Source organism: Collinsella sp. LCP21S3_A9 (assembly GCF_052118785.1).
In the GTDB taxonomy this organism is placed as follows: domain Bacteria; phylum Actinomycetota; class Coriobacteriia; order Coriobacteriales; family Coriobacteriaceae; genus Collinsella.
Window position 1 is genome coordinate 115,344 of record NZ_JBQKGN010000002.1, and the last position, 57,671, is coordinate 173,014.

The window sequence follows — 57,671 nt, forward strand, 5'->3', positions numbered from 1 at the left end:
CCACAGGGCTTTACTGGAGTGCAAATGGCAATAGATATTCCTCAGCTGTTGCCTAACTTACATCGAAAACAGCGGCTTCGGTGCAAAATGGGGCAATTCGGCCGCCCTCGGATACTCGGCTCTGCTGAAAACTCCCGTTTTTGCACGTCGCCGGGGTACCCACCCTGTCAGTCCGCCTCTGTTCTGGCCCCGTACACCCTGCCTTCGGGTGTGGAGGTGCTTGTTTGGGCGAACTCCGGGCAATCCAGCTCGATGACTTGCATGTCGTCGATGGCCGGGACATTGTTGATCGTCGGGTCGTCCAGCGAGATGCCCTCGAGCACTGCGCGCTCGAGCTCAAGTGCATTACCCTGCGCTGCGTCTTGACGGAGGAGCTCCTCAATACGCTTCTTTTCCTCGATAAATCTCCTGAGAACAAATTGTCGCAGCTCTTCTTGCTTGGTTGCGAAATCTTTGGGCAGGCGCGATGGGCGAATGCCCTCCTTTCGCTGGATTGCCTCCATAACCCTGGTGAAGGCGCTGGCGTGCATAAAGGAATAGCGACTGACGGTAATGATTCCGTAGCCCATGGACGCCAGCGCGTTCTTGCGCTCTTCGTCAATGGCGCGGTCTTCTTCGGCATCGTGCTGAAATCCGTTGTATTCGATGTCGGTTCGGGACCGCTTGAGATATGCATCCATATAGAACTTTTCGCGCCGCGTGAGATTCTTTGCAGCAGCTGTGACCTTTACTTCGTAGTCGGTCTCGATCTCGCTAATGCCAAGACCGCCCTCGCGCCTGGGTAGCGTGAGCATCATGACAAACGCCGTTTCCATCGGCGATCGGCATCCGTCCCGCACGCATTGGATGGCTTTTCGGGCAAGTTCGAGGCCCTTGCAGTCGATGAGGGAGTTAAAGAAATGTTTAAGGCTCGAAGTCGAGGTGAGCGCGAAGCGCTCGGTATAGGATGTTGAGGCATCGTGCCCAAGGGAATAGGCTCCACACAGTTCGAAGTAGTACTCCACAAGTTCTCGAAAGGGAAGATAGGTTGCGGCCTGAAGCGCACAGAGTTCGACGCCGACAATATAGATGTCGTCGGCAAGCTTGATAAAGCGCGAGCCCGCGAATCGCTTGGATGATACGTGGCACTTGCATCCCGTCATGCTGCGCACGTTTGCGCGCTCGAACACCGTTGTATCGAGCGGGGCATCGTTATCCAGAGCGACGTTGTGCCTGGCGAGCCAGTCGGCGGCAGAGTCGAGCAGCTCCTTGCTGGGGCGCGCCCCGTAGATCTTGGCAGGGCTGCAGGGCTCGGTGCCAATTGCGGATACCGAGTATGCGGCTTGGTAGACCGCTTTTGCCGTGTTATGTGAAAGCACGATACTCATACAGATAGCATGGCAGACCAGGCGGCGGGGCTCGCGATGAATGCCAAGGTAAAATGGCGCGGCATAACAAAAGCTGTCCAAGCGCTTGACGCCAATGATGGAGAAAGATGCTATTTGGAGCATTGTCGCAGCTCGCTGGCTACGCAGACCTCCACAACTGATGCTGGTCAGCATCGTTTTGATGCAAAGACGGCGTCAACAAAAATGTGCAATTTGGCTTGAACATGCGCAGATGAAGTTCTTGGTTATGCGGCGGCTAGACATCGGGGGCTGGAGGGCCATGTTGTACGGCGCGAAAAACGGGCCGATATCCGCTTGGACATCGGCCCATTTTTGCGTCGCTTGAGGGGAGCGCCTCCGCGTGTCGCTTTTGCGCGGGGCGCTATGGTCCGGCAAGTGTTGCTCGCGAATGGCGCCTCTGCTTGGCAATCTACTTGGCAAACAGGTTTTTGAGGTTGAACTCGGCCTGCACCGTCCGGAGCATGAGGTCGGTGTCGTCGAGGCCCAGGTGCTGCTCGTTGGCGTCGGGCGCGAGGGTGCCGCGACGGCGTGCCCAGTTCTCGAGTGCGGCGGGCGCGGACTCGCGGGGGAGCGAGCGCACGTCGGCGTCCAGGCTGCGGCAGATCTGGCGCGAGTCGATGACGATAATCTTGCCGGCTCGGCGCGCCTCGGCATAGCCGTCCAGATGGATCTTGAACCAGCTGTCCTCAAAGGCGGCGTTGTGCGCCATGTACGGGTATTTCTTCATGAGCTTGAGCAGCTGCTTTTGCAGCTCCTTGTTCTCGCGGAAGGGCGTTTTGCCGTCGATGTCGTCCCAGGTGATGTGATGGATATTCGACAGCGGCACATCTTCGCCGCGGTAGATATCGGGCAGGCCGCAATAGTGTGCCTCGGCGTCGTGCGGGACGGCGTCGCTGGTGAGCTCCATGATCTCCCAGCCCACGTTGATGATGTAGCCGCGCTCGGGTGCACGGCCGGTGGTCTCGATGTCGATGCCGAGCACCGTGCCCTGGATGGGCTTGCGGGCGTACGCCACGCCGAGCGCATCGCGGTCGCCGCGGATCTCGCGCATGACGGACGCGGCGGTGCGCTTTTGCATCTTGCCGATGGCGGCGCAGGTATCGGCGTCGGACAGGCCGCGCGAAAGCGTCACGGGCGTCACGTTGCGCAGGCGTGCCTCGCCAATCTGGTCGCATAGGTCGCGGTTGCGGTCGGCCAGGTCGCGCACGGTGGCAAAGTCGAAGCCAGGGTCGCCCTCGGCGGTAAAGTACTCGGTCTCGAGCACCTTGAGGGCCTCTTCGCCTTTTTGACGCTCGGACTCCATGGCGGCGTGATCGCCATAGATGAACATGGGGATAAACGGCTGGCGCTCGTATTCGAGTGCTTGCGAAACGTTCATATACTGCTCCTTGGACGGGCCGCGTCGTGCGGCTCGGGGTCATTGAGATGTGACGAGATGATAGTTTACCACAGGCAACTATTGGCATCACGCCTAGGACAACTACAATACCCTAGTTGACCGCTAGGACTTTTACAATGCTGCCGAAAGACACGAAAGGTTCCATCCGTCATGGATTTGCTGATTGATATTTTGCTCGACGCCGGCAAGGACACGCTCTCGCTGGTGCCGTTCTTGTTGGTGACATATCTGGCCCTCGAGACGCTGGAGCATGTGGCGGGCGATCGCGTCAACGGCGCCATCAAGCGTGCCGGTGCCGCTGGTCCCGTGGTTGGCTCGTTGCTGGGCATGGTGCCGCAGTGTGGCTTTTCGGCGATGGCGGCAACGCTGTACGCCGGTCGCGTCGTGACGTTGGGCACCCTGGTGGCGGTGTTTCTCTCGACCTCCGACGAGATGCTGCCACTGCTACTTGCCGAGCAGGTTCCCGTGCAGACTATGGCGATGCTTTTGGCTTCGAAGGCGCTGATCGCGCTGGTCACGGGCTTTATCGTGGATGCCGCCATTCGCGGCCTGCGTCGCAACGCCCGTGCTCATGCGGCAATCCGCCGTACCGTGTTGGGAACCGCTGCCAATCCGGCGCACGTTAACTGCGCGCATGACGATCACAGCGGCGGTGACATCATCGACGAGGTGGCCGAGGCGGGCGTGAGCGCCGACCACATCCATGAGCTGTGCGAGCGCGACCATTGCGGTTGTGATGAAGACGAGGCCGACCGCGACCACGGACATGGCCACGACCACGGACACGAGGGCGAGCATGAACACCACCACGGTCACTCCCACTCACACAAAGGCGCGCCCGTCCTGTCGATTATCCGCAGCGCGATTTCGCACACCGTGCAGGTTTCGGTATTCATTTTTCTGGTGACGCTGATTCTGGTCGCCGTGCTCGAGACCTTTGGCGAGTCCGCGATCGAGCAGTTCCTGCGCGGCAACGAGACGCTCGCTGTCATGGGTTCGGCGCTTGTCGGCCTCATTCCCAACTGCTCGGCGAGCGTGGTCATTACGCAGTTGTATCTGGAAGGCGCGCTGCAGCTGGCACCGATGCTCGCCGGTACACTCATTTCTGCCGGCGTGGGTTACCTGGTACTGTTCCGCACCAACCGCAGCGCCCGCGAAAACGCCGTGTTCCTGGTCATGATGTACGTCATCGGCGCCGGCTGGGGCCTTATCCTTTCCGCCTTTGGCCTCTAAGTAGATGTTTGAGGTATCCCGTAAAAACTGGGGCATGCCTCAAACATCTACCGCCATGACCGGCGTTGGATGCGCGCCAATCGCCAAAACAAAAGGTAGATTATTAGGCATGTCCCAAAAATCTACCTTGGTTAGCGCAGCAGGTCGGTGAGGTTGCGCTTAAAGCGGGCGCGGTCTTCGCTGGTGAAGGCTGCCGGTCCACGGGTGCGACCGCCGGCGCGGCGCACCTTCTTTTCTTCGTGACGAATAAACAGCTGCATATCGATGGTGGCTTTGTCGTACACGCGCCCGCGCACGCCGATGGCGGCGGCATCGCGACCGAGCACCATGCTGGCCAGGCCAATGTCCTGTGTCACGACCACATCGCCTGCCTGCAGACGCTCGATAATGGCAAAGTCGGCGCTATCGGCGCCTACGCTCACGTCGAGTGTTGTGACCCAAAAGCCACGTCGCGCGTGCTCGGCATCGCGCGGGTCGTCACGGTGAATGTGCCGCTCCAGGTTTTGCGTGCTGTTGCCGGCGACAACCACGGCGACGCCCGCCCGTCGCGCGCAGTCGATCGACTCACGCGTGACCGGGCAGGCGTCGGCATCAATAAACAGCGTTCGCGGCATCTAGTGCACCAGCTTGCCAAAGCGGATAGCGCGAATAACCAGCGTCACGCCAAACACCAGGAGTGCAGCGCCGGTAAAGATGACGAGCATCTTTGCCGACCACAGCGGGTAGATGAACACGAACACGCCGGCGATGATGGAGAGCGCGCCGCTCAGGATGGCGAGGGCGCGGTTGGAAGAAAGCTCGGACTCCAGAATCGACATGATGCCCTCGACAATCCAGCCAAAGCCGGCCACGACCACCACAAGCGTGCTGAGCGTCGCGGTCGAAAGCGCCTGGTTGCGCAGGATCACCACGCCGCCCAAGATGATGAGCAGGTTGGCGAGGATGCTCGTGACGCGCCAGCCGGCGGGCAGCAGCGGCTCAAAAATGGCGGTGAACAGCCTGACGCCAGCCGTGATCACAAAGTAGAAGCCCAGTACGGTCGTCAAAAAGACGAGGGTCTTAGCGGGTGCAAACAGCAGCGCGATGCCGGCGATGAGCGCGATGACGCCCGTGGCGGCGTAGATCCAGCGCACGGCTTTAATCGCCTTGCCTGCCATGCTTTTCTCGTCAAATCCAAACAGACTCGATTGTTGGTCGTCATTCTTAAAGATGCCCATGAGGCCTCCTTTCTGTGCGGCGTAAGCCGCGATCGTTACAACCAGTATCGCCTAAAGGCGCTGGCGTATGGGCCGGGGAGGGCGAAACGCAACTCAAAGGCCCCGATTTGTTTCCGTTGTTCCCCACGTCGCGATTTTCTATTCAACAGGTGTAGAACATTGCAGCTCTGTTCGTTATTGCCTGCGTTTTAGGTTAGATTTTCCTAAGAACAATTGGCTTTTTGGGGGTCCCTATGAACGAAGCAGTTCCCGTGGTGCCGTTGAGCGCCGAGTCGATGGCAAAGCAGGGTTGCGAAAAGCTTGGCTTGGATGTGTTTGATGCGCTGGTCCGCCGCGCCCGCACATGCCGCCGTTTTGACGAGTCCATGCGCGTGCCGCGCGAGTTTTTGCTCGAGCTGGCAGAGCTGGCGCACCTGGTCCCCTGTGGCGCCAATGCTCAGCGCTTGCGTTTTCATGTGGTGAGCGGTGCCGAGGACTGCGCTCGCGTGTTTGACGAGCTTGCATGGGCCGGGGCGCTCAAGGACTGGCCGGGTCCTGCCGAGGGCGAGCGTCCGACCGGCTACATTGCAATTCTTGCCGAGCGCACCGTTCCCGGCAAACCCGCCGCGCCTATCACCGAGGTCGACACGGGCATCGCGGCTCAGACGATGATGCTCGCCGCGCGCAGCGCAACGCCCGAGGTGGCGGCTTGCATGTTCAAGGCCTTTACGCCCCGCGCGATCGATGCGATGGGGCTCGACGGCGACAAGTACGAGCTCAAGCTGATCATGGCTTTTGGCGTGCCGGCCGAGACCCAGGTTATCGACGCGATCGATTCCAACCCCGACGGTTCTATTAATTACTGGCGCGACGAGGCGCAGGTGCATCACGTGCCCAAGCGTCCGCTTGCCGACGTGCTGGTGTAGTTGCGTCGTTGCGGCGCGATCCGGCGGCAAACCACCACAAAGGTGCCTGTCCCCTTTGTGGTGGTGCGAGGGGAGGGCGTGTGTCCGATCTGTATTTGGTTCGGCATGGGCAGACCGAGCTTAACGTGCAGAACATTTTGCAGGGCTGGCAAGACTCGCCGCTCACGGAGCGCGGGCGCGAGCAGGCACTGGCGACGCGCGCGGCGTTTGAGGCGCGCGGCATCTCCTTTGACCACGCGTATTCGTCTCCGTTGGGTCGGGCGCGCCACACGGCCGAGCTGATCGTTGGCGAGGATTTTCCCATAGAGCCGGTCGATGATTTGCGCGAGTGGCGCCTGGGCACGCTGGAGGGCACATCAAATCGCGATATGCCGCCGCAGCCCTGGGGCGATTATCCGGTGGCCTTTGATGGCGAGTCGGAAGGCGAGCTTCGGGCGCGCATGGTCGCGGCGCTGTCCCGTATTATGGCCCGACCGCAGCACGATCGTGTGCTTGCGGTCTCTCATGGCTCTGCCTGCCAGGAGTTTCTTAGATGCGTGACCGGCGGGGGAGAGCAGCCCGACAACGGTGCCGTGCTTCATTTTGGCTATTGCGACGGGGCGTTTTCGCTCCTTGATTGGTAACGAACGAAAGGACCCCTATGAACAAAGATCTGTATCTGGTCCGTCATGGACAGACAATATTCAACCTTAAACGCATTATTCAGGGATGGAGCGATTCGCCGCTCACGCAGTTGGGCTGCGAGCAGGCGGCGCGTGCCGGTATGTTCTTGCGTGCGCGTGGCGTTGAGCCCGATCACGCCTACACCTCGACGCTGCACCGTACCGAGCAGACTATCGCCAGCCTGTGGCCGGGCCTTGCCTACGAGCGTCTGGATGGCCTGCGCGAGTGGTTCTTTGGCGACTTTGAGGCCGAGCGCGTGATGCTGATGCCCGAGCGTCCGTGGCGTGACTTTTATCGTCAGTTTGGCGGGGAGGGCCAGATGCAGGTACGTGAGCGCATGGTGACGACGTTGACCGATCTTATGCGACGCCCGGACCATTCGTGCGTGCTCGCGGTGAGCCATGCCTCGGCCATCAAGGAGTTTTTGGACCACTCTAGGGGGGCGGCGGCCGACGAGCGCGAGCGCGTGCCGGGCAACTGCTCGGTTCTGCATTTTGCGTTTGACGATGCAACCGATACGTTTGAACTGGTCGAAGTCTTTGCGCAGGAGGATTACGCGCGTGAGCTGGGGCTAGAGCCGCTCGTGGCGGCAGCGGGCCCGCGGCGTGGGTAGCGCGGGTGCGGCGATGCGGATCGCCGACATAATTGCTCGATGCGAAAGGGGCGGGGATGCATGCGCATGTATCCCCGCCCCTTGCTTGTTGAGCTGACGAGTCTTTGTGCTGGGCGTTTAGGCCCCGTTAGAACCGTGAGATCTGGTGAGTGAGCAGACCCGTCGGAACCTGCGGCGCGCCGCTGGCGACCTGCGCGGCGGGGAACAGCACGGCCACGGAAAAGTTGAACGGCTCTTTGCCCGTGTAGGTGCCGGCTGCGCGGGCCTCATCGGCCAGCAGCTGCGCCGCCCCTGCCAGCGCGGCAGCGTAGGCGGGGTCGTCTACCGGCGCCGGCTCCGGTGCCTGATCGAGCATGGCTCGGATGGCGGCAACGGCGTCCTCGCGCTTGACTTCCCATACGCGATGCGTAATGCCGGCGGGGTCGGTGACGGCATAGAGCGACGCGCCCTCTTTGGCGGCGCCCAGGATGATATCCATGACGGGCGAGGCTTCGTAGGCGAGCGACACGGGGCGCGGCTGCACCTTGAGCTCGGCGATCGCGCGCGCGGCGGCGAGTGCGTCGACGCTCTCGGCGGCGGCCTCGTTGTTACCCGTCAGCACGTTAACCGGGCAGATCGCCACGACACCCGTTACACGTCCCGGCTCTCCCGAGCACTCGTACACGTAGTATGCCGCACCTGGATCCTTGAGCAGGAGCCCATCGGCAATCGCACCGCGCAGGGCGTCGTTGTCACTCAGAATGCTGTCCATCGCGGGCAGCGCTTCGAGCACGCGATCCTGAGCTGGGCGGATGCAGGGAAACGGAAGAGCTTTCATGGACAGTCCTAACGCGCGAGTCGGTTTGTTTGCGGCTTATTATGCCCCAACTTGGCTATTCGCGCCCCAGAGCGTGTTGTCGGCGAGCGCGATCAGCACCCGCTGGCAGCGAACGATATCGGCGTGGGGCACATGCTCGTTTGGCTTATGCGCGAGCGCGAGCGAGCCGGGGCCATAGCTCATGCAGTTGCGGTTACCCGTCTTGCCGGCAATGACGGCAGTGTCGGTGTAGCCGGTAAAGAAGCCGACGGTCGTGTCCGCGCCTGTCACGTCATCGGTGGCACGCTTGAGCACGGCTAGAAGGGGAGAGACCGGATCGCGCTCAATGGCGGGGCGGTCGCCTGTCACGGTATAGCTTCCATGGCAACCGGGGACTGTGGCTTCGGCGTCGGCGATGGCCTGCTCTACCATGCGCGTCGCGGCGGCCGTATCGGTCGGCGGCGTCAGGCGCATATCGACCCAGACCTTGGCACGGTCGGGCACGACATAGGGGCGATAGCCGCCCTCGATCTGTCCAAACGTGATGGTCGAAGCCCCCAGCTCATCATGCACGGGCAGCGCCGCGAACGCATGGCGCAGCGCACAGACGGCCTCGGCCATGGCGGCGACGGCATCCGCTCCCTTCCAGGGCTGGCTCGCATGCGCCGTGACGCCGGTCATCTCGATCTCGAACCATGTGCGACCCTTGTGCGCCACCTGAATCTGTCCGTCGGTGGGCTCGATGTCCAGCACCCATTCGCGCGAGCCGACCCAGCCGGCATCGATGGCGGCCTCGGAGCCGCGCATAAAGTCCTCTTCGTCGACCGAGCAAATAAGCGAGAAGCCGCGGTGGGGCAGCTCACCATCCGCCGCCACGCGCTCGAGTGCGTGGACAAGCGCGGTAATGGCGCAGGCCAGACCGCCCTTCATGTCGCAGGCGCCCCGGCCATAGAGTTTGTCGTTGCGCACAACCGCCCCAAGCGGCGGCGTGTCCGCGTCCCAGCCATCTCCTAGGGTGACGGTATCCATATGGCAGATGTAGACGAGTCGCGCCTCGTCGCTCACACCCGGCACGGTGACCATAAGGTTGCGGCACCCGGGGAGTACTTCGAGCTCTGCAACCTGCACGGCATCGAGCGCAGGACTATCAAGCTGCGCCAGCTGCTGTTCAATGAGCCTCTTAATGAAGTGTTCGATCTCGCCTTCGTAGGCGCCCGGGTCCGAGCTATCAATCTTCACGAGCTCCTGCGTAAGCCGCCAGGCAAAGTTCTCATCAACCATATGCAACCTCACAATCAGTTTGCTTCCAAAACCGATTGTAAGCCACCTGGAGGATTCGCGACGTGTGCGTAACAGTATTAACCGTTCGCAGGCCGAGCCATCGCGTTTGGCGTCCGGGCAGGCTCACAAACGACGCAATGGGTACGTAGCCTTTATGGATGACATGCTGTGCGACATATCTGCCTTTCGGTATCACCGGATACCTCCGCAGGTCTTGGCAATAATGCCGGACCTGCCCGATTCTGCGGACGATCCGCGCAGGGAGCATCTTTGTGAGCACCCGCTCGTCAAGCATTTCCTGGGCACTCCGCTACACGTGTTGGCGCAGGGCCTCTGCGGGCGCAAGGGCGGCCGCATTGTCAGGCATGTTTGGAACGGGGAGAGGCCGTTTGGCTCCGTGCGGCAGACAGAGTTTGGCCTTGATGTCGCGTCCCCGCTCTTTACCCTGCTGACCCTGGCTTCCTCGGTCTCAAATGAGCGCCTGATTATGTGCATGTATGAGATGTGCGGCACCTTTGCCGTGTGCAAGATTGCGTCTCAGGTAAAGTCGGCGCTTGAGCAGGCATATGGGGGCCGGTGGGGTGACGCACGGTTGGGCTGGGAAAACGTAAAGGATACCTCGGGGAATCCAACGGACCTGTGGAAACGACCGCCCTTGATTGAGCTCTCTGAACTAACCGAGTACGTCGATAAGATCCAGGGGCTCCGCGGTGCTAAATCGTTCACGCGTGCCGCGAAATGTATTACGGGGGTTGTGGCATCGCCGCTCGAGGTCCAGGCTTCGATGCTGTTTGGCCTTACGAGGTTGCGCGGCGGCGAAGGGCTGCGCCTTACCAATAACGTTGAGATTCGCATGACGCGCAGCGCCCGCCTGATTTCGGGGCTTGATAGGCGCTACGCCGATATCCTGCTGTCAAATAAGGACGGCAGCAGAGAGTGCCTGGTTGAATGTCAAGGTAAAGCCATTCACGGATCCATAGAATCCAAGATCTCGGACTCCGATCGAACGACGGCCCTTCAAGCGATGGGATATCCTGTCGTTCTGATGACCTATGGTCAGCTGGTCGACTCCGATGCCTTCCGCGTGGTGATGGAACTCATCATGTCCTATCTCGATGTGCCGTTGAAAGACAAGACGCCGCGGCAGCAGGAGCTCGAACGGCGGCTTCGTGAGGAGATTTTTATCGATTGGGCGGGAATGTAGCCGTGCGGGTGGAAAACGGTCGCGCGGACTAGAGTTTTGGTCGCAAAAAGGCTTCAATTTCGCCTTTGGAGGGCCCTAAAAATGCTATCTAGAATAAGTTGTTTCGGAAAATAGACAGTCAACTTACATTTGGCACAGAGAGATCGATTTTTACCTACTAAAGTCCCTGATAAAGCTGTTTATCAGAGCAGGTGCGCTCAGTGATTTAGGCATGACTGTCGATTATCCGAAAAAACTTATTCTGGATAGCATTTTTAAAACCAGCCGGAGCAACGAAATCGGCCCCCGTTTCGCGAAAACGGGGGCCGAATGAGCTTCATTGCCTGTCTGGCAGGCTTGGCGCCGACGCTACTTGATCACGCGTACGCGATACATCGACGGAATCTGCTTGAGCGCCTCGATGGTGCTGCTGTCCAGGTGCTCGTCGGTGTCGAACATGGTGTAGGCGTTCTCGCCGGCAGACTCGTTGGTCATGCGCTGTACGTTGGCGTTGTCCTTGGCCAGGATGGCCGTGATCTGGCCGATCATGTTGGGCACGTTGGCGTGCAGACAGGCGATGCGGCTCGCGGCGCGCGCCTTGCCCATGCTGCAGGCGGGGTAGTTGACGCTGTGCGCGATGTTGCCGTTCTCCAGGTAATCCTTGAGCTCGCTGATGGCCATATCGGCGCAGTTGGCCTCGGCCTCGCCGGTGCCGGCGCCCGAGTGCGTGGTGATAAACGTATTGGGCATCTTGACGGTCTTGGGCGTGGCAAAGTCACAGCTAAACCAGCTCAGCTTGCCCTCGCGCAGGGCGGCGTCAACGGCGTCCTCGTCAATGATGGTCTCGCGCGCGTAGTTGATGAGCACGGCGCCCGGGGCCAGCAGGTCGATCTGCTCGGTACTGATCATGCCGATGGTGTCGGCCTTGCTGGGCACGTGCACGGTGAGGTAGTCGCAGCCGCGGCAGAGGTCCTCGAGCGTGCCCACGCGCTGCACCTCGCGGCTCAGCACCCACGCGTGCTCGACGGAAATGAACGGATCGTAGCCGTAGACGTCCATGCCCAGGTCGACGCAGGCGTTGGCGACCTTGGAACCCACGTTGCCTAGACCGATGACGCCGATGCGCTTGCCCTTGAGCTCGCGGCCCACAAAGGCCTTCTTGGCCTTCTCGGCATCGACCTGAATCTCGGGGTCGTCGGCGTTGTCGCGCACCCAGTTCATCGACTGCACCACGCCGCGGCTCGAAAGCACCAGCATGCCCAGGACGAGCTCCTTGACGGCGTTGCTGTTGGCACCGGGGGAGTTAAAGACGACGACGCCCTTCTTGGCGTACTCCTCGATGGGGATGTTGTTGACGCCGGCGCCGCAGCGGGCGATGGCGCGGATGCCCTCGGGCAGCTCGTAGCCGTGCAGGTCGGTGGAGCGCATCAGGATGGCGTCGGCCTCCTCGGCGGTGCCCACAAACTCGTAGCCCTCGCCAAACTCGACCTTGCCGTCTTTGGTTATGTCGTCGATGGTTTTGATCTTGCGCATGAAAAACTCCTTAGCGGGTTTGTTTATAACAAGTGGTTTGAAGTGGCTGGTCGGCCCGCGTGTTGCGGGCTAGTTAGATCGCGGACTCAAACTATGCTGCGCTTCGAAGTCCTTCATGTACGAGGCCAGTGCCTGCACGTCTTCCATGGTTACGGCGTTGTAGACGCTGGCGCGCATGCCGCCCACCAGGCGATGGCCCTTGACGTTTTGAATCTGGTGCTCGGCCGCGCCTGCGACAAAGGCCGCGTCGAGATCGGCGTCGCCGGTGCGGAAGGTGACGTTGGCGATGGAGCGGCTGTCGGCCTGCGTGGCGCCATGGAACAGCTCGCTGTGCTCGAGCAGGTCATAGAGCAGGTTGGCCTTGGCCCAGTTGCGCTCGGCCATGGCGGCGAGTCCGCCGGTCTGCTCCACCCAGCGGAATACCTTGCCGCACACGTAGATGCCAAAGGTGTTGGGCGTGTTGAGCATGGAGCCCTTGGCGGCTTGGATCTTAAGGTCCATGTACTGCGGCGTCTGCGCAAAGGCTGGGCCATCGGCGATGAGGTCGTCGCGCACGATAACCACGGTCACGCCCGCGGCGCCGGCGTTTTTCTGCGCGCCGGCGTAAATGAGCCCGTAGCGCTCAACGTCGAGCGGCTGCGACAGAAAGCAGCTCGAGACATCGGCGACCAGCGGCACATCGCCGCAAGCGGGCAGCTCGTGGTACATGGTGCCAAAGATGGTGTTGTTCTGGCAGATGTAGACGTAGTCGAGCCCGTCGCCCGCGGCCTCGGCGGCAATGCGCGCATTGACGTCGGCCATGGCGGGAATGCAGTCGAAATTGGTGTCCTCGGAGCTCGCGAGCAGCACGGCCTCGCCGTACTTGGCGGCCTCCTTGTACGCCTTGTTGGCGAAGTTGCCGGTCACGACGTAGCCGGCGCGGCCGCGGCGCATGAGGTTCATGGGGATGCCCGCAAACTGCAGCGTGGCGCCGCCCTGCAAAAACAGGACACGGTAGTTGTCGGGGATGCTCAACAGGCGGCGCAGGGTTGCCTCGGCGTCATCGATGATCTGCTGGTACATGCTAGATCGATGGCTCATCTCGAGCACGGACATGCCGCAACCGCGGTAGTCCATCATCTCGTCGGCGATCTCGGCGAGCACGCTTGTGGGCAGTGCGGCCGGGCCAGCTGAGAAGTTGTGCACACGTGCCATCTTCTAGTTCCCCTCGTAGTCGTTTGAACGTTCGGGATACTTTAGCACAGTGGAGCGCCCGGCGCGACCGCATCACGGTAAAACTCGACTGCGCCGCTATGATTTACAGGATGGTTACATGGGGGAGGGGTGACCTTACCTGATGGCTCGCATCCGATCTGCCTCTGCTTTTGCCTGCTTCCAAGGACGCACGCGGCCGTTGACAAGGTCAGCGTAGCCGCGGGCGATGGAGAGCTGGACAGCCCTATGAGCTTCGTAGTGGTTGTCAATTACCGAGCCAGAAGTGTTTTGCAAGTATGGAACTTGCTTTTCAATTGGCACGCAGAGCCCCTCCTGTAATGCTTGCCCATTCAATTTATATCGATAATAGCGTGTGGGCACCTTGCGGGATTGGGGCAAGGCGACAGACCGTAGGGAAAACCTAGACTCCCGGTCGGCAGATCCGTGCATCTATGTTCACAATCGAATCATTTTGGCGGCGGTTTTGTTGTGCAATAAAAGACACTTGAGCCATAGCAGGTACTTCCAAGCGCTGTTCACCGGATGATAACGACCGTCTGCAGAAACGGCCCATTGGACAGCTTTGTTCGTTGGGTTGCGTATGTGTCTCACGGTATGATTAAAAGCACGTCATGCCAGATCGGTGTTAATAAAAGGCCAGAAATGACGGCATCAAATGCAATCGCGGCATAGGGGATGCTGATGAGCGAATCGAACTACTTGGAGAGGTTGGAGAAAACGTCCATCTCGGAGCTTAGTTTTGATGATGTACGGCTGAAGCGTTCAATTCAGAAAGCTGGCTTCTGCTACTTGCCCGATCTTTTGTCTCTTGCCGATAAAGAAATAGACGCTCGTTTTGATAGCAGATATGCCGATTCAATCATAAGGATGCGAAAGAAATACCGTGCGGCCCCCGACGACTTCGCGGCCTCCATGCTTCAGCCCAAGATGGTCGAGAATACGACGAACGTGAAAGTCCTGCCGAAAAGCCAATCTCCTCGCGAGTCAAATACCGAGACAGCGTCCTCGATAGAGCAATATGAATACGACTTGAGCCATTTTCCGCTCACACGCTCGCATGGGTTGTTTTCGGCAAAGTTGGAGGAATTTGAAGAAAGAGCTCGGGGTGCCTTTGACGACCTTGACTCAAGGTCTGAAAACGTCATGGTTTATCAGACGTTTGAGGAATTCTCGGCAGACCTTGATGAGCTCAGCACTGCTTTTGAAGAACTCATAAAACGTTACCCGACAAAACCTCGCATTGTTCTGATGCTGATTGATAGGTGTTTGCCGAACGCTTTTATGGTTTATGTTGCTGACAAGGCGCGCAGGGTTTTCAACGATCATAACTTATGGGGCAATTTCTTCGCGAGTCTTGGCATTTTCGACAGTAACGTACAGGGGCTTGTAAAGCATATTTTTATGAAACATGTTGAAGAGCGTGGAATGCCTTTGTACGGCCGTGATGAGGAAGTTAATTACTACTACTACACCACACTCCTCCACGGAGGCTTATCGGAAGATTCTTGGTCAAACCTGTGGGAGAAATTACTTCCGCTTGCGAAAGAAGTTTCTAAAGGCAGTTTAGGTTTTGGCGGAGAGATGGACGGGCGCTCCGTTCTTAGGGAGCTAAAGAATCCTGAGAGTCGGTATGCTCCCGAAAAGGCAGTCCTTAACATTCTTGAGAAAGCGCCCGATTCAACCATTGCTCCATTATTTGAGGCGTCCATGCGCGTGGCGGCGCAAATTGTTGACACGAATAGGGCTGGAAGCCGCTACACGATGCTATCTAGTTTCGGTCTGCCTGAAGCTGCAATGCAGGCCCTTCGTGACAATCAAGAGCGTGTGCAGCCCTTAGCGACCGGAGGAAGGGCTGCTGCTGAGACGCAAGAGCGGAGAAGTGGCACCCACCGATTAATCTATCTTCCGATTGCCAGTTTGCAGCTGGATTTATCTGAGGGTGTTGTGACCATGCGCTGGCCGCGCCAACAGTTCCCGCTGCATTTTGCTGGTGACAAGATTGACTATTATGTTGACGGCGAGCTAAAGGCAAGCTCTGAATTCGATATGAGTGTCGGAAAATGCATTTTGAATGCCGTCAGTATTGCCGTTAACCCTCGGGCTCGTTACGACGTGGAATTGAAGCTCATGCAGAAAGATGAGCGAGCGGGTGACTACATCGAGCTTAGCTCTTTGAGCCAGTCGTTCAGTAGGAACAAGCCCGGTTGTTTTGAATTTATAAAGGACGCTAAGGGCTTCTATCGCTTGCGTGGCAAGAACGAGCGGTTAACGAAAAAGCGTCGTATCGCATACATTGTTAAAGACGGATACAAGATCGTTCCCGGGCAAGGCATGAAAGCCGTTTCGGAGTATGAGGCTTCTGGCGATTGGAACGATAACCAGATTTATATCTACGACGTTGAGCCCGGTTCGGCAGGTTCGGTTGTTGACGAGCTTACGGGCGAGGAAGTTGCCGTTTGGCAAGAACGTTATGTCGCAAAGGTTGATAAGCATCGCATTATCGGAGAAACGAGCGACGGCGTTGACTTGTATGGGTGCGTTCCGAACGAACTCAATACCAGCGACGGCCTGCCCTCTGTGAGCATTGAAGCGCTTGATGGCGCGAGCGCCCTAAAAGACTTGGACATCATGTGCTGCTGCGATGGCGAGCTGGTGTCGATGCCTCGTTGCGCCTTATATGAGGACGATACTGAAAATTCAGGTATTGCAAGAATAGAACTCAATCTCTCAAAAACGAGTCTATTCAGTTGGCATATTGAAGAATGCGTCCTAGAGGCGAGGCAGAAATCTGCCGGTGGTAAGGTTGTTTTCCGCTACCGATTCGCAGTGGTACCCATACAAGAATTTAGGCCTCTGTCCATCAGCATTGATCACGGGCGTGCTGTAGCTGAATATGGTTTCCAGGCGTGCCTTCCCATTGATGTTGTGCGTATTCGTGAAGAGGCTGATATGGCAGGCGAATGCGACAGTCCCGATTCTCTCAATGCGTGGGAGCGGTATGAAGCGAAGGCTCTCCTGAAGGATGAGTTCTTGCGCGTTCGCATCCGATCGAAAGGGAGTGGCAAAGAAACTGATGCCAAGCTGGCCCTTGCTGCAATAGATGTTGACATACCAGATAGACTAGCGAATCTATCCGAAGAGCGTCCAATCTGTTTGGCGGATGCGCTAGAGCTCGGTCCTAGCGCGGCAAACTTTAAGATTGTCTCCTATGGTTGGAGGTATAACAGGGCCGTGCTGGCGTTACTCGGTTCAAGACCCCTTTTCTTCAAGGCACTCAAGCAGCCTGGCGAATACGGATTCAATCTTTTTAGGCATGCAAGTCTCTTACAACAAGCTGATAATAAGGCGCCCATCCGCCTTCCCTTGAAGCTGTCCCTGTGGTATGGCGATGACGTGTCAACGGGAGAACTGAAGCCGGCCTGGACTGATGTTCAAATGCTTGACTGCGCTGAAGGGCTCGGCATTAACGGCTGGAAGTTATTGCCGGCCGATTCTCTTGGGTATGTCCTTCGGTTCGAAGGCAAGCCCTTATGCGACATTCATTTCAGGTTTTTTGGACTTTCCAAGTATAAGGAAAGAGGCGAAAAGCCGATTGCTACGGCCTTTGCGGAAAAGGGCTCTGCGGAGGTCGCCCTTCCATCAAGCGTGGTGAGGCAGCTGGGCAACAAGAGAGAGGTCGCAGTTGAAATGTCACCGAGCGACTTCTTTGGAGACCCTCGGCGAGAATACGCGACCAGTATCATTCTTAAATAGCGGGAGCAAATAATGACGGATGTAAAAGAATTCAACCCCATTGAGACTGCGCGCAAAGTGGAGGACTCTTATCGTGAATACATTGCCACTACTATTCACTTTGATGACGCGGATTTGCAGAAGCAGCTTGAGACGATTCTCTGCGAGCCGGGATATCTTGCAAAGGGACCGTTTCTTGAGGCGGCGCCTCCGTACCGCAAGGATAAAACTGTGGCCGACCTGGTGGACGAGGGGCTTCTCTGCAAGGGCATGATGAGTTTAGGCGGCGGAGAGGCACGTAATTTTGACCCCTATCGCCCCTTATATGTGCATCAAGTTAAGGCTATTGAAAAGAGCGTTGCCGGGTGTAATTACGCCGTCGTTACGGGCACGGGTTCGGGTAAAACTGAGTGCTTCTTGCTTCCGATTCTGAATGACATCCTCTCAGAATTTGAAAAGAGTGGGCGATCCGCTGGCGTCCGTGCCATGATTCTTTACCCGATGAACGCCCTTGCAAACGATCAGCTTAAACGATTGCGCCAGTTGCTGAAGGGGACCGATATTACCTTCGGGCGTTATACCGGCGACACTGAGGAGAAAGAGTCCGTGGCTCTCCGTAAGTGGAAAGACGAAAACCCGGATCAAACTAGACTGCCAAATGAAATCATCTCTCGCGAGAAAATACGTGAGAACCCACCCAACATTTTGCTTACAAACTACTCTATGCTTGAGTATCTCCTTCTACGTCCGGAGGATGCGCCGCTGTTCGAAGGGGCATTTGGTGCAAACTGGCGGCATATCGCCATCGATGAGGCGCACGTTTATTCGGGCGCGCTTGGCACCGAAATCGCATATTTGCTGCGTCGAGTAAAGGCTCGTATCGAATCGGAAACGGGGGAGCTGCCCAAGCTTCATTGTTACGCAACTTCCGCAACAATCGGCTCGGAAGAAGATATGCCGAAGGTGGCTAAATTTGCTCGGGATCTTTTTGGCGAGCCTTTCTCGGGTGATCCCGCAGATCTCGATGTCATCACGAGTGAGAAAGATCAGCCCCAAGATGCTCTTGATGAAAAGCCTTGGGGCACGCTTTCTCTAGACACTTGGGCGGAACTTCGCAGGGAACTTTCCGATCCTGAAAACGTAAACGTAGAAGACATTCGCAGCACACTCGCATCTGGTGGAGCTCCTGAAGAGGTTGTAGCGAGACTAGACGGCGAGTCCCCCCTAATGGGACTAGGAAAGATCCTTCTGGGTGAATCGTCTGCGGCAAAACTGGTGAGACGCTGCGAGCGTCTTTTCGACCTCACTGATCTTGACACCATTGAGGAGCTTGAGATCGAAGGGCTCACGGGAGATAAGAGAGGTGTGGAAATCCTCACTGCCATGGTTGAGGTGCTTTCCTCTGCGCAGCGCTCCAAGGATGTCCCCATTCTTACGAGTCGCTACCATTCCTTCTTGCGTGCTCCTGAGGGCATCTATTTAAATCTGCATACACGTAAGCTGACTCCTCACAAAACGATTGCGGAGCATTATGACGATGTAAACGATACTCCTGTATATGAGGTGTCGGTCTGTCGCCACTGTGGGCAGGCATACATCCTTGGTGAGGAGAGCTCCGATCCCGAGGTGAAGACTGCGTGGCTTAGTCCTCGACATGAAGGAACGGATTCCGACGACGAATTTCTTCCGAGGGTCTATTACCGTCTTCTCTCTGACGAATCGGAGAGAGATCCCGATGAGAAGATCCAATGGCTGTGCCCGATATGCGGGTCTTTGTATCATGAAGCCGAGGGTGGTGCTCATCGTTTCGAGCATGAGATTGTCGCCCGCATCCCAATTGCGCTCAACCAAAACGAGAAAAAACAAGCAGATGAGGCAGAAGCGCGTTGTCGCCATTGTGGATATCAGTCCGTTGTGGCAATTCAGCCTATGCGCGTTTCGCCTGAAGCTGCGGGCAGTGTCGTTTGCTACGACTTAGTCAGGGATATTCCTCCTTTTGATGAGGAGGCTGACGAGGATGATTTGTTTGCAGACCTCGATGAAGAACGCAGGGCCGGAAGTGTTATTTGCTTCTCGGACAAGCGCCAGGACGCGGCTTTCTTCGCGCCCGCATTGGACAGAACTTATGGAAACATCACACGTCGTCAGCTGATAAGAGAAGCGGTGGAGGCTCTGTCTCGCGACGGTGAAGGCTGTAAGCCGAGCTCAGTTATTGATTGGATAACAAGTGTTGCAGAGAGGCGATATCCGGGGGTCTTGGGTTCCAACAAGAGGGGCCAGGCGACGGCCTGGGTTCTCGATGAGCTTGCGGCCGAGGATTCGCGGAACAGCCTTGAAGGCCTTGGCGTTGTAAGGATCGAGCCTACTGAATTTAACAAGGGGTTTTCCCATCCTGGGGCGAAAAAGCTTGTCGCAAGGCAAGTGGATATACTTAATGCCGATGGGGCCACCTGGCTTTCATGCGAAGACTACATTTTGTTTGCAAGGACCTGTCTTGAACTGCTCCGAGAGAAAAACGTTATCGAGGTTCCTGAAGGGGTCCCTGAACTAAGAAACAATCATGAGAAGCGCGGCAACCTTGTCGTGCTTGAGAGCGACAGCTCTGCGTCAAAGGATATTGTTCAGTTTGCGGGAGATGCGGTACGTGGTACAGAAAATAAGCGCAGCGCCTTTATTCGCAAGTACGTCAAAAGGGTCCACGGTATCGAGCTGACCCGTGAGGACGTTCGCCCGATTCTGCAAAGTCTATTCCAGTTTATGGGGGAGTATCTAAGTTGCAAGCTATTTAGGGGCGAAGGATATCTGATCGATTCGCGTGAACACTTTAGGCTTGGCAGAGATATTTGGACTATGTATCCGCATTCCAACGATGATATTGTCTATCGTTGTGATGCGTGCGGATGTGAGACTCACCTGGATACGCATGGTGTTTGCATGACAACGAAATGCAACGGCACGATGGTGAAAATGAGCTTCGCAGAGGCAAGAGGCAAAGACCGCTACTATAAAACGGTATATCAAGATGAGGCGCTTCCTCTCAAAATCGAAGAGCATACGGCGCAGCTGTCTTCTAAAAAGGCCAGGGAAATACAGAGCGATTTTATTAAGGGCGACGTTAATGTTTTGAGTTGCACAACGACATTTGAGCTGGGTGTAGACGTCGGTGATTTGAGGGCAATCTTTATGAGAAATGTTCCGCCCAGCACTGCAAACTACACACAGCGTGCTGGACGCGTTGGACGCCGCGCTGGCAAGCCTGGATATGCCATCACATTTGCTCGCTTGCGGCCCCATGATGTCGCGTACTTTGAGGACCCAGCCAAGATAATTGGCGGCAACACGAGAGTGCCAATGTGTTATCTGAATAACGATGCCATTGCGATACGGCATGTTTTCGCTGTCGCTATGTCTGAGTTCTTTCGCTACGCGAGCCGGAGCCTGGGCAAAGACTACTCTCATGGATACAACGACTTTATGGATCTTTCTAAATCGGAGCCGGAAGGCCTCGAAGATCTTCGCCGCTTCCTTGCATCGCGGCCAAAGAGTGTCTATGAACAGCTCGTCCGCGTTGTTCCGCAAGGCATGCCTGTGGCGGAAGAAGTTGGCGTAAACGAGTGGGGGTGGATAGCAAAGCTCGTTGGGCCAATCGATTCGGCTGAGAATGGAGGCGGTGGCAGGCTTCTCCTGGCACATAGCCTTAAGCATGCTGATTTTGAGCGTGTTCAGGATGGTATTGAGCTGAATATGGGCGTCAACGACATTCTCGCATCCAAGCTTTTAAAGTCTAGGGATGCGCTCAAGAAGGAGAGAACTATCGCAATTCTTGCCGAGAACGGAGTATTGCCTAAGTACGGGTTTCCGACTGATCTCGTAGAGCTCCATCTTCTTGATATTGAGAATTCTGTAGGTGAGAACAGGCTCGAGCTTTCTAGGGGTATGCGTCAAGCCATTAGGGAATATGCACCGGGGGCGGAAATCGTTGCCGGCAAGACGCTTTGGAAGTCCGTCGGACTCAGAAAGCCGAAAGGGCAAGAGTTGCGAAAGCGCAGGTATGGAAAGTGCCCAAATTGCGAAACATTTGTGTGGCCCATTGAAAACTACAGTGATAAAGGCGAGTGCCCCGTTTGCCATACCGAGTTTGCTCTCGAAAAGAATATGCTCATACCTTCCTATGGTTTTGTCGGCACAGAAAACAAAAAAGGCATCGGGATTAGAAGGCCGAGGCCAAAGGGGTATGCATCGGTGCACTTTAGCCAGCACTGGCCTAACGAGACTGCGACCGGAGAGTTTTGTTTTCCTGGCGGTGCGGTGAAAGTAAAATATGCCGAGAACGGGCAACTTTGTGTGCTCAATAGCCCTGCTAAGGGCTTCCAAGTCTGCTCTTACTGCAATCGCGCTGCTGTTGGTGGAGAGAAGATTCAACATGCCTACTGGTGCGAGAAGAGCGGCGCTGCTCCAAAGATTAATAGGTTCAGCGCACTGGGTACGGCATTTGTGAGCGACGTTCTCGAGCTCGTATTTGATTTTGATGCGGCGACGGTTTGCTGCGATGGCGACTGGGAAGCTGTGATGTGGGCGCTGGTTACCGCTGCGGCTAAAATCCTTGAGGTTCCCGAGACCGAACTCGGAGGGACTACATACAAAAATGATGCAGGCAGCTTCTCAATACTCATCTATGATGACGTGCCTGGAGGAGCCGGTCATGTGCGCCAGCTCAGCAAAGAGGTGGCGGAACTAATTGAAGAGGCATATAAGGTCGTAGACGGTCATTGCGGATGCGGTGAAGAAACTTGCTGCTACGGTTGTATTGCAAATTATTACAACCAAGCTGTGCAGGCGAATCTTTCTCGAGGCGCTGCAAAGCGAATTTTGGGGACTCTTCTTGCTGTATCGCCTTCCGTTTGTTCTGTCGGCAATGCCGATGAGGATAAAGAACTCGATTGCGAGCCGGATGCCTCGGACTCGGTTGCTGGGTTTGAGCTATATGCCTCTGATGATGGCGCAAACAACAAGGCGCTATCGTTGGCCGAAGCGATGAAACTGTCAATCCAATCTGGTTCTACGGATGAATGGGCCGAGCTGGTTTGTGAGATGGCGAGCTACGATCCGCATTTGCGTTGGGAGACTCCGGACAAAGACGTGGATCTATCTAATGCTAGCGGCGACAGCGCTTACGCCACGTTTGTTTGGCGTAAGTCCAAGGTCATTCTTCTTGATGAAGAAGCGGCGAGCGATTTCAAAGATGTATTTGGGCCTGCTTGGCGCAACATTTCGGGTTGGAGCCTGTTTGTCGTTGGCGATTGCTCCGCCGAAGATGTGATGAGCGAGATTTATAAAGAGGCATAACTGTGGCTGCAAGAATGATACCGAGCCTTGGCCCGGCTGACTACGACGATCGGAGCCGTGAAGGGGAGATTTATTACGCGTTGAGTAAGCTTCCCGATGATTTTACGGTTATCCATTCATACAAGATGTTGGATATTGTGAATGGAAACGCGATCGAGCAGAGAGAAGCCGATTTTATCGTGTTTAATCGCAAGCTCGGCATTCTTGTTATCGAGGCGAAAGCGGGGAGAATTCGCTGCGAAAACGGTGAGTGGTTGTACGGTAGCGGCGTGTCAATGAGAAGGCACGGGGGTCCTTACCGGCAGGCGGATAGTATCAAATGGAAGCTCATTAATCGATTTGAAGATGTAGGGTTGAGAGAACTGTGCAATAGGTGCAAGGTTGCTCACGCGGTTTGGCTTCCGTCTTTGGGCGCCCACGAGCTCGGTTTTATCGACTACTCTCCTGAGGCTTCTCGCGATATTACTTTGTGCAAGACGGACCTTGGGGATCCAACTCAACAAATAGTTCGCATCATGAGCATGGATGTCGGAGGAAGGGAGACGAGGCTTTCCAATGATGAGGCTAAAGAGGTCTTGCATAAAGTGCTCCTGCCGGAGTTCGATATCGTCCCGACGAATTCGGTGGACTATCGATATAACGACTTCGTGTTCGCAAGGCTGCTGGACTCGCAAGCTCGCGTGTTGAATTTCATAAAGGATCAGAAGACAGCGGTAATTAACGGGGCGGCAGGAACTGGCAAAACTCTCATTGCAATTGAGAGAGCTAGGCAGGCCGCCTGTACGGGCAGGGTTCTCTTTTTGTGCTTTAACTCGCTTTTGAAGGAAGAGATTACTAGAAGGTGCGACGATGTCCCGGAAATTGACGTCTATACAATTCCGGGCTACGCCTGCAAGGTCTGCAATTCTCTCGAGCCAAACTACGCCAGCCTGACCGAAGAACTCATGGAGCACCCTGACTCGTTTCCCTATCAGCACATCGTAATAGACGAAGGCCAAGACTTTGGCCTCAAACTCATTGAAGATGCGATGGTGCTCGAAACCTTGCGTTCTATCGTGGACTCGAGGCCGGAAAGCACGATGTACCTCTTCTACGACAAAAGGCAGTTTGTCCAAGGCTCAACTATGCCCAGCTTCCTTATGGATGCCGATTGCAAGCTAACGCTTTATGTAAACTGCCGGAATACGGAGGCTATCGAGAGGTCTTCCTTGAGTGCTCTTGGTGAGGCGCATGGTTTTAGAATGCAGGTTATGGCTAGGCTCGGAAAACCTCCATTGCTTATGATTGATTGTGACGCCGCCGCGCAAGAGGCATTTGTGGATAAGCACATTGATCTACTCAAGAACGCTGGTATTAATGACATTGTGGTTATCACATGCAAGACACTGGAAAACTCTAAGCTGTCGAGTTGTTTCACTGGCGATCTGAGCTTAAAGAGATGGAAAGGTCAGAAGGTTCCCGTCCATACGGTGAGGAAGTTCAAGGGGATGGAGGCTGCTGCGGTAATTATGATTGATGTTGATCAAGCCTTATGGGAACAGCCGTCCATGAGCTACATGCCTGAGCCTGGAACTCTGTTTTATACGGCTGCTTCGAGGGCACGGCATGAGCTTAGAATTGTTTGCGACATGAATGGGGATGACTGCAACCATGCGCTCGTGGCGATGGGTGAAAAAGCGAATAGGCGCCCCGCCAAGAAGCTCGCAAATGTTCTGGGAGCAGTATTGGTTGGATAGGGCGCCGGCGCGCCCCACCGCCCTTTGTGGATCCGAGATTGTTTCCTAGGAGCTTCGCTGCTGCTTTCGTTGCTATTCATGTCATGTGTGGGCGCCAGCCTATATCACCGGGATATACCGCGACAAATACTCCTTGAGTGTGGGGTCGCACACATAGAGATACGTTCCCAGCATGCCACGCGTCATGAGGACATAGTAGGCGTTGACGATAATCTTCCGTAGCTCATCTTCGCTCGCCTTTTTCTTTGCGACAGCATCTTTGAAGTTCGCTTTGTTAACGCAGACGGCTCCTTTATCGGTGTCGTAGTAAATGTCTGGCCCCAGAATGACGAATCCGTAATTGAGGTCGTAGCCCTGCACCGTGTGGATGCATCCAACCTCGTTGACGGCGTTGGCAGAATTAACCCAATCCTTTTGGGTTGAGTTCCAGCGTTTGAGGATACCCTCGATGACGATGTCGAAAGCGTTTTTGTGTTTCTTCGTTTCCCACTTCCACGCAAAGCCTGCCGTCATGCGGGATAGACCAACTTCTTCTTCCTTGGCTTGCTGCAGGGAACAGAAATCCTCAAATCGGTCGACGATTCCAAACTGGTATCTGGGGATATCGCTGTCCGGATCCCCGGCTCGCGAATCGTAAGGCTCCGATGAAAAGAGTTCGTTGAACTTCATGCCGGTATGCATAAACGCCTTGTTGTTGAGTAAGTCATAGACAAAATCGAGGTATTCGTCACCACCGCGTACGCGCATTTGTGTGCTTAGGCTGAACTCTTCAGTTTCAATGCCCGCTTCTTCGAGCTGATTGAGTCGCTGCTCAAGGCCGTCTCGATTGAGTCCGGATGCGCGAACCTGCTGTTTGGGGTCGTAGAACAGGTACGCCTTGTCACAGCATTTGAATATCCAGTCAACCTGGTTGCTCGTATGCGGAAGGCCGAGGCGATCGCAGGTGTTGTAAAAAGCCCCAATGCCGGCGCCCATGCTTAGATAATTACCCAGTCGATGTGCTTCGTCGACAAGTAGGATGTCATAACGATCATTTTTGGTTACGTCACTGGGGCTCAAGATATCGCCAGGCTTTAGCCCTGGAAGGAAGTGCGTGAGTTTCCTGAGGGTCTTCTTCAGAGAATCCATCGGGGTGACAAAACCGACTCGCAGGCCGGAAAGGTTGGGCTCATTTTTGATTTTGAACATGAGACTGATGGCGAGGATTGTTTTACCTGTTCCCGGTGCGCCATTCACGACGGTTATACGTTCTCTTTTTGAGCCGCCATGTTTTGCGTCTTCATGCTCCTGTTCGAGACGTTTAAAAATCGTCTCGATCGTTTCGTATTGGTCGGGCGTAAGCGTCTTGAAAGGTGAGAACTTGAACAGATCGGAGTTCTCGAGCTCTTCAATCGGATGAATCGCGTAGTTTTCTTCGCGAAGCTTTGTCCAGAGGTCTCGGAACTTCTGGCGATATTGAGGCCGCTCAAAATAATCGAATTGGGCATAGCCGTTGTTGGCATTGGTGACCTGGTATTTTTCGTCAGCACAGAACAGCTCAATAAGTCGATTCTCGAACTCGAACGTTGCGGATTGGTTGAAGGTGGGATTGTCGATCAGAAGGGTCCGGTCGAAGTCCTTGTCCACGTTTGCAGCGTGTTGTTTCATACGGCGCTGGTAGTTGGTTGTTTGACCGATGTATGCCGTCTTGTTTCTGCTGTTGGTAAGAATGTAAAGGACGGGCCAACTCTCGTCATGATGGGCTCCAGGCTTTGGCGTGCCAAAGTCCTGAAGCGATTCGCTTGTCTCAAAGGGTTGGGGCAGGGGAAGCGTGTATTGCCGAAGGGCGAACTCATTACTCACGGTGGCCCGCCTTTCTGTATTCGACAGATGATGCGTTGATGGGGTAGCGTTCGCCATTGCGCTTGAGTTTGGACGAAAGCGCCGCTGGCAGGTCGATTTCATTTAAATCTGCGAAACGCAGAAGGAAAAGGAGCGTGTCGGCGACTTCGTCTTCGATGACTTGGCGCTGCTCGGTGTCTTCGAACATTTCTGCAATGCGCTCGTCGCTCATAAAACGAAAGAGCTGAAGGAGCTCGGAGGACTCAGTCGCCATGCCGATGGCAAGTTCTTTTGGCGTGTGATATTTGCGCCAGCCTCGATCGTCGCAAAAATCCCTGACTTGTTCCGTCATGGCATCGAGCTTATCCATCGTCGCAACCTCCCAGATGTTCATTAGTTTATTATGACCGTATCTGGGGTTTATTGCACATCATTTGGAGCGTACGGTTTGTTCGGTCGCGATTGTCCGGCAGGAGGTTTCACCATGAAGATCGACGTTGATGTAGATCAGCTGCGCGAGAGTCTGCTCGATCGCGCGGGGAGTGCAGCAGGCGTGGGCTTTCCGGCTGCCATGCTCGACGTAGTGGATATCGAGGATGAGTCGCCCCAAGAGCTCCTAGCCCGAGCCGAACGCGAAGGCTTCGACCTCCGAGATCTTGCCGTCGACGATGACTAGGAATGTGACAAGGATAGCTAATTTGGGACGGTAGTCTGCACCCCGCAGCTGCGCGAAAATGCATGATAAGCCGTCCCAATGGAGTCTAATGAGCTCGCGACCGTTCTATTTTGACTGCACGCTGGCTAAGTGAGTAGGCTTTATTGGTAATCCTGAGCACACGACTAATTTGCTTCAATAAACCCGCAGGTCACAGACTTGTGCTTTGGTGACGTGGTCGGCGATTCGGCAAAAGTCTACTCACTTAGTTTTGAGAGGCGCTAATTGTCCGCAACGAGACCCCAGCCGGGGCGATTGATGCTCAAATGTAGCCAATTCGGGATGGCTGTCCCTTGCCGCTACGATGCCAGCGTGGCGATGACGGCTTCGTCGCCGGCGTATATGAGGGTGTTGCCGTCGGGGATGATGGTTTGGCCGTCGCGCTTGAGCATCACGACGATAAAGGGGTGCTTGCCTTGCGGCACGTCGCGTAGACGCTGGCCGGCCAGGCGACCGTGGGGCGTCACGGTGACCTCGCGCAGTGTAACCTCGGCACGTTCTTCAAACGTTGGCGCGGCCATCACCAGCAGGTCACCTTCCTCGATGACGGTATCGCCGTTGGGCAGCACCGGGTGCGCGCCGTCGCGCAGCACCAGGGCTACGAGCATGTCCGTGGCACTGCCGATGTCCGCGAGCGAGCGCCCGGCAAACGGATGCCCCGCGCCAACCTTGAGCTTAACAAACGACATGCCGTCCTCGTCGCGGTAGTCGTTAAACGTACGGCGCACGTCGCCGGCCGCATCGATCATGTCGAGCTTTTTCGCCACCGCCGGCAGCAGCGAGCCCTGCACCACAATGCTCGCCACGGCAATCACAAACACCAGGTCAAACAGGTCATGCCCGCCGGGAACACCGGCCACCACGGCAAAGAGGCTAAAGACGACCGAAGCCGCGCCGCGCAGGCCCGCTCAGCTTACGAGCGCAACCTGGCGAGGGCGCGTCTTAAAGGGCGCCAGCAGCAGGCCGACGGCGATGGGGCGGCTCACGAAGAGCATAAACGCCATGAGTGCCAGGCCCGGTAGCAGCATTTGCGGCAGGCGGGCGGGCGTCACGAGTAGGCCGAGCAAGAAGAAGATCGTCATCTCTGCCATCTCGGTGAGGGTGTCAAAGAAGTGCGCCATATCGACCTTGCCGGTGATGTCGCTGGCGCCCAGCACAATGCCGGCTAGATACACGGCCAAAAAGCCGTTGCCGCCCAGATAGCTCGGCAGCGCGTAGGCGACGATCGCCACGGCGAACAAAAAGATGGTCTGCGCGCCCTCGGCCGTTGCGTGCGCGCGCTCAATCAGGCGGCCCGATGCCCAGCCGATGACAAGGCCCAGGCCCACGCCCAGGATGATCTGCTTGGCGAGCAGCACGGGGATGTTAATGTCGCCGCCGGCCGCAAGGGTTGCGAGCACGGCGGTGAGCATGTAGGCGACAGGGTCGTTGGAGCCCGATTCGACCTCGAGCAGCGAGTCGGTGCCGTCCCTCAGCGAAAGGTTGTGCTCGCGCAGCACGCTAAAGACACTCGCCGCATCGGTCGACGCCACGACCGAGCCTAGCAGCAGGCCACCGATCCAGTCGAAGCCTAGCGCGAAGTGTGCAAAGGCGCCCGTGATGCCGGCGGTAATGACGACGCCGAGCGTGCTCAGCAGCACCGCGGGCACGGCGACAGGTTTGGCGCGGTCGATATTGGTGTTAAAGCCGCCGTAGAACATGATGAACAGCAGCGCCGTGCTGCAGACGGTTTCGGTGAGCGCGTAGTCGCTAAAGTCGATGTGCGCCGGACCGTTGACGCCCAGCAGCATGCCCAGCGCGATAAAGATGAGCAGGGTGGGGAAGGGGAGCTTTTTGCCGACGGGTTTGATGGTCAGGCACAAAATGATGACGAGGCCGATAAAGAGAAGGATCTGGTTCATGGATAGTGTCCGCTCCTGGGAGGTTGGCGTGGCACGGTCAGTTGTCTGCGGTTATTTGTACCCAAAGATGGTGGGTTTATGGGAACGGATTGCGGGCGTGCGCATTTTCGACACGAGGCTGCGGCGTGTGCGACGTTGGTCGGGGAGCAGCTGCCGGCGGTGCACCGTGAACTGCGCGCGCGGGCGTGCGGCTGCTAACGACCGTTGGCGACGCGTGGCCCTTCCCAGCTTTATTGCAACGGAGTACAATGGGTAACGTTTAAGTTCAACTTGAAGTTTTAGTTGTGGCTCCGGGCTTCGGCCGTAATGCAGGGAAAGGCGTTCCATGGCGATCTATGTGACATCCGATGCTCACGGGCACGTGCGCGCGCTGGACGAGGCCCTTTCCAAGATCTCGCTAACGTCCGACGACACGCTGTACGTGTTGGGTGACATGATCGATCGCGGTCCCGATCCGGTCGGCGTCATCAACTTGGTGCGATCGCTGCCCAACGCTCGCGTGCTTAAGGGCAACCACGAGCAGATTATGCTCGACGCGATCATCGGCCAGGACCCGCTTGATGCTGAGACCTGGGATATCAACGGCGGTTGGACCACGCGCCAGCAGCTCAACGAAATGGAGTTTGAGGCATACGAGGAGTTGGTACGCTGGGCTGCCGCCCTGCCGCTCTATGCGGTGGCAGAGACTGCCGAGCGTCCGTATCTGCTGGTGCACGCCGGTATTCAGACCGAGGCGGCGCGTGCGTTTTTGCTTGAGCACGGTGTCGATTGCGGTGACGGCAGGGGAGCGGTCGATGCCGATAGCGAGTTGCTGCAGCAAATGCTCGCCGTGCAGTCGTCCGATGACTTGCTGTGGATTCGCCATGGCTACTGGGATGCCCCGACGGGGCTGCTATCTGCCGAGGGCAAGGGTCCGGTCGTGGTGAGCGGCCACACGCCAACGGTGTCGCTGGGGCGCTATTGCGAGGTTGGCGGCCTGGCGGGACTCGATGAGGAGTCGGGCCGCGGACAGATTGTGCGCCTGGGCGGCGAGGATACCGCCGGCGTTCCCGACCGCATCGACATCGACTGTGCCGCCGCCACCGGCTCCGAGTTCGGCCGCGTAGGCATTCTGCGCCTAGACGACGGGGCGGAGTTCTATGCAAACATTCTCCCTGGCGAGTAATCGGTGCAAAGGGTAGCTAATTTGGGACGGGGCTTTTTTGACTACTTTTGCCCTTCTGCCCATCAAATGATTTTTCTGGGGCGGGGATTACATAATCATTTGGCTGCCCGCTGGCTAAGTGAGTAGACTATTTTGGAAATGCTGAGCACCCAACATGTTTGCTTCAACAAAACCGCAGGTCACAGACTTGTACTTTGTCGGTGTGGTCGGGGATTCGGTAAAAGTCTACTCACTTAGTTTTGCGTGATGCATATTGTCCGCAACAAGACCCCAGCCCGGGTAATTCCATCGCAAATTCCGGTGGCCGAGGCAGCTAATTAGACACCGTACGGGTTGCGGGCTCGTTCTATGCGCTGGCGAATGTGGGCGTACTCGACAATCAACAGCACCAGCAGTAGGGCCATGATAGCCAGGTAGCTCACGGCGGCACCCATTAGCCCCAGTAGGTTGATGAGGACCATCGGCACCACCACGCTCACGGCAAAGCAAATGAGGTAGATCTTGGTGACATCGCCGGCGTGGCGCAGCACTGTGATAATGGCGTAGATAAAATCGATGGCTGCGGTGATGCCGCCGGCGACGACCATCAGCAGCGCCAATGTGCGGTAGCGCTCAAAGTTGAGGCCGTACATAAAGCTCATAAGGGGAATGCCGGGGCCTGCCATAAACGCGGCGCATGCGCCAGTGAAACCCAAGATCAGCGCCATGACGGCGACAATAATTAAGTCAAAGCGGCGACGCTTGCGCGGGTTAGCCCAAATGCTCGACAAACGCAAGAGCTGCGGTTTATAGATAAAACCAATGCTCAGCAAAATGGCCTGCGCCGGAAAGAACAGGGCATTAAAATACAGCTGATATTTGTAGGCCAGCGTGCCTTCCATCACAAACTTGGGCATGCTCTCGATAAGGTTGAACAAAAAGAGCGCGCCAAAGAGCGGGGCGCACTGCGCAAAAAGGCGGCCGACTTCGCGTATGCTCACGCGACGCGATTTTTCGGTTTCGAGCAGGGCGAGCGGGGCGGTGACCAGCACGAGTGAGGCAATGGCGGCGACGCCCATGGCCATGGCCGCGATGGGCATGCTGCGCGTAAGGAACAGCGCCACGCTAAAGACCGCGATGACGCCGGCGGAACGCAGCGTTTGGCTCATGCCGGCCAAATAGAGCTTGTCGGCCTGCTGCAGGCGGCCCTCGTACACGTCGGCGATGCCGTCGATCACCTTATACAGGTAGACGCCCAGGCCGATCGTCGCCATCTGCGCGTCATAGCCGCGGGCGCTGCTGTACATGAGGCCGCAGCCTAGGGCGAGAGCTCCGCAAAGCCAGCGGTTGAGCTGGTAGGAGGCAAAGGACGTCTTCTCGTCGATGTCCGAGACCTGAAAATTGCGTACGCCGTAGTTGCACGCGATCATGATGAGCGTGCCGGTGACAAAGGCGATGGAGAACTTGCCGGCTTCTTCGGCGCCCACGAGTTGCGTGGACACGATAGTGAGCAGCGGAAACGCCATGCCCCACACAGCGGTGCCGAGGGTGTTCCAAAGGTAGTCGCGGCGGGTGGCGTGCTCCTCGTATTCGGCTTCTTGCGTGGAGAAGCCGCCGCCGTAGACGGCGCCGAGCAGGCGGTTCCACCAGGCGTTGACCATACGGCGGACGGGACCGGGCTCGCGATCGCGCTCGCGCCGACGACGCGTGGCTTGGCCGCTATTTGGACCGCCGGCGTTGCGCTGACTCAGCTCCTGGATACGCGCGAGCTCCTCGGCGGTGTGCGATGCGGGGAACAGGCCGTTCTCGATGCGGCCGCCCTGTCCGTGCGCCCCGCCCGATACAGCGGGGTTGGCGATACCGTTGCGGCGGGCGATGGCGCGGCGGATGCTATCGAGGGGCGAGATGCTCAAAGCGGGTCCTTTCTATTGCTGCGTTCTAGTATAGACGCGACGGTGTCACTCATGTTTTTGAACGGATTGTTCAATATTTTCGGGGGGCGGCAGTAAATTGTCGGTGAGCGTGCGGTATCCTGTTGAAGTTATGTGATACCACGATGCCGCCCGCGCGGCACCAAGGAGCTTCTACCTATGGACGTCGCCGCATTCTTGCTGGCTCTTGTGCCGATCATTTGGCTTGTCGTGATGCTGCTGTGCTTTAAATGGCCAGCTTGGAAAGCCGCCATCGGATCGTTTGTCCTTTCGTGCGTGCTTGCCTTCGCATGGTGGCACCTGCCGGCAGCGCAGATCGCGACCGCCTCGCTCGAAGGCTTTTTGATGGCCCTGTGGCCCATCGTTTTGGTAATCATCGCCGCGGTGTTCACATATAACCTGTGCGTTCGCACGGGCGCCATGGACGTGATCGGCAGCATGATCACCTCCATCAGCAGCGATCGCCGCCTGCTGGCGCTGCTTGTGGCCTGGTGCTTTGGTGGCTTTATGGAGGGCATGGCCGGTTTTGGCACCGCCGTCGCTATTCCCGCCGGCATGCTCGCGGGCCTGGGCTTTGAGGCCGTGCCCGCCGTGCTCATCTGTCTGCTGGCCAACGGCGTGCCCACGCCCTACGGCTCCATTGGCATTCCCACGGTGTCCGTTGCCGGTCTGGTGGGCCTGGACCCGCTACATTTGGCGACCGTTCAGATGGTGCAGTTGGCGCCTTTCTTTGCGATGATGCCTCTGTTTATCGTGCTGGTTGCGGGTCGTGTCGCCGATGACCAGGGTAATGTTGCGGGCGTTGCCGAGCGCCTGAACGGCGTGGCGGGCATCGCCGTGCTCTCCGGCGTGTCCTTTGCCGGTGCGGCGCTTGTCGTTGCTATGTTTGTGGGTCCCGAGCTTGCCGTCGTCGTCGGTTCCATCGTTTCGCTCGCGCTGACAGCTGCGCTTGCCATGCGTGCCGAGAAGTCGGGGCATCTGGACGCACGCTTCCACATGAATATCGAGGCCGGCGAGCAGCTCACCGCTAAGTCGGCGCTTTCGGCTTGGTCGTGCTTCATCCTGATCTTTGTGCTGCTGTTGGGAACGTCTAACCTGGTGCCTGCCGTGCATGCTGCGCTCGCACCGTTTGCGAGCCAGGTGCAGGTGTATTGCGGCGAGAACCCCGGCACGCTCACGTTTTCGTGGATCAACACGCCGGGCGTCTGGATTTTCCTGGCGGCGTTTGTCGGCGGCGCCATTCAGGGTGCTTCGCCGCGCATGATGGGCAAGGTACTGGCCGCGACCGTCAAGCAGATGATGCCGACGGTCATTACCATGCTTTCGGTTCTGGGCTGTGCCAAGGTTATGGGCTATGCGGGCATGATCTCTTCGATCAGCGCGTTTTGCATTGCGGTCGCCGGTGGCCTGTACCCGATTCTGGCTCCGTGGATCGGCGCGGTCGGTGCGTTCGTGACCGGTTCGGGCACGTCTTCTGGCATGCTGTTTGGTCCCATCCAGAGCCAGGCTGCCACCGCGCTGGGCGTGAGCGACTACTGGATGGTCGCGCTGAACGCGCTTGGCGTCGCCGCCGGCAAGATGATCTCGCCGCAGACGCTCGCTATTGGTCTTGCCGCCGTGCACGTGCGCGGCAAGGATGCCGAGCTCCTGGGCGCCGTCCTGCCCTACGCCGCCGGCATGCTGGTCCTCATGAGCGCCATCGCCATGCTCGGCCAAGGCCTGCCGCTATAGTTGGCACTTTGGGAACGTCCCTAAGTGCCGGCATCCGGGGACACTCCTTGAATGTTGCCTGTTCAAGAGTGTCCCCAACGACTCGTCGTTTGAGAACGTCCCCAATGACTACCCAATGACTAGGCCGCTTGCCTGGGATTTTTGACCGTTGGGCGGGCTTGCCGCCCTTGCCGCAAAAAACGTTTTTGCATATCGGGTACAACGAACTTTACGTGAGTAAAGTGCGCGCCGCGCCCGCGTGACGCGCTTTTAAAGGAGGCCCCATGCCTGGTGTTACCCCTGCAGAAGTTCTGTCCAACTTTGGTATTACGCTGGTCGAAGATCCCGCCGAGAATCAGCCGCGTCTGCTGGTCGATCTACCTGCTGCGGAGCTCGTCGAGCACGCCATCCGCCGTGAAGAGGGCCGCATGGCATCCAACGGCGCGCTGGTAATCGAGACGGGGGAACGCACCGGCCGTTCTCCCAACGACCGCTTTATCGTTGACACCCCCGATGTTCACGACAAGATCGCCTGGGGCGCCGTCAACCGCCCGCTTTCGATTGAGAGCTACGAGGCCATCAAGGCCGGCATCGTCGACTATCTCAACGAGCGCGATGTGTTCGTCACCCGCGGCATGGCGGGTGCCGACCGCAACCACACGCGTCGCCTGCTCGTTGCCTGCGAGCGCGCGAGCCAGGCGCTCTTCATTAAGCAGATGCTCGCCCGTCCGCTCGCTCGCGAAATTGCGCGCACCGGCGAGCCGGACTTTTGCGTGCTCGCGGCACCCGGGTACCAGTGCGACCCTGCCATCAAGGGCCTCAACTCCAGCGCCGCCGTGGTCATCAACTTCCAGGAACGCGTGATTCTGGTTGCCGGCACCGGCTACTCCGGCGAGATTAAAAAGTCCATCTTCAGCGTCATGAATTACCTGCTGCCCGTCGAGGACGATGTGCTGCCCATGCATTGCTCGGCCAGCATGGATCCCGTCACGCACGAGACCGCCGTGTTCTTTGGCCTGTCCGGCACCGGCAAGACCACGCTTTCGGCCAATCCCACGCGCCTGCTGATCGGCGACGACGAGCACGGTTGGTCCGACATGGGCATCTTCAACATCGAGGGCGGCTGCTACGCCAAGTGCGAGGGCTTGGACGAGTTTCACGAGCCCGAGATCTTCAATGCCGTTCGCTTTGGCGCGATCTGCGAAAACGTGGTGCTTGACGAGAACCGCAAGCCCAACTACGATGACGTCTCGATCACGCACAACACGCGCGTTGCCTATCCCGTCGAGCATATCCCCAACGCGTGGACCAAGGGCATGGGCACCACCCCGAGCGTCGTGCTGTTTTTGACCTGCGATGCCTTTGGCGTGCTGCCGCCTATCTCGCGCCTGACGGCCGATGCCGCCATGTATCACTTTGTGACAGGCTTCACCGCAAAGATCCCCGGTACCGAGGTCGGCGTCACCGAGCCCACGCCTACGTTCTCCTCGCTGTTCGGAGAGCCGTTTATGCCGCTCGATCCCATGGTCTACGCCAAGATGCTCGGCGAGCGTATCGCCGACGGTCGCACCCGCGTCTATCTGCTCAACACCGGCTGGATTGGCGGCGGTTATGGCGTGGGCCATCGCATCGAGCTTGCCTACACGCGCGCCCTGGTCGCACGCGCCCTCGACGGTACCATCGAGGACAGCGAGTTCTTGCACGACGATATCTTTAATGTCGACATTCCCACCACGTGCCACGGTGTGCCGGACGGCATCCTGGTGCCGCGCCAGTACTGGCAGAGCACAGCGCGCTACGACGAGGCCGCGCACAACCTGGCGGTGATGTTCGAGGAGAACTTCGAGAAGAAGTACTCGCACCTGCCCGAGTCCGTCAAGGCCGCCGGCCCGCACGCTCAGGTGTCCGCCGAGGCCCGTCATCGCGGCCGCGGCCTGCTGGGACTCCGCCACTAGCGTCGCCTCGAGTCCATATCCACCACAAAGAGGCAGGCGCCTTTGTGGTGGTTTTGCTCGTGTGGATGACTCGGGTTACAATGCGCCTGACATATCGTCCCCTTCTCCGGATGGGGACAGCGTAAGCGCTCTTGTGACGGCACCGTAGGACTTTGAAGGTGGCCGCTGTGAGGGCGCTTTTTGTTTAGGCGCTCGCGTTGGCGCGAATTGCGAAGGGAGAGCGTATGAAGGGCTTTGTTGCCGAGGATTCATTTTGGGAGCTATTTCCACAGGCGGCGGTCGGCGTCGTGGTCGTAAAGGGCATGAAGCCCGCGGCTACGATTCCTCAAGAGGACGTGGACGCGATTGCGGCGCTGCTCGATCGCGCCAATATCGATGCGGAGCGCCACCTGACAAGCGATACCATCAGCGAGAACGCGCCGGTCAAGGCTTGGCGCGAGGCCTATCGCCTGTTCAAGACTAAAAAGGGCGCCCGCTGCTCGATCGAGAACTTGCTCAAGCGCGTGCTCAAGGGCAAACCGGTCGGTCATATCACACCGGCGGTGGATATTTACAACACGGTGTCGCTGACCTACGCGCTGCCCGTGGGAGGCGAGGATTTGCACGCGATTGAGGGAGACCTTCGCTTGAAGGTGACCGACGGTGGCGATGCGTTCCTGCCGCTTGGCGAGGAGGCGGATGACCCGACGCTGCCCGGCGAGCTCGCCTACATCGATGATGCGGGCGCCGTGTGCCGCTGCTGGAACTGGCGCGACGGCGTTCGAACGGCCCTGTCCGACGATTCTGCCGATGCGTTCCTGGCGATTGAGTGTGTTGAGCCCGAGCGAATGGGGGACTGTCAGGCCGCGATCGATCGCTTAGCCGAGCTGCTTGAGCGCTATCTGGGAGCGACGGTTGTCGTCAAGACGCTTGTGACCCGCGATAACCCGCGCGTGGAACTCTAGCTCGGGCCAAACCACCACACAAACCACCACAAAGGTGCTATCCCCTTTGTGGTGGTTTTTATGTTGATGGGTTAACAAATAGGGCGTTCGGGGCTTGCGATCGCTGGGTACGGCTAAGATGTTTACCCGTTAGCATCATGTAAGCGAAAGGCGGTCGTCTCCCATGCAGCAGAACGACGAGACACGTTTTGAGGATTTTGTCGGACTGATTAGCGGGCTCTACAAGGAGATCCAGCGCATTAAGGCATCTGAGGGCGCAAGGCTGGGCCTTAAGGGTTCCGATATCATGTGCCTGTACTATCTTGAGCGCAGCAAGGACGGCCTGACTGGTGCCGACCTCGCCCGCATGGCAGGCGTGACCCGCGCTGCCGTCTCGCGCACGCTGGCGCATCTGGAAGAGGGCGGCTACGTCGAGGTCGACGATTCGGGCGATGCCGCCGTTAAGTATCGCGCCCCGGTTCGCCTGACCACGTTGGGCGGCGAGAGCATGAATGAGGCCGATCGCATTATTCGCGAGGTGCTCGACGCCACCGGCAAGGCCATGGGCGTGGAGCAGCGCGAGCAGATGTACGCGTCGCTGCGTACGATTCTCGACACCCTGCGCGAGCTGTAGGGCCGCCTAGGCATTTGCTTCCCATTAACAACTGCATCGTCCCGTTTGAGCGCGTATACCGTGCCGGGGCATTGCTGTCAAAATTCCCTGCGCGGGACCTGTGCAAGAAAGGATTCGCTATGTCCGTCCGCATTATTACCGATTCCGCAAGCGATATGTCGCCGGCGGAGCACCCGGCACTGGCTGTTCTGCCGCTGTCCGTCACCTTTGGCACCGATGTTTACATGGATGGCGTCGACATCGATCACCAGCGCTTTTACGAGATGCTCGTGGAGCGCGATGAGCTGCCCAAGACCGGTCAGGTCAACCCGTACGCGTTTTCGCAGGCTATCGCCGAGGTTCGTGAAGCCGGCGATGAGGCCGTGATTATTACCGTGGGCGCTAAGCTTTCCGGCACCAATCAGAGTGCGCGCACCGCTCTTGCCGAGGCCCCGGGCGGCGATGTGTTCGTGGTAGACAGCAACAACGTCACCCTGGGCGAGCGCGTGCTGGTCGAGTATGCCCTGCGCTTGGTGGACGAGGGCCGTAGCGCGGCCCAGATCGCGGCGGCGGTCGAGGCCGTGCGCGACCGCGTGGTGGTTATCGGCCTGCTCGAGACGCTGGAGTACCTGGTGCGCGGCGGTCGCCTGTCTGCTGCGGCCGGCGCCGTGGGTACGCTGCTCAACGTAAAGCCCGTGGTGGCTGCCGAGGATGGTCTGATCGTGCAGCTGGGCAAGGCGCGCGGTTCCAAGAACGGTCGCAACCTGCTGAACCAAAAGGTCGAAAAGGCGGGCGGCGTCGACTTTTCCATGCCGCTGGCGCTCGGCTATACGGGCCTTTCGGATGCGGTGCTCAAGAAGTATATCGAGGACAGCGCCGCGCTGTGGGCTGGCCACACCGAGGGCGAGCTGCCCGTTCACACCATCGGCGCCACCATCGGCACCCATGTAGGCCCCGGTGCCGTAGCCGTAGCCTTCTTCCAGCCTGCCAACTAACCGACCTGCCAAAAAGGGACAGGTTTATTTTGGCAGGTTTTATCTGGGCAAACGCTACCTGCCATGCCATGTGATCCCTCGGCGATGACGGGGTTGCGGACCATCGGCCGCACGGAGGCCGCAAATGATCCGCAACCCTGCCGTCCCCGAGGGATCATTTGATTTATGCTGTTGCGGGCGGAAAGGAGCATCGATGGCGTCTGAGGGCTTTTTTGAGCGGGTGTACGAGGTAGTCGAGCAGATCCCTGAGGGGATGGTTGCCACGTACGGCCAGGTGGCGCTGCTCGCCGGCCGTCCACGAAGTGCGCGGTACGTGGGGTATGCCCTGCATAGCAATCCGCGCCCCGGCGAGATTCCCTGTCACCGCGTGGTGTTTGCCGATGGTCGCATTTGCGAGGGCTTTGCCTTTGGCGGTCCCGACGCTCAGCGCGAGCTCCTGCTGGGGGAGGGCGTGGTGTTTGCCGATCCCATGCACGTCGACTTGGCTGCCTGTCGTTGGCCGGCTGGGTTATAGCGACTCGTTCGCGCTAAAACCACTACAAAGGTGCCTGTCCCCTTTGCGGTGGAACGCTGGCTCCATTGATGTTTCCCCAGATAAAACCTGCCAAAATAAACCTGTCCCTAATTGGCAGGTTTAACGGGGTTAACTTATGCAGAAGGTGTGGCGGCGCGGTTTGATACTGCAAAGTAAACAACGGTGTGATTGTTAGTCCCGCTTACAGCAACTGATCTTGGTAAATCCCTGCGGCGCTTCTTCGCCTGCGGGGATTCTTGGGCTGTCGCTTCCCAGATATGCTTCTACATGCCGCGCGAACGCTTGCCACGACCACTCGTCTTTATCGGCCTCAAGCCGATCGGGAGAAATCGCGTTGAACAGGCACGTTGGAATCTCGTGCTCGTGCAGATTCTTAGCGATACACGGTGTGCAGCCCTTCTCGTGGTTGACAGGGTTAAATGGGCATTTCCGGTCGTTGCAGGTACAAAACGCAACTGAGCTCATGGGACTCCTTCCGGTCGGTCGGGTCTGCCGTAAAAGCTGCCGCATGTTAAACAATAGGGTGTCATTGCTTAACAGGATATAGCCTCAAGGTGCTTGCGACTTAGGGGTTCTGCCAAGCGGCTGAATATCTCGGCGACCGACCTCTGAAGAAAACAAAACCGCCGCAACGAGGATTGTGCCAATCGCGGCGGTTTAGTTTGAGTGTTGTTTATTGCTCTCGACTAGTACACCATGCCCATGGCGTCTCGAACCTCTGCCAGCGTCTGCTCGGCAATCTCGTTGGCGCGACGGTTGCCCTCGTGCAGGACGTCCTTCACATAGTCCAGGTCGTTCTCGTAGCGCTGGCGACGCTCGCGGATCGGTGCGAAGTACCCGTTGACGGCCTCGGTCACGTACTTCTTGAGTTGGCCAGAGCCGCCCATGCCAATCTCCTCGGCAATCTCGACCTCGGAACGGCCGGTGCAGATGGCGGCGGTCGAAAGCAGGCCGGACACGCCGGGGCGGTTCTCGGGATCGAACGTAATCATGCGCTCGGAGTCGGTCTGGCTCTTCTTGATGCGCTTGGCCGTCTCCTCGGCGGTCATCGAGATATTGATGGCGTTGCCGTAGCTCTTGCTCATCTTGCGGCCGTCCAGGCCGGGCAGCAGCGGGGTCTCGGACAGCAGCGCGTCGACCTCGGGGAACACCTTGCCGTAGCGGTTGTTAAAGCGGCGGGCGATGGTACGGGTGAGCTCGATGTGCGGCAGCTGGTCGCGACCGACGGGCACAACGTTACCCTTGCAGAACAGGATGTCGCAGGCCTGGTGTACCGGATAGGTGAGCAGAAGGCCGGTGAGCTCGTGGCCCGAGGCCTCCATCTCGGCCTTGACGGTGGGGTTGCGCGCCAGCTCGGCCTCGGAGACCAGCGACAGGAACGGCAGCATGAGCTGGTTGGCGGCGGGCACGGCGGAGTGCGTGTAGATCATGGTCTTGTCGGGGTCGATACCGCAGGCAAGGTAGTCCATGACCATGTTATACACGTTGTCCTGGATGTGCTCGGTGGTGTCGCGGTCGGTGATGACCTGGTAGTCGGCAATGAGCACGTTGGTCTTGGCGCCCATATTCTGCAACTCCACGCGGCCCTTGAGGGTGCCAAAGTAGTGGCCTAGGTGCAGACGGCCGGTGGGGCGGTCGCCGGAAAGCATGGTGAACTTCTCGGGCGTCTTGGCCAGGCCCTCGCGAATGGCGTTGCTCTTTTGCAGCGCGACTTCGTAGCTGTTCTCGTTTGGCATGATTGCTCCTAACGTATGTTCATGGGTCAAGATGATAACGCGTTTATTGAGAGGGGCGGGCGAAAGTGGGCAAGGGGGTGGTAAGGCGAGACGTGCGTGGCGGTCGAGGCGCGGTCACGAGTGGCCGACAGCAAGCAGAGCGACCTTCTGCAGCAAACCTTAATGCCTGTGGTGGCGCTCTTCCTTACGCTCCTCGGCCGCTTGCTCCTCCTGCTTAAAGGCGGGGTCGTCGGGGGTTATCAGCTCGTCTTCGTGCGTGCGCTTGTTGTAATGGTGGCGTAGCACGGGCTCAAACAGGTGCAGGTGCTTGGCGAAGGCTGCCGAGCCAATGCCAAGGACGGTAAAGATGAGCACGCGCATGGGGACTTCGACCTGGTTGATGGCGGCCGCACCGGCCGAAAGCAGGACACACCAGGCATAGATAAGCAGCACAGCCTGCTTTTGGTTATAGCCCTCTTGAATGAGGCGGTGGTGGATGTGGCCTTTGTCGGCCTGCCCAATGCTAATGTGGGCGCGCTTGCGGCGCACGATGGCGCTAAACGTGTCGATGATGGGTACACCGGCAACGATGAGCGGAATGATAAGCGAGGTGAGCGCGGCGGTGCGGCTCACATTAAGCAGCGAAATGGAGCCAAGCGCAAAGCCCAGCAGCAGCGACCCCGAGTCGCCCAGAAAGATGCTCGCGGGGTTGAAGTTGTAGCGCAAGAAGGCCAGGCAGGCGCCAAACAACGCGATGGAGAGCGCGGCGGCATCGATGCGGCCCGAGAGAACGGCCATCGAGAACATCGTGAACGATGCGATGCCGCAGATGCCCGTGGCCAGGCCGTCAAGGCCGTCGATGAGGTTGATGATATTGGTGAACGCCACCAGGTAGACCACGGTGATGGGGTAGGCGAGCCAGCCGAGCATAATCTCGCCGGGGGCAAGCGGGTTGAGGATGACGCCGATGCGCAGGCCGCCGATGCAGGCGATGAGCGCGGCGAGGACCTGGCCGGCGAGCTTTTGCTTGGGCTTAAGCTGGAAGACGTCGTCGATCGCGCCGGTCGCAAAAATGACGGTAAAAGAAAGCGCCAGCATGGGGTAGCTAATGTGCAGGCGCGGATGCGGGACCAAGACGGGCGGCCAGCCCAGATGCCAGGTGCCCATAATCTGAACGATGCAGGCAACGACCAGGCCCAAAAAGACCGCCGTACCTCCCAAGCGCGGGATGGGCTTGGTGTTGATACGGCGTTTTGAAGGATAGTCAACGGCGTCGAGCTTGATTGCCAGACGTTTAACCAGGGGCACCGTGAGGAAGGTCGTGATATATGCCGCGGCTGCCACGCAAAGGAACGGTATGTAGCTCGTGGATGAAGCCATGTATCAAAAACCGCCAAGCGTCGAAGGAAAAGGTCAAAGGATGCCATGCCGCAAAGGGTATAGCTGACCCATGATACTCGACCAAAGGGGGTGCGGGGAATCGCGCCAATCGATAATCACGTGCTTACCAGATATTGGGATGTTGGCGGGGGTTCTGCCGAGTGCCGTTGGGTGTCATACGGGATCTGCGATGGCTATTTTTGGCAAAAACGGCAAAAGAAAACCACCCCCCACGTTACGAAAATGAACCCACCTAAAACAGGTGGGTGCCCTCATCGACCGTTCCAGCGTCCTTAACAACGAAGGATACCTGTACTACGTACGACTGTGTGGGCTCCCTAAATAAACGCGACGGTTCACCCAGTTGCTCCGCGGGGGGCGGAATACCTATATCATAAAGCGGCACTTTATCGATTCCAGTCTTGACATTACAAAAATCGTGTCGGACGATTACGGCGCCTTGGGCTCGAGCCGTCTGCGCGGTTGGTCCTTTTGCGTTTGAGCTGCTGAATCGTTGTTTTGGAGCATGTTTTTATGCCGACGTCGTTGACCGAACTTTTTTCGCCTGCCTGCCATTTGTGTCCGCGCCGTTGCGGTGCGGCGCGCGATGAGGGTGCGCGCGGCGTATGCGGTGCTAACGACACGCTCAAGGTGGCCCGCGCGGCGCTTCATATGTGGGAGGAGCCGCCTATCTCGGGCGAGGCCGGTTCGGGCACGATTTTCTTTAGCGGCTGCTCGCTCAAATGCGTCTATTGCCAGAACCACGAGATCTCGACGGGCAATTTTGGGCTTGAGATTATGCCCGAGCGCCTGGTCGAGATTATGTTGGAGCTGCAGGACCAGGGTGCAAACAATATTAACTTGGTGACGGCGACGCACTACGCGCACCTGCTGCCGGCTGCGATTGCCGCGGCACGGGCGCGCGGGCTGGTTGTTCCAATCGTCTACAACACGAGCGGTTATGAGCGCGCGAGTGCCGTGGCGGCGCTCGGCGATCTGGTCGATGTGTGGCTAACCGACTTTAAATATGCCGATGCGGGGCTTGCGCAGTCGCTCTCTCATATTCGGGACTACCCCCGTGTGGCCGTGTCGGGTTTGGCGCAAATGGCGCGCGAGATTGAGCGTCGTGGGGGAGAGCTGGTGGACGAGGACGGGCTCATGAAGCGCGGCATGATCGTGCGTCACCTGGTGTTGCCGGGGCATGCGGACGATTCGTGTCGCGTGCTAGACCTGGTGTGGCAGACGGTGGGTGATGTGCCGATCTCGGTCATGAACCAGTACACGCCCAATGCGCTCATGCGCGAGCAGGGCGGCGACTTGGCGCGAGCCGTGACGCGCGAGGAGTACGAGCGGGTGCTCGACCATGCCGACGACCTGGGCTTTACGACGATGTTCTGGCAAGAGGGCGGAGCGGTAGACGAGAGCTTTACCCCAGCCTTCGACACCACCGGCGTCCTCACCAGCGCAAAGTAGCTCTTTTGAGCAGTCTTTTTGGGACGGGGCTATTTTAGCTGCCCCTGCCGTTAATCGTCCAAATCGTTTTCGCTATCTGCCTGGGTAGCTAAAATAGCCCCGTCCCAAAAAGACTGCTCCCGGTGGGGGTCGAGCTACCATCCGAAAAGTAGTCAAAAAAGCCCCGTCCCAAAAAGACTGGGTATTGGGCGTTGACAGCTGGCGAGCCGTAGGTAAAATATCAACTTGTCCTGGGGACGTAGCTCAGTTGGGAGAGCGCTGCCGTCGCATGGCAGAGGCCGAGGGTTCGACTCCCTTCGTCTCCACCCTTGGATTTGATAAGCCGTCGACATTGTGTCGGCGGCTTTTTTTAAAAAGAAAGGGCTGCACCATGGCCGAGCTTGAGTCCCAACCATTGTCCGACGAGGAGCGCGCCGAGTTGGAAGAGCTCCGCGCTGAGAAGGCCCGCCGCGAGGCCCAGGAAGAGGCCCGGCGCGAGCGTGAGGAGCTGGCCGCCCTGCGTGCCGAGCATGCGAAGGCCGAGGAGGCTGCCGCGAGCGCCGCATCCGAGCGCAAGCCCGCGCCCGCGCCCAGGCCCGCTGCTGCGAAGCCTGCGCCTGCCGCGCCCAAGCCTCAGCCTAAAAAAGCCGCTCGTCCCAAGCCCGCCGAGTCCAAGCCGAGCCGTGACGAGATGACGTTTGCCCAGCGCATGGTCACTTCCAAGGAGCCCACGGCCGAGGGCGAGATCCCCGGTATGGCCCCGGCTCAAAAGATCATCATCGCGCTCGCCTTGGTCGCGTTTGTCGTCTTTATGGGCTACACGATCATGACCAGCATGGGCCTGCTCTAACCGATTTGCATCGGGCATCATGTCCGCATGCTCTGCTCTCGTCCAACCCTCAACCTCTGCACAACGCATCCGAAAGGTCGCCCCATGGCTTTGACCGACATCTCGCATCCCACCGACATTGCAATGCTCACCGATCTGTACGAGCTCACTATGGCCCAGGGCCTGTGGGAGAGCGGCAAGGCCAATGAGCAGGGCTGTTTTACGGCGTTTTACCGTGACCATCCGTTTGGCAGCGCCTATGCCGTCATGTGCGGCACCGCCGAGCTGCCCGAGCTGGTCGAGAACCTGCGCTTTACGCCCGAGGACATCGACTACCTCGCATCGCTCCAGGCCCCGGCCGGCGGCGCGATGTTCAAGCCTGAATTCCTCGACTACCTGCGCGATTTTCGTGCGCATGTAAACATCGACGCCGTCCCCGAGGGCGAGCTTGTGTTTCCGCGCGAGCCCATGGTGCGCGTCACCGGCCCTGCGCTGGAGTGCCAGCTGCTCGAGACGGCGCTGCTCAACATTGTCGGCTTCCAGACGCTTGTCGCCACCAAGACGGCGCGCGTGGTGTTGGCGGCGGACGGCCGTCCCGTGGCCGAGTTTGGCCTGCGCCGCGCCCAGGGTCCCGATGGCGGTCTGGCCGTCGCGCGCGCGAGCTACGTTGCCGGCTGTTCCTCTACGTCCAATGTGCTCGCCGGTCGCCGCTACGGTATTCCCGTCTTTGGCACGCATGCGCACAGCTGGGTGATGAGCTTCGATTCCGAGCTCGAGGCCTTCCGTGCCTTTGCCAAGTCGAGCCCCAAGAACTGCACGCTGCTTATCGACACCTACGACGTGCGCGAGGGCTGCGAGCATGCCATTACGGTTGCCAAGGAGATGGAGGCGGTGGGCGAGCGTCTGTCGGCCATTCGCATCGACTCCGGCGACCTCGCCAAGCTGTCCAAGTATGTCCGCGGCCGTTTTGATGCCGAAGGCTTGCCCTATGTGGGGATCTCGGTTTCCAACGATCTGGATGAATACACGATTCAGTCGCTGCTTGACCAGGGTGCGCCCATCGACAGCTTTGGCGTGGGCACTAAGCTCGCGACCTGCTACGACCAACCGGCACTGGGCGGCGTGTACAAGCTTTCCGCCCGCCGTGCGAGCGAGGCGGACCCGTGGACGCCGGTGGTCAAGCTCTCCGAGCAGCCCTACAAGCGCACGATTCCGGGCGTGCAGCGCGTGCGCCGCTATTACGACGGCTTTGGCGGCCCGGTCTGCGACATGATCTATGACGAGGACCATCTGGCGGGGGAGGGCGCCGCGCGCGGCAATACCCTCGTGGCCGTGAACGATGCCGCCCTGGTGACCGACGTGTCCGAGCTTGAGTATCGCGAGCTGCTGGCGCCGATCGTGCGCGACGGCAGCGCTGTTGCCCCGCGCGAGAGCATCGAGGCCGCACGCGAGCGTTGCGCTTGGGCGCTGGACCATCTGGATCCGGTCTACAAGCGCTTCCTGTACCCGCAGACCTATGTGGTGGGCATGGAGCAGGGCCTGGCGCAGGTGCGTGACGAGCTCGTGCGCAAGAATATGGCCGCGGCTTCTGCCTTCCCCTGGGCTCGCTAATTATCTTGGGTGTAGGGTGGAATTACGTTCCCTCGGCCGTCAGCTCGCCCGAACCCTCAACAGTTGATTGGTTTGACGTATGACGACTTCTTATAAAACGATGGTGGTAAAGATCGGTTCGTCCACGGTGGTGGGCGCCGATGGCAAGGTCAACCGCGCCTTTATCGGCGGGCTCGCCGATCAGGCTGCTGCCCTGCGCAAGCTCGGCTGGCGTCTGGTCGTGGTGAGTTCGGGCGCCATTGCCTGTGGCTATCCCGTGCTGGGCTTTGACCGCAAACCGGTCGGTGACCTGCCGAGCCTGCAGGCCTGCGCCTCGGCCGGTCAGTGCATCATCTCGTCGGCCTACGACGAGGAGTTCCATGCGCGCGACCTGCTTACCTCGCTCGTGCTGCTCACGCGTCACGACACGGCCCGTCGCACGTCCTATCTGCACGCGCGCGACGCGCTGCTGCGTCTGGTGGAACTGGGCGTGGTGCCGGTCGTCAACGAGAACGACACCGTTACCGTCGACGAAATCAAGTTTGGCGACAACGACACGCTGGCGGCGCTTGTGGGCTGTCTGGTTTCTGCCGACCTGTGCGTGACGCTCTCGGACATCGATGGCCTCTATACCGCCAATCCGCACGAGGACCCCACGGCCGAGTTCGTCCCGGTCGTGCATAAGATCGATGCCAAGATTATCGCCTCGGCGGGCGATTCTTCCACATCGGTTGGCACAGGCGGCATGATTACCAAGATCCGCGCGAGCCGCATCCTGATGACGGCGGGCATTCAGAGCGTGATTTGCTCGGGCGAGGAGCCCGATGCGCTCGTGCGCCTTGCCCGCGGCGAGAGCGTGGGCACGCTGTTCGATCCGCCGGCGGAGCGCCTGGACATTGCGCCCCGCAAGCTGTGGATTGCACTGGGCGACAAGGCGCATGGCTCGGTGACGGTCGATGACGGCGCCGCGAAGGCGCTGGTCAGCCGCGGTTCTTCCCTGCTTGCGGTGGGTATTCGCGAGGTCGATGGCACGTTTGCCGAGGGCGATGTGCTTGACGTGTGCGACCCGAGCGGCATGGTTGTCGCCCGCGGTATCGCCGAGGCCGATTCGGACGTGCTGGAGCTTGCAGCCGGACGCCGCCAGGACCAGATTGCCGGCAACCGCTTGCTGGCAGACTTGGCCGAGAAGCCCGCGATCCACCGAGACAACTTGATCGTCTTTGCTTAGGCCTCGACGCCGGGCGCCTTCGATCTGCAATGCACGCGGGGCGAAATTACCAGGGTAACTTTGCCCCGCCGCGCTCATGTCCGATCTGGGTGCCATGAAAACGGCCCATCTACTACGTTTAATGGGATATCGGTGACCATACCGAGAAATGCAAAAAGAAAACCGCAGGTAGAACGCCTGCGGTTTTCTTTATTTATGGCATCTGGTTGGGCCATGCGGGTGAAACGTAGTAGATGGGCCGCTTTTGTGACGAAGGGCGTCATCCGGCGCTCGGGAATTCGGCACTTGGGGACGTTTCTTATGTGCCGGCCGGCGGGGACACTCCTTTGCTAGAAGATCTGGCGCAGGTCTCCGCGGTTGAGGGCTTCGTCGAAGAGGTGCTTGAATACCACACTGCCGTGCAGGCCGTCGTGCTCGAACTCGTTGGTCACCCAGGCATGTGAGTTGCCCACGCGGCTGAGCGTGTCGAGCTGCAGGCCCGAATCCACGTACATGTCGTCGAAATACACCGCGGCTTGGAGCGGCACCTCGTTGCAGGCCAGGCGCTGCGGATCGTAGATCTTGTCCCAGCTGGTGTCTTCCATCAGCAGGTCCATGGCGGGCTTGAAGGGCTTGAGCTCGGGCATCTGCTCAAACATCCACGGGAACATAGCCTCGCCGGTAAACATGAGTGGGCGCGCGAGGGTGTCGAACTCGGCACGATGGGCCTTTTCCTCGGCGGCTGCCCAGCCAATGGGCATCGTGTCGCCATCGGCGTAGATGAACTCCTGTAGCGTCCAGTACAGCGGATTCGTGCGCGTGTTGGTGCGCTCGAAGGCGCGCATCAAAAAGCTGTCGGATACCGAGGAGCCGCAGTTCAGCGTACCGTCGCCATTAACAAACGCGTGATCGATAGTCCAGTGCATGCGCTCAAAGCTCGGCTTCATGCCAAAGTCGCTGCCCATGAGCTGCAGGCGCTCGACCGTCATCGGCGAGCCGTCGGGCAGCGCGGGCTTTTGCTCCTCGAGGGCATCTGCCAGGGCCGCCACGCGCTCGACGTCGGCGGGGTAGCGGTCGTAATACTGCTGAGTCTTGGCCGCCATACGCGGGAAGGTGTGCGCGTAGACCTCGCTGGCGCTCGCCGGTACGTGCGGAATGCCGCCGCAGGTAAAGCTCGCCGCCACGCCCTCGGGGAAGAGCGACAGATAGCTCAACGTCAAAAAGCCGCCGTAGCTCTGGCCGAGTGTGACCCAGGGCTTGCCGCCAAAGCCCACCAGGCGCAGGTACTCAAAGTCGCGCACGATGGAGCTGGCGAGGTGGCGCTTGAGAAAATCCGCCTGCGAGCGGGCCGCATCGGAGCCTGCCGCCTCGGCGCGCTCGCCCAGTGCGGCAATCGTGCGCCCGTCTACACAGCTGCTGCGCCCGGTACCGCGCTGGTCGGGCAGGACGACGCGGAAGTGCTTGACGGCCTCCTCAATCCAGCCGTCGCTTGTGGGCGATAGCGGACGCGGGCTCTCGCCGCCGGGGCCGCCCTGCAAAAAGAGGAGGAGTGGCAGGTCGTCGTTGATACGGTCGGGAGCGCAAACCACGCGGTAGAAAAGCTTGATGCTCTCGGGTGCGCCGGCAATGGGCGCCGGCATGGCGCCGCGGCGCATGGTGCTGCCGAAGGCCAAAAGCATTGGCTCCAGGCCGCGCCAATCCAAGGGGACGTCGATGCTGTGGTCCTCGACATAGAGGCCGGGGACGTGGTACGAAGTGATGAGGGCCATGCGGTACTTCCGTTCGTTGCGGTGTTTCGGGTTGACCAATTCTACCGCCATGCGCGAGGGCATGCACAAATCGGCTACCATGGTTGGCAAACTACTAAGAGAAAGGGCCGCCCATGTCGGTCGATATAGCCACGTATGTCCACGATCTTGCCGTTGCCGCCAAGGCAGCGTCGGCCTCGCTTGCCACGGCGAGCGACGAGCAACGCCAGGAGGCCGTGCGCGCCATGGCCGCGGCGCTGCGCGATGGCGTCGATTCCATCGTCGCCGCCAACGAGCTCGATATGTCCGCTGCGCGCGATGCGGGGACCTCGGCGGGGCTCCTCGACCGTCTGCTGCTGACGCCCGAGCGCGTCGAGGGCATGGCCGCCGGCCTGGAGAAGCTCGCTGAGCTGCCCGATCCCGTCGGCCGCGTGCTCGACCACCGCGTACTTGCAAGTGGTGTGGACCTCACCCGCGTGAGCGTGCCGCTGGGCCTGGTCGCCATGGTCTATGAGGCGCGCCCCAACGTGACGGCCGATGCCGCGGGCATCTGCATCCGCACCGGCAACGCCTGCATTCTGCGCGGCGGTTCGCTGGCCTATCACTCGTGCGCCATGATTGCCGAACTGCTGGCCGATGCGCTCGAGGCCAAGGGTTTCCCGCGCGAGGCTATCTCGATGATCGAGTCCACCGATCGCGAGGCCACCGGCGAGCTCATGAAGCTTCGCGGCATCGTCGACGTGCTTATTCCGCGTGGTGGCGCGGGCCTGATCCAGCGCTGCGTGCGCGAGTCGCTCGTGCCGGTGATCGAGACGGGCACGGGAAACTGCCACATCTACGTGCATGAGTCGGCCGACTTTGACAAGGCGCTCAACATTATCGTTAATGCCAAGACCCAGCGCGTGGGCGTGTGCAACGCCGCCGAGTCGCTGCTTGTGGACCGCGCCGTGGCAGATTCGTTTTTGCCGGCGGTCGTGGCCGTGCTGCACGACCACGGCGTGCTGATTCACGGCGACGAGGCCGCGTGTGCCGCATGCGCCGCCGCCGGTCTTGCCGAGGGCGACGACTACGTGGCCGCGACCGAGGAGGACTGGGGCCGCGAGTACCTGGCGCTCGAGATGAGCGTGAAGGTCGTGGCGAACGAGGACGAGGCCATCGCGCACATCAACCGCTATGGCACTATGCATTCCGAGGCCATCATCGCCGAGGACGCGGACGCTTGCGAGCGCTTTTTGGATGAGATCGATGCCTCGGCCGTGTATGCCAACGCCAGCACGCGCTTTACCGACGGCGGCGAGTTTGGCCTGGGCGCCGAGATCGGCATTTCGACCCAAAAGCTCCACGCCCGCGGCCCCTTTGCCGCCGAGGCCCTCACCACCTACAAATACAAGCTCCGCGGCACCGGCCAGGTCCGCCCCTAAACCTACCAAAAAGGGACAGGTTTATTTTGGCAGGTTTTATCTGCGGTTTTGCCGGGCGACGCGTTCGCCCGGCTTTTTTCTCCGTATGCCTTTTCTGCCTTTCGGCTTGAGCCGCGGCGATATACGATAGTGACACCGTGTCTTAGCACCGACTCACCTGGAGGTATTGCCATGTCTCAGACGCTTTCCGCCGGAATCACCCGCGACCGTGCGTTCGAACTGCTCAACGAGCACAACAAAGATCCGTTCCACATCACCCATGGTGAGACGGTCGAGGGCACCATGCGCTACTTTGCGCGCGAGTTCGACCCCGAGAACGAGGAGTTTTGGGGCATCGTCGGACTGCTGCACGACTTGGATTGGGAGGAGCATGAGGACGACCCCGTGAACCACACCATCTATGCGGCCGAGATCCTCGAGGGCGAGGGTGCATCGCCCGAGCTCATCCGCGCCATCCAGACGCATACCTCGGACTTCAACACCTCGCTGCCCAAGCCCGAGCTGCAGATGGAAAAGATCCTGTTTGCCTGCGACGAACTTACCGGCCTGATTGGGGCTGCCGTGATCATGCGTCCGAGCAAGAGCGTCATGGACTTTACGACCAAGTCGCTCAAGAAGAAGTTCAAGGACAAGCGCTTTGCCGCCGGCTGCTCGCGCGACGTGATTACGCAGGGCGCCGAGATGCTGGGCTGGGAGCTCCCCGAGCTTTTCGACCGCACCATCGCGGCCATGCAGTCCTTCGCGCCCGACCGCGACACCTTCCAGGCCTAACCTGCCAAAAAGGGACAGGTTTATTTTGGTAGGTTTTATCTGGGAAAACGCTTCCGTTGGACGTTATTCAGCGGAAGCGTTTTCTGTTTAACGTGGTGGCGCTTGCGAATGGCGGCGCCTCGCGGCAGGCAGCTGCGCTTCGCCGTATCCGTAGCTCGGTAAACGCGACGCTAGGAAGCGTTCTTGATAATCCATGTTCCGAGTCCTGTCAGCAGCTGAACCTGCTTAACGGTTAGCCCTTGTTTTCGAAGCGCGAGAATCGCCTCATTGCGAAGTGGCTTGGAGACAGATTTGAGTTCCGTCGGAGCGCATCCTGCGACACTCTGCACGATTGCCGTGCCAAATGAATATGGTTTCCCATAAGGCACCAAGCGATAAGCTCGATATTGTGTTTGGGGAGGATTGCATCGAGGATCTGAAGCATGGCGATTCGGTCCTCGGCATCGTCAAACAGCAATTGCCCTCCGTTTCCACGCAACGTGACGTGGAAATAACCGGTTGGTGACTTTGAACGAGGTTTTCTCGGCATGGCCCCTCCTTTAGCTTGGATGGGCTGAAGATACCTCATTCGGAGGCTTCGGTTGTCGAGATTCAGTTTACCGACTATAGCTGCTACCTGCCGAAATGTTATTGCGTTTTCAAATTGATGCTTTTTAATGGTAATTGAGCAAGACGGGTGCGCTTGTTGCGGATACGGGCGTTGGTTGCGTCGATCTGGACGGCCCTCGCGTGATGTCATCACAAATGGGCTTCACGCATTTTCGCAGCGATAGAAAAATGGCCGGGGCTTACAAACAAAACGGAGCACCCGACCATTTACCAATTGTTTGTTGACGTTTGGCCAGATAAAACCTGCCAAAATAAACCTGTCCCTTTTTGGCAGGTTAGTTGAGGGCGGCTTGGGATAGGCGGGCTTCGGCGTCTTCCTCGGTGACGCCCAAGGCCACGGCAATCTCCTCGATGGAGCGGCGCTTGGCTTCCTTGAGTACGCGCATGTAGTAGGAGCTGGGCTTTTTATCTGCTTCCTCGGCCTGGCGAATACGGTGCATCATGGTTTTTGCCACGCGGACCGTCTCGGGCGCACCCAGCTTGAGCTGCTGCTTAAAGTGCGTCTCCTCGAGCGAGCTGTTGCGCTCGGTAAAGGTGTCGCACTCCAGCTCGTCGTAATGGCTCAGTAGGTGCTCGGCATCTTGCTCGGAGATGGCGGCATGCAGACGGTCGGCCTGCGCCACGGGGTACATGAGGATCGTCTGCGCATGTCCCTGCTTGGTCTCGAGCAACAGCATGGGCTGCGGTGTGTCTTCCCTAAAACCGACGACGGTGCAGACTCCCTGACCCGGATGAATGACGTGTTGACCGATTGAGAACATGCTACCTCCAACTTATACGAATTTACGTATGTCTAGAATACCACGCTGACGTGCGCAAACCCTTACTTTATGCAGGAAAAGCACACAAATCCGATAGGTAAGAGTATTCGATACTCTGTCCGGCTCATGCACATGTTTATGCATTTTCGGCGGGTGCACGATCAGCAGGCAGACCGCCATCTTTGAATGGCCTTGCGACAGCTGTAGTCAATTTTGTGCATATGCAATATCGATTGACTTTACCCTGCGACAGTAGTTACCGCTTGTGATAGAGTGCTGCAAACTCTGGCTTTTGCCCTACGAGTGACCAAGAGCTCGGGGGCTTTAACACAAGGAGGATCTATGCCCGAGAAGATTGAAGAGCTGGTACGCGCTGCGCTTGCTGCGGCCCAGGAGGCCGGCGACCTTTCCGCATTTGAACTTGACGATTGCGCTATCGAGCGACCGGCTGACACTTCTCATGGCGAGTGGACCTCCACCATGGCCCTGAAGTCCGCCAAGCTGGCTCACTGCGCCCCGCGCAAGATCGCCGAGGCCGTCGTTGCCCATATGCCCGAGGATCCCGCGATCGAGAAGGTCGAGATCGCCGGCCCTGGCTTCATCAACTTCTACCTCTCCGTCGCCGTCAAGAACGCCATCTTCGGCGAGGCTCGCGAGAAGGGTATGGACTTCGCTAAGTCCAACGTCGGCGGCGGCCTGAAGACCCAGGTCGAGTTTGTCTCCGCCAACCCCGTCGGCCCCATGCATATTGGCCATGGCCGTTGGGCCGCTCTGGGCGACTCCCTCTGCCGCGTTATGGACCATGCCGGTTACGATATCCAGCGTGAGTTCTATATCAACGACCACGGCTCTCAGATGAACACCTTCGGCAACTCCATCAGCACGCGCTATATGCAGCTTGCCGACATCATCGCCAAGCAGGGCGTGGATATCGACGAGGCTCACAAGCTGCTGATTGCCGACCGCGATGCCTTTGTTGCCGACGAGAACGACGAGCATCCCGAGACCCATCCGTATCAGGACAACTTTGCCGAGACTCTGGGCAAGGACTCCTACGGCGGTGACTACATCATCGACGAGGCCGCCGAGTTCTGGCGCACCGACGGTGACAAGTGGGTCGACGCCGATCCGCAGGAGCGCATGGAGAGCTTCCGCGAGCGCGGCTACGTAAAGATGGTCGACAACATGCGCGACCTTTGCCACGCCGTCAACTGCGACTTCGATCGTTGGTTCTCCGAGCGCTCGCTGTACGTGAAGGACACCGAGGGCGAGACCGCCGGCACCTCCGCCGTCGACCGCGCTTTCGAGAAGCTCGACAAGATGGGCTACCTCTACACCAAGGACGGCGCTCTGTGGTTCCGCTCCACCGACCTGGGCGACGACAAGGACCGCGTTCTGATCAAGTCCGACGGCGAGTACACCTACTTCGCCTCCGACGTTGCCTATCACTGGGACAAGTTCCAGCGCGTCGACCACGTCATCGACATCTGGGGCGCCGACCACCATGGCTACATCGACCGCGTCCGCTGTGTCTGCGACGCTCTTGGCTATCCCGGCAAGTTCGAGGTTCTGCTGGGCCAGCTCGTCAACCTGCTGCGCAACGGCAAGCCCGTCCGTATGTCCAAGCGCAAGGGCACCATGGTGACCCTGCAGGAGCTTGTCGACGAGGTCGGCTCCGACGCCGCCCGTTACACGCTCATCTCCAAGAGCTCCAACCAGATGGTCGACTTCGATATCGAGGCCGTTAAGAAGCGTGATAACTCCAACCCGGTCTACTACGTGCAGTACGCTCACGCTCGTGTGTGCTCCATTCTGCGCCGTGCCGCTGACGTTACGCCCGAGCAGGCTGACGAGATGGGCATGAAGGCCGTCGCCGCTAAGGCCATCGGCGAGAACGTCGACTACTCGCTGCTGACCGACCCCACCGAGCTTGCCCTTTCGCGTAAGCTCAACGAGCTCACCGACCTCATTGCCAGCTGTGCTCGCGACCGCGCCCCGTTCCGTCTGACGCACTTTGCCGAGGAGCTCGCCGGCGACTTCCACAGCTTCTACGCTGCCTGCCAGGTGCTTCCGAGCGAGGGCCGTCCCGTCGACCCCGAGCTTTCGCGCGCCCGTCTGGCCGCTTGTGACGCCGTCCGCGTGACGCTCGCCCTGGTGCTCACCCTCGTTGGCGTTTCTGCACCCGAGCAGATGTAATCTACGGGTCGTTTGACCGTGTAGGTTTGGCTTTGCTGAGCCCTATAAGCCCGATCTCCCATGCGGAGGTCGGGCTTTTTGCGTTTGGCGGGGCTTTTTGGCGTGTTGAAAAATGCTACAAAAACGCAACTATACCGGTTTACGGGGCTGAATTGCTGACTGGCGACCATAGCAACAGCAGCGAAAATAAAATCGCAGGTAGACGGCTTGCCGAATATTAAAAATGCAGGGTATGGTTGGCTTACGCCGTTCTTGCACCGTAATCCGCGATCGTTTTGAAAACGACCCCTTGGGGACGGAGGAAAACGGATCATTTTTGTCCGGTGGGAGAGCGGTGCGAAACCGTCCGCCACGAATCGGGCTTATCTACTACGTTTAGTCGCATACTCCGAACCATGCCGAAAAGTACGATATTAAAACCGCAGGTAGCGGGCTTGCGATTTTAGGAAGATCGAGGGGATGGTCAGGGATCGCGGGTCAAACGTAGTAGATAGGCGCGTCTCGTGGCGCGGCTATTCCGGATGACACGGCTTCACTCCTCTGGTGCGACAGAGGAAGCGCTTTTGAGGGGGAGTGTCCCTTTTGACCAGTTGTATAAGAACGTCCAATGACTAAGTTGCAGGTGGTGGCGGTTGTGTTACACTAACGCTGCGTATTTGACGCAATCATCTCGATACAGATCAATGATGCCCGTTGTGTTTTGAACGGAGCTAGACTGTTTAGCCGCCCTGAAGGTTTATGCAGGGAGCATGTGATCACAGGGCTTTAAAAGAAAGTTGAGCAAACACTGTGTCTGATCAACAGCAAGAAAATGAAATAAGCACGGCACAAACCACTCCCGCTGCACCGGTTGCGTTGGACCAAATCGCGAAACCCGCACCGTCGCAGGCGTCGGTCCCCGAGACACACCAGAACGCTGCCTCGGCTTCGAGTGAGAACCCTGTTCCCGTCGCACCTGTTACCGGGGAGGAGGCTGCGCCCGTGAAGCCCAAGCGCACGCGTCGTGTGGCCAAGCCCGCTGCGGATGGCGATGAGGCTGCAAAGCCCAAACGCCGCACCACGCGCACGACGCGTGCCAAGCGTCCGGTTTCAGCCGAGGTTTTGGCGCCGCTTTCAGATGAGGTTGCGCAGGCCCGCGCGCTTGCGCAGATCAGCGAAGCCCAGGTTGTTCGTGCTCGCCGTCGTGCCGCCGAGCGCGATGCCGCGGCTCTGACCGAACTCGCGGCTCCGTCCGCCCCCGAGGCGCCTTCGGCTCCGGCTCCCGAGCAGGTAGCAGAAAAGCCGGCTCCGCGCACGCGCCGTCGCACGGCGGCCAAGGTCCAGCAGGCTGCCGAGCAGGTTTCGTTCGATGCCGCCGAGACCCCGGTTCGCTCTGCGGCGGGGGAGGACGCTTCCTCTGCTGAGTCTGTCGTGCCTGCCGAGGCCGGCGGTGCATTTGTCGTCGATCCTGCTTTGCGCCCGCATCGCCGCGGCCGCAAGCCCAAGGCATTTGTCGAGGCGGAGAAGGCGGCCGCTGCCGCGGCTTCTGTCCAAGATGCCCCGGCGTTCGTCGAGCCTACAGCGGCTGTCGTGGTTTCGGCCGAGGGCGCTGATGTTCCTGAGGTCGCTGTTTCTGCCGCTGCCGAGTCTGCCGACGTTCGTCCCGGGCGCAGCCGTCACACCGCAGCCAAACGCCCAGCTAAGGCAGAGGCGAAGTCCGGCGCCGAATCTGCGGTAGCTGAGTCTACCGAGGTGAGTGTCGACACGACTCCCGAGACGGAGGGCGCCGATCGGTCGGCAGGCGAGAAGCCCAAGCGCACGCGCAAGAAATCTTCCAAGACCAAGTCTGCCGAACAGCAGGGGGATGCTGAGCAACAGCCCGAGTCCGACGCTAAGTCGGACGGCGAGACCCCGGCGACCGCCGATGCGCCCACGACGCCTGCCGTCGAGAGCGCTGAGGCCGAAGAGGGTTCCCGCCCCAACCGCCGTCAGCACAAGCGCAACGATGAGCGCAGCGAGCGCAAGGATGATCGTAACAACGACCGCCGCAGCCGTCAGCGCGACCGCAAACAGCGCAACAAGGAGCGCAACGCAGCTCCGACCGAGCCAACGCTTTCGCGCGAGGAGCTCGCGGCCATGAAGGTCGCCGAGCTGCGCGAGAAGGCCAAGGAGTTCGAGATCGAGACGACCGGCAAGAAGAAGGCCGAGCTCGTCGAAGAGATCTACACCACAGCCGCGAAGGCCGAGGGCTTCCGCGATATTAAGGGCATCCTGCAGATTCGCCCGGACAGCTCCGGCATCATCCATGCCCACGGCTACATGAAGTCCAATGACGACGCCTTCGTGCCCGCCTACCTCATCCGCTCCGCGCGTCTGCGCACGGGCGACGTGATCGAGGGTTCGCTTCGTCCCTCGCGCGGCGGCGACAAGCGTGCCGGTCTCGCCAAAATCACGACCGTCAACGGTCTTGATCCTGAGCAGGCCCGTAACCGCCCCAAGTTCGGCGATCTCACGCCGGTCTACCCCAATGAGCCGCTGCGCATGGAGCATGGCAAGGATTCCATTACCGGTCGCGCCATCGATATCGTGTCGCCGATCGGCAAGGGCCAGCGTGGCCTGATCGTGTCACCGCCCAAGGCCGGTAAGACCACGATTCTCAAAAAGATCTGCCAGTCTATCTCGATCAACAATCCCGAGGTGCACCTCATCTGCCTGCTCGTCGACGAGCGCCCCGAAGAGGTCACCGATATGCAGCGCTCCATTGAGGGCGAGGTCGTGGCCTCCACCTTCGATATGCCCGCCGACAACCATACCCGCGTGGCCGAGCTCGTCATCGAGCGCGCCAAGCGCATCGTGGAGTTGGGCGGCGACGTCGTGGTGGTCCTCGACTCCATCACGCGTCTTGCCCGTGCGTACAACCTGGCGGCGCCCGCCTCGGGCCGCATCCTTTCGGGCGGCGTCGATTCGGCGGCCCTGTATCCGCCCAAGCGCTTCCTGGGTGCTGCCCGCAATATCGAAAACGGCGGCTCACTCACCATCCTTGCTTCCGCCCTTATCGATACCGGCTCCAAGATGGACGAGGTCATCTTTGAGGAGTTCAAGGGCACCGGCAACATGGAGCTCAAGCTCGATCGCGATCTGGCCGACCGCCGCATCTTCCCGGCCATCGACCCCGTTGCCTCGGGCACGCGCAACGAGGACCTGCTGGTCGACGAGCAAATGCGTCCGTTTGTCTTTGGCCTGCGCCGCATCCTCGCCGGCATGAACAATACCGAGCGCGCGGCCGCGTCGTTTATCAAGGGCCTTAAGGGCACTAATACCAACCAGGAATTTTTGGTGCGTTCGGCCAAAAAGCACAGCGATTACGAGCAGATGTTCTAGTCCGTCCGCTGCACGCGACAGCAACCATAGACATGCCAGAAGGGCCGGGGTTTAGATCCTGGCCCTTTTCGTATAGCCGCTCGCCAACGATTATTGACCTCACGACCGGCAAGCAGCGATTTTCCCGTTTCAATTCCGCTTCGTCGCTT

At 58.9% G+C, this 57,671-nt stretch carries 43 protein-coding genes and 1 tRNA gene; 25 read left to right on the plus strand and 19 right to left on the minus strand.

Features of this window, described 5'->3' with window-relative positions; genetic code table 11:
• Positions 1-167: 167 nt before the first annotated feature.
• Complete coding sequence (locus ACTQ05_RS01335) at positions 168-1,358, minus strand: hypothetical protein (protein WP_441537781.1); 1,191 nt, start codon at positions 1,356-1,358, stop codon at positions 168-170.
• A 439-nt stretch (positions 1,359-1,797) separates the two neighbouring features.
• Entirely contained in the window at positions 1,798-2,766 is a 969-nt protein-coding gene (locus ACTQ05_RS01340) for a 3'-5' exonuclease (protein ID WP_427719557.1), read from the minus strand.
• Between the two features lie 171 nt (positions 2,767-2,937).
• Between ACTQ05_RS01340 and ACTQ05_RS01345 the strand changes: the two genes are divergently transcribed.
• Positions 2,938-4,020, plus strand: coding sequence for a putative manganese transporter (locus ACTQ05_RS01345; RefSeq protein ID WP_441537782.1), 1,083 nt, complete (start codon positions 2,938-2,940; stop codon positions 4,018-4,020).
• A gap of 131 nt (positions 4,021-4,151) precedes the next feature.
• Here the strand turns inward: ACTQ05_RS01345 and ACTQ05_RS01350 are convergent, their stop codons facing one another.
• Both ACTQ05_RS01350 and ACTQ05_RS01355 read right to left on the minus strand, forming a co-directional pair.
• Positions 4,152-4,634 carry a YaiI/YqxD family protein gene (locus ACTQ05_RS01350; protein ID WP_441537783.1) on the minus strand — a complete coding sequence of 161 codons (483 nt, stop codon included), beginning with the start codon at positions 4,632-4,634 and terminating at the stop codon, positions 4,152-4,154.
• The gene (locus tag ACTQ05_RS01355; RefSeq protein WP_118099399.1) at positions 4,635-5,237 is read right to left on the minus strand and encodes an HdeD family acid-resistance protein; all 603 of its coding nucleotides are present in this window, start codon (positions 5,235-5,237) and stop codon (positions 4,635-4,637) included.
• Positions 5,238-5,470: 233 nt separating this feature from the next.
• On the opposite strand from ACTQ05_RS01355, the gene ACTQ05_RS01360 reads away from it, so the two are divergent.
• The 3 genes from ACTQ05_RS01360 (at position 5,471) to ACTQ05_RS01370 (ending at position 7,418) form a co-directional block, all read left to right on the plus strand.
• Positions 5,471-6,142: a nitroreductase family protein gene (locus ACTQ05_RS01360; protein WP_441537784.1), complete on the plus strand. Its 672-nt coding sequence runs from the start codon at positions 5,471-5,473 to the stop codon at positions 6,140-6,142.
• Positions 6,143-6,222: 80 nt separating this feature from the next.
• Entirely contained in the window at positions 6,223-6,765 is a 543-nt protein-coding gene (locus tag ACTQ05_RS01365) for a histidine phosphatase family protein (protein WP_441068362.1), read from the plus strand.
• A gap of 17 nt (positions 6,766-6,782) precedes the next feature.
• Entirely contained in the window at positions 6,783-7,418 is a 636-nt protein-coding gene (locus ACTQ05_RS01370; protein ID WP_441537785.1) for a histidine phosphatase family protein, read from the plus strand.
• 127 nt (positions 7,419-7,545) lie between these two features.
• Here ACTQ05_RS01370 and ACTQ05_RS01375 read toward each other — a convergent pair whose 3' ends face one another.
• Together ACTQ05_RS01375 and ACTQ05_RS01380 are read right to left on the minus strand one after the other, a co-directional pair.
• A complete protein-coding gene (locus ACTQ05_RS01375; RefSeq protein ID WP_441537786.1) occupies positions 7,546-8,235 on the minus strand; it encodes a DUF1015 family protein in 690 nt (229 codons plus the stop codon).
• A gap of 39 nt (positions 8,236-8,274) precedes the next feature.
• Positions 8,275-9,495: a M20 family metallopeptidase gene (locus ACTQ05_RS01380; RefSeq protein WP_441537787.1), complete on the minus strand. Its 1,221-nt coding sequence runs from the start codon at positions 9,493-9,495 to the stop codon at positions 8,275-8,277.
• Between the two features lie 223 nt (positions 9,496-9,718).
• Between ACTQ05_RS01380 and ACTQ05_RS01385 the strand changes: the two genes are divergently transcribed.
• Complete coding sequence (locus ACTQ05_RS01385; protein WP_441537788.1) at positions 9,719-10,699, plus strand: hypothetical protein; 981 nt, start codon at positions 9,719-9,721, stop codon at positions 10,697-10,699.
• A 348-nt stretch (positions 10,700-11,047) separates the two neighbouring features.
• On the opposite strand, the gene ACTQ05_RS01390 is transcribed toward ACTQ05_RS01385, so the two are convergent.
• Together ACTQ05_RS01390 and serC are read right to left on the minus strand one after the other, a co-directional pair.
• Positions 11,048-12,211, minus strand: a complete 1,164-nt coding sequence (locus ACTQ05_RS01390) for a phosphoglycerate dehydrogenase (protein WP_427796062.1) — start codon at positions 12,209-12,211, stop codon at positions 11,048-11,050.
• A gap of 69 nt (positions 12,212-12,280) precedes the next feature.
• The gene (gene serC / locus ACTQ05_RS01395) at positions 12,281-13,405 is read right to left on the minus strand and encodes a 3-phosphoserine/phosphohydroxythreonine transaminase (RefSeq protein ID WP_441537789.1); all 1,125 of its coding nucleotides are present in this window, start codon (positions 13,403-13,405) and stop codon (positions 12,281-12,283) included.
• Between the two features lie 702 nt (positions 13,406-14,107).
• On the opposite strand from serC, the gene ACTQ05_RS01400 reads away from it, so the two are divergent.
• The 3 genes from ACTQ05_RS01400 to ACTQ05_RS01410 are packed head-to-tail and all read left to right on the plus strand — an operon-like array spanning position 14,108 to position 24,240.
• Positions 14,108-17,179: a hypothetical protein gene (locus ACTQ05_RS01400; RefSeq protein WP_441537790.1), complete on the plus strand. Its 3,072-nt coding sequence runs from the start codon at positions 14,108-14,110 to the stop codon at positions 17,177-17,179.
• 12 nt (positions 17,180-17,191) lie between these two features.
• A complete protein-coding gene (locus ACTQ05_RS01405; protein ID WP_441537791.1) occupies positions 17,192-22,504 on the plus strand; it encodes a DEAD/DEAH box helicase in 5,313 nt (1,770 codons plus the stop codon).
• A gap of 2 nt (positions 22,505-22,506) precedes the next feature.
• Positions 22,507-24,240: an ATP-binding domain-containing protein gene (locus ACTQ05_RS01410; RefSeq protein WP_441537792.1), complete on the plus strand. Its 1,734-nt coding sequence runs from the start codon at positions 22,507-22,509 to the stop codon at positions 24,238-24,240.
• 99 nt (positions 24,241-24,339) lie between these two features.
• Here the strand turns inward: ACTQ05_RS01410 and ACTQ05_RS01415 are convergent, their stop codons facing one another.
• Together ACTQ05_RS01415 and ACTQ05_RS01420 are read right to left on the minus strand one after the other, a co-directional pair.
• Entirely contained in the window at positions 24,340-26,082 is a 1,743-nt protein-coding gene (locus ACTQ05_RS01415) for a DNA/RNA helicase domain-containing protein (RefSeq protein ID WP_441537793.1), read from the minus strand.
• Positions 26,075-26,431, minus strand: a complete 357-nt coding sequence (locus ACTQ05_RS01420) for a nucleotide pyrophosphohydrolase (RefSeq protein ID WP_441537794.1) — start codon at positions 26,429-26,431, stop codon at positions 26,075-26,077. The genes ACTQ05_RS01415 and ACTQ05_RS01420 overlap by 8 nt, the downstream gene beginning before the upstream one ends.
• A gap of 114 nt (positions 26,432-26,545) precedes the next feature.
• Here ACTQ05_RS01420 and ACTQ05_RS01425 point away from each other — a divergent pair, with 114 nt between their 5' ends.
• Positions 26,546-26,737, plus strand: a complete 192-nt coding sequence (locus ACTQ05_RS01425) for a hypothetical protein (protein ID WP_441537156.1) — start codon at positions 26,546-26,548, stop codon at positions 26,735-26,737.
• Positions 26,738-27,075: 338 nt separating this feature from the next.
• On the opposite strand, the gene ACTQ05_RS01430 is transcribed toward ACTQ05_RS01425, so the two are convergent.
• Complete coding sequence (locus ACTQ05_RS01430) at positions 27,076-27,636, minus strand: TrkA C-terminal domain-containing protein (protein ID WP_441537795.1); 561 nt, start codon at positions 27,634-27,636, stop codon at positions 27,076-27,078.
• A 48-nt stretch (positions 27,637-27,684) separates the two neighbouring features.
• Positions 27,685-28,677: a potassium/proton antiporter gene (locus ACTQ05_RS01435; protein WP_441537796.1), complete on the minus strand. Its 993-nt coding sequence runs from the start codon at positions 28,675-28,677 to the stop codon at positions 27,685-27,687.
• A gap of 325 nt (positions 28,678-29,002) precedes the next feature.
• Here ACTQ05_RS01435 and ACTQ05_RS01440 point away from each other — a divergent pair, with 325 nt between their 5' ends.
• A complete protein-coding gene (locus ACTQ05_RS01440; protein ID WP_441537797.1) occupies positions 29,003-29,842 on the plus strand; it encodes a metallophosphoesterase in 840 nt (279 codons plus the stop codon).
• Positions 29,843-30,159: 317 nt separating this feature from the next.
• Here the strand turns inward: ACTQ05_RS01440 and ACTQ05_RS01445 are convergent, their stop codons facing one another.
• The gene (locus ACTQ05_RS01445; RefSeq protein ID WP_441537798.1) at positions 30,160-31,734 is read right to left on the minus strand and encodes a lipopolysaccharide biosynthesis protein; all 1,575 of its coding nucleotides are present in this window, start codon (positions 31,732-31,734) and stop codon (positions 30,160-30,162) included.
• A 177-nt stretch (positions 31,735-31,911) separates the two neighbouring features.
• On the opposite strand from ACTQ05_RS01445, the gene ACTQ05_RS01450 reads away from it, so the two are divergent.
• From ACTQ05_RS01450 to ACTQ05_RS01475, 6 genes are all read left to right on the plus strand, one after another.
• Positions 31,912-33,483: an L-lactate permease gene (locus ACTQ05_RS01450; RefSeq protein WP_154515661.1), complete on the plus strand. Its 1,572-nt coding sequence runs from the start codon at positions 31,912-31,914 to the stop codon at positions 33,481-33,483.
• Between the two features lie 263 nt (positions 33,484-33,746).
• Complete coding sequence (pckA, locus tag ACTQ05_RS01455; RefSeq protein WP_427719537.1) at positions 33,747-35,417, plus strand: phosphoenolpyruvate carboxykinase (ATP); 1,671 nt, start codon at positions 33,747-33,749, stop codon at positions 35,415-35,417.
• Between the two features lie 224 nt (positions 35,418-35,641).
• Positions 35,642-36,361, plus strand: a complete 720-nt coding sequence (locus tag ACTQ05_RS01460; RefSeq protein ID WP_441068315.1) for a B3/B4 domain-containing protein — start codon at positions 35,642-35,644, stop codon at positions 36,359-36,361.
• Positions 36,362-36,524: 163 nt separating this feature from the next.
• Positions 36,525-36,974: a MarR family winged helix-turn-helix transcriptional regulator gene (locus tag ACTQ05_RS01465; protein ID WP_154515655.1), complete on the plus strand. Its 450-nt coding sequence runs from the start codon at positions 36,525-36,527 to the stop codon at positions 36,972-36,974.
• Between the two features lie 119 nt (positions 36,975-37,093).
• The gene (locus ACTQ05_RS01470) at positions 37,094-37,948 is read left to right on the plus strand and encodes a DegV family protein (RefSeq protein ID WP_441063059.1); all 855 of its coding nucleotides are present in this window, start codon (positions 37,094-37,096) and stop codon (positions 37,946-37,948) included.
• A gap of 193 nt (positions 37,949-38,141) precedes the next feature.
• Entirely contained in the window at positions 38,142-38,462 is a 321-nt protein-coding gene (locus ACTQ05_RS01475) for an MGMT family protein (protein ID WP_441048218.1), read from the plus strand.
• A 192-nt stretch (positions 38,463-38,654) separates the two neighbouring features.
• Here the strand turns inward: ACTQ05_RS01475 and ACTQ05_RS01480 are convergent, their stop codons facing one another.
• The 3 genes from ACTQ05_RS01480 to ACTQ05_RS01490 all read right to left on the minus strand — a co-directional run bounded on the left by ACTQ05_RS01480 (position 38,655) and on the right by ACTQ05_RS01490 (position 41,578).
• Positions 38,655-38,948 carry a DUF6485 family protein gene (locus tag ACTQ05_RS01480; protein WP_441537799.1) on the minus strand — a complete coding sequence of 98 codons (294 nt, stop codon included), beginning with the start codon at positions 38,946-38,948 and terminating at the stop codon, positions 38,655-38,657.
• 221 nt (positions 38,949-39,169) lie between these two features.
• The gene (trpS, locus tag ACTQ05_RS01485; RefSeq protein ID WP_441014802.1) at positions 39,170-40,219 is read right to left on the minus strand and encodes a tryptophan--tRNA ligase; all 1,050 of its coding nucleotides are present in this window, start codon (positions 40,217-40,219) and stop codon (positions 39,170-39,172) included.
• Positions 40,220-40,378: 159 nt separating this feature from the next.
• A complete protein-coding gene (locus ACTQ05_RS01490; protein WP_441537800.1) occupies positions 40,379-41,578 on the minus strand; it encodes an MraY family glycosyltransferase in 1,200 nt (399 codons plus the stop codon).
• A gap of 534 nt (positions 41,579-42,112) precedes the next feature.
• Here ACTQ05_RS01490 and ACTQ05_RS01495 point away from each other — a divergent pair.
• From ACTQ05_RS01495 to proB, 5 genes are all read left to right on the plus strand, one after another.
• Positions 42,113-43,051 (plus strand): radical SAM protein, encoded by a 939-nt coding sequence (locus ACTQ05_RS01495; protein ID WP_441537801.1) that lies wholly within the window; start codon positions 42,113-42,115, stop codon positions 43,049-43,051.
• A gap of 232 nt (positions 43,052-43,283) precedes the next feature.
• Positions 43,284-43,356: transfer RNA gene (locus tag ACTQ05_RS01500), tRNA-Ala, on the plus strand.
• A gap of 65 nt (positions 43,357-43,421) precedes the next feature.
• A complete protein-coding gene (locus ACTQ05_RS01505; RefSeq protein ID WP_441537802.1) occupies positions 43,422-43,880 on the plus strand; it encodes a hypothetical protein in 459 nt (152 codons plus the stop codon).
• 84 nt (positions 43,881-43,964) lie between these two features.
• Entirely contained in the window at positions 43,965-45,470 is a 1,506-nt protein-coding gene (locus tag ACTQ05_RS01510; RefSeq protein ID WP_427794587.1) for a nicotinate phosphoribosyltransferase, read from the plus strand.
• 79 nt (positions 45,471-45,549) lie between these two features.
• The gene (proB, locus tag ACTQ05_RS01515) at positions 45,550-46,677 is read left to right on the plus strand and encodes a glutamate 5-kinase (RefSeq protein ID WP_154518242.1); all 1,128 of its coding nucleotides are present in this window, start codon (positions 45,550-45,552) and stop codon (positions 46,675-46,677) included.
• A 329-nt stretch (positions 46,678-47,006) separates the two neighbouring features.
• On the opposite strand, the gene ACTQ05_RS01520 is transcribed toward proB, so the two are convergent.
• Positions 47,007-48,425 (minus strand): alpha/beta fold hydrolase, encoded by a 1,419-nt coding sequence (locus ACTQ05_RS01520; protein WP_441537803.1) that lies wholly within the window; start codon positions 48,423-48,425, stop codon positions 47,007-47,009.
• 113 nt (positions 48,426-48,538) lie between these two features.
• Between ACTQ05_RS01520 and ACTQ05_RS01525 the strand changes: the two genes are divergently transcribed.
• A complete protein-coding gene (locus tag ACTQ05_RS01525) occupies positions 48,539-49,825 on the plus strand; it encodes a glutamate-5-semialdehyde dehydrogenase (RefSeq protein ID WP_441537804.1) in 1,287 nt (428 codons plus the stop codon).
• A gap of 171 nt (positions 49,826-49,996) precedes the next feature.
• Positions 49,997-50,596 carry an HD domain-containing protein gene (locus tag ACTQ05_RS01530; protein ID WP_427747469.1) on the plus strand — a complete coding sequence of 200 codons (600 nt, stop codon included), beginning with the start codon at positions 49,997-49,999 and terminating at the stop codon, positions 50,594-50,596.
• A gap of 232 nt (positions 50,597-50,828) precedes the next feature.
• Here the strand turns inward: ACTQ05_RS01530 and ACTQ05_RS01535 are convergent, their stop codons facing one another.
• Together ACTQ05_RS01535 and ACTQ05_RS01540 are read right to left on the minus strand one after the other, a co-directional pair.
• The gene (locus ACTQ05_RS01535; protein WP_441537805.1) at positions 50,829-51,125 is read right to left on the minus strand and encodes a transposase; all 297 of its coding nucleotides are present in this window, start codon (positions 51,123-51,125) and stop codon (positions 50,829-50,831) included.
• Between the two features lie 355 nt (positions 51,126-51,480).
• Positions 51,481-51,966: a CarD family transcriptional regulator gene (locus tag ACTQ05_RS01540; protein ID WP_441054037.1), complete on the minus strand. Its 486-nt coding sequence runs from the start codon at positions 51,964-51,966 to the stop codon at positions 51,481-51,483.
• Between the two features lie 342 nt (positions 51,967-52,308).
• On the opposite strand from ACTQ05_RS01540, the gene argS reads away from it, so the two are divergent.
• Positions 52,309-54,162, plus strand: a complete 1,854-nt coding sequence (argS, locus tag ACTQ05_RS01545; RefSeq protein WP_427796045.1) for an arginine--tRNA ligase — start codon at positions 52,309-52,311, stop codon at positions 54,160-54,162.
• Positions 54,163-55,143: 981 nt separating this feature from the next.
• Positions 55,144-57,522, plus strand: coding sequence for a transcription termination factor Rho (rho, locus tag ACTQ05_RS01550; protein WP_441537806.1), 2,379 nt, complete (start codon positions 55,144-55,146; stop codon positions 57,520-57,522).
• Positions 57,523-57,671: the final 149 nt, after the last annotated feature.

Bases quoted from the DNA above. Each gene is read 5' to 3' on its own strand.
- ACTQ05_RS01340 (WP_427719557.1), bottom strand. From the start codon at position 2,766: ATGAACGTTTCGCAAGCACTCGAATACGAGCGCCAGCCGTTTATCCCC.
- ACTQ05_RS01345 (WP_441537782.1), top strand. From the start codon at position 2,938: ATGGATTTGCTGATTGATATTTTGCTCGACGCCGGCAAGGACACGCTC.
- ACTQ05_RS01350 (WP_441537783.1), bottom strand. From the start codon at position 4,634: ATGCCGCGAACGCTGTTTATTGATGCCGACGCCTGCCCGGTCACGCGT.
- ACTQ05_RS01355 (WP_118099399.1), bottom strand. From the start codon at position 5,237: ATGGGCATCTTTAAGAATGACGACCAACAATCGAGTCTGTTTGGATTT.
- ACTQ05_RS01360 (WP_441537784.1), top strand. From the start codon at position 5,471: ATGAACGAAGCAGTTCCCGTGGTGCCGTTGAGCGCCGAGTCGATGGCA.
- ACTQ05_RS01370 (WP_441537785.1), top strand. From the start codon at position 6,783: ATGAACAAAGATCTGTATCTGGTCCGTCATGGACAGACAATATTCAAC.
- ACTQ05_RS01375 (WP_441537786.1), bottom strand. From the start codon at position 8,235: ATGAAAGCTCTTCCGTTTCCCTGCATCCGCCCAGCTCAGGATCGCGTG.
- ACTQ05_RS01380 (WP_441537787.1), bottom strand. From the start codon at position 9,495: ATGGTTGATGAGAACTTTGCCTGGCGGCTTACGCAGGAGCTCGTGAAG.
- ACTQ05_RS01385 (WP_441537788.1), top strand. From the start codon at position 9,719: ATGCCGGACCTGCCCGATTCTGCGGACGATCCGCGCAGGGAGCATCTT.
- ACTQ05_RS01390 (WP_427796062.1), bottom strand. From the start codon at position 12,211: ATGCGCAAGATCAAAACCATCGACGACATAACCAAAGACGGCAAGGTC.
- serC (WP_441537789.1), bottom strand. From the start codon at position 13,405: ATGGCACGTGTGCACAACTTCTCAGCTGGCCCGGCCGCACTGCCCACA.
- ACTQ05_RS01400 (WP_441537790.1), top strand. From the start codon at position 14,108: ATGAGCGAATCGAACTACTTGGAGAGGTTGGAGAAAACGTCCATCTCG.
- ACTQ05_RS01405 (WP_441537791.1), top strand. From the start codon at position 17,192: ATGACGGATGTAAAAGAATTCAACCCCATTGAGACTGCGCGCAAAGTG.
- ACTQ05_RS01420 (WP_441537794.1), bottom strand. From the start codon at position 26,431: ATGGATAAGCTCGATGCCATGACGGAACAAGTCAGGGATTTTTGCGAC.
- ACTQ05_RS01425 (WP_441537156.1), top strand. From the start codon at position 26,546: ATGAAGATCGACGTTGATGTAGATCAGCTGCGCGAGAGTCTGCTCGAT.
- ACTQ05_RS01435 (WP_441537796.1), bottom strand. From the start codon at position 28,677: ATGAACCAGATCCTTCTCTTTATCGGCCTCGTCATCATTTTGTGCCTG.
- ACTQ05_RS01440 (WP_441537797.1), top strand. From the start codon at position 29,003: ATGGCGATCTATGTGACATCCGATGCTCACGGGCACGTGCGCGCGCTG.
- ACTQ05_RS01450 (WP_154515661.1), top strand. From the start codon at position 31,912: ATGGACGTCGCCGCATTCTTGCTGGCTCTTGTGCCGATCATTTGGCTT.
- pckA (WP_427719537.1), top strand. From the start codon at position 33,747: ATGCCTGGTGTTACCCCTGCAGAAGTTCTGTCCAACTTTGGTATTACG.
- ACTQ05_RS01460 (WP_441068315.1), top strand. From the start codon at position 35,642: ATGAAGGGCTTTGTTGCCGAGGATTCATTTTGGGAGCTATTTCCACAG.
- ACTQ05_RS01465 (WP_154515655.1), top strand. From the start codon at position 36,525: ATGCAGCAGAACGACGAGACACGTTTTGAGGATTTTGTCGGACTGATT.
- ACTQ05_RS01470 (WP_441063059.1), top strand. From the start codon at position 37,094: ATGTCCGTCCGCATTATTACCGATTCCGCAAGCGATATGTCGCCGGCG.
- ACTQ05_RS01475 (WP_441048218.1), top strand. From the start codon at position 38,142: ATGGCGTCTGAGGGCTTTTTTGAGCGGGTGTACGAGGTAGTCGAGCAG.
- ACTQ05_RS01480 (WP_441537799.1), bottom strand. From the start codon at position 38,948: ATGAGCTCAGTTGCGTTTTGTACCTGCAACGACCGGAAATGCCCATTT.
- trpS (WP_441014802.1), bottom strand. From the start codon at position 40,219: ATGCCAAACGAGAACAGCTACGAAGTCGCGCTGCAAAAGAGCAACGCC.
- ACTQ05_RS01490 (WP_441537800.1), bottom strand. From the start codon at position 41,578: ATGGCTTCATCCACGAGCTACATACCGTTCCTTTGCGTGGCAGCCGCG.
- ACTQ05_RS01495 (WP_441537801.1), top strand. From the start codon at position 42,113: ATGCCGACGTCGTTGACCGAACTTTTTTCGCCTGCCTGCCATTTGTGT.
- ACTQ05_RS01505 (WP_441537802.1), top strand. From the start codon at position 43,422: ATGGCCGAGCTTGAGTCCCAACCATTGTCCGACGAGGAGCGCGCCGAG.
- ACTQ05_RS01510 (WP_427794587.1), top strand. From the start codon at position 43,965: ATGGCTTTGACCGACATCTCGCATCCCACCGACATTGCAATGCTCACC.
- proB (WP_154518242.1), top strand. From the start codon at position 45,550: ATGACGACTTCTTATAAAACGATGGTGGTAAAGATCGGTTCGTCCACG.
- ACTQ05_RS01520 (WP_441537803.1), bottom strand. From the start codon at position 48,425: ATGGCCCTCATCACTTCGTACCACGTCCCCGGCCTCTATGTCGAGGAC.
- ACTQ05_RS01525 (WP_441537804.1), top strand. From the start codon at position 48,539: ATGTCGGTCGATATAGCCACGTATGTCCACGATCTTGCCGTTGCCGCC.
- ACTQ05_RS01530 (WP_427747469.1), top strand. From the start codon at position 49,997: ATGTCTCAGACGCTTTCCGCCGGAATCACCCGCGACCGTGCGTTCGAA.
- ACTQ05_RS01535 (WP_441537805.1), bottom strand. From the start codon at position 51,125: ATGCCGAGAAAACCTCGTTCAAAGTCACCAACCGGTTATTTCCACGTC.
- ACTQ05_RS01540 (WP_441054037.1), bottom strand. From the start codon at position 51,966: ATGTTCTCAATCGGTCAACACGTCATTCATCCGGGTCAGGGAGTCTGC.
- argS (WP_427796045.1), top strand. From the start codon at position 52,309: ATGCCCGAGAAGATTGAAGAGCTGGTACGCGCTGCGCTTGCTGCGGCC.